Raw genomic sequence first — 57671 nt, forward strand, 5'->3', positions numbered from 1 at the left:
CACTCGTCACCCGAGAGCAAGCTCTCTGTGCTACCGTTCGACTTGCATGTGTTAGGCCTGCCGCCAGCGTTCAATCTGAGCCATGATCAAACTCTTCAATTTAAGTTTGATTTGCTGAAACCAGTTCAGCGGTGCTCATCTGTAAAACGTCATAATGAATTTCATTATGTGTTCACTCGTGAGGCTTTGATATTTTTTTGCGTCCGGAGACGCGGATATCAATCCTGCGAGTGCCCACACAGATTGTCTGATAAATTGTTAAAGAGCGTTGCGAACAGCGGCTGAACCGCCTGTCGCGAGGTGGCGTATACTACGCTACTCTCCTTCGGAGTCAAACACTTTTTTCAGCGTTTTCATCCGGCGGGATGAATTTCTTCACTCCCTGCTGAGCCGTCTGCGTTGCCGCTTTGCCGTCTCAGTGGTGGCGCATTATAGGGAGTTATTCGGAGCTGACAAGTGCAAATTTCAAGTTTTTTGCTGTTCGCTTGAAATTTGCGCAAAAGGCCCGTTTTCAGGCCTTTTTGATACGTGCTGGCAGCTCTGCCAGACTGTTAATCACCCAATCCGCCACTGCTTCCCCTTCTGCCGTTACCGGCTTGCCACTACGCACCAGTACTTTGGTACCCACACCCGCTGCTAGCGCCGCCTGCATATCTTCTATTTTGTCGCCTACCATATAAGAAGAAGCCATATCGATATCCAGATGCTGCTGCGCGGAGAGCAACATGCCCGGCTGCGGCTTACGGCAATCACACTGCTGGCGATACGCTTCTACCGGTGCATCTGGCAAATGCGGACAGAAATAGATGCCATCCAAATCAACATCACGATCGGCCAGCGACCAATCCATCCATTCTGTGAGTTGCATAAACTGGTCTTCGGTAAACATGCCACGCGCAATGCCCGACTGGTTAGTCACCAGTACCAGCGCATAGCCCATCTTCTTTAACGCCTGTAGCGCTTCGATGGTGCCATCAATGAATTCGAAATTATCGATTTCATGAACATAGCCGTGATCAACATTCAATGTGCCATCACGATCAAGAAAAATAGCCGGGACTTTGTTCGCCACGTAGAAACTCCTGCTGAAAATGTGTCGCTAAGTATCGCATGATTGCGTATAGCGAGAGAATGGCAGTTTGAATGACTTCCATTGATTTAGCCGTCTGGATGCCTTAACATCCATCCAAATTTCGCACAGCCCTGCTGAGTGAAGCCCGATACACCACGGATTATGCAACACGATAATAAATAAACTAATGATTAAACTCGAAAATATCACCAAAGTGTTCCAGCAAGGCTCACGCACCATTCAGGCGCTGTCCAACGTCAGCCTGCACGTGCCTGCTGGACAGATCTATGGCGTCATCGGTTCCTCTGGAGCCGGTAAAAGTACCCTGATTCGCTGCGTCAATCTGCTGGAGCGCCCAACCTCCGGACGCGTGTTGGTTGATGGCCAGGAATTAACCACCCTTTCTTCTGGCCAATTGACGCTGGCACGCCGCCAGATTGGCATGATTTTCCAGCACTTTAATCTGATGAACTCCCGCACCGTCTCCGGTAACGTGGCGCTGCCATTAGAGTTAGGCAATCTTTCGCGCGAACAGATAAAGAAGCGCGTTAGCGAATTGCTGGATCTGGTGGGATTATCAGACAAGCATGATAGCTGGCCAGCGAATCTCTCTGGCGGACAAAAGCAGCGTGTTGCGATTGCCCGCGCACTGGCGAGCAATCCTAAGGTGCTGCTGTGTGATGAAGCCACCAGCGCACTGGATCCTGCAACCACGCGTTCGATTCTGGAGCTGCTTAAGGACATTAACCGTCGTCTGGGCATTACCATTCTATTGATCACCCATGAAATGGATGTGGTGAAACGCATCTGCGATCAGGTTGCGGTGATCAGCAATGGTGAGTTAATTGAAAAAGACAGCGTGAGCGAAGTGTTTTCGCATCCGAAAACGCCGCTGGCGCAACAATTTATTCAATCGACGCTGCATCTGGATATCCCCGACGACTACCAGCAACGCATGGCGCCACAGCCAACAGCTGATAGCGTGCCGCTGCTGCGTCTGGAGTTCACCGGCAAATCGGTGGATGCTCCGCTACTGTCAGAATCGGCTCGACGCTTTAACGTTAATAACAACATCATCAGTGCGCAGATGGATTACGCCGGCGGCGTGAAGTTCGGCATCATGCTGGCTGAGATGGATGGCAGTGAAACAGATACACAAGCCGCGATTGCCTGGCTGAAAGAAAATCATGTGAAAGTAGAGGTGTTGGGTTATGTCTGAAGCGATGATGTGGTTACTGACGCGTGGCGTCTGGGAAACGCTGATGATGACCTTCGTCTCTGGTTTCTTTGGTTTTGTCCTCGGTCTTCCGATTGGCGTGCTGCTGTATGTGACGCGTCCCGGCCAGATTCTGGCCAACAACGCGCTTTATCGCGTGCTGTCCGCGCTGGTGAATATCTTCCGTTCGATTCCGTTCATTATCCTGCTGGTATGGATGATTCCGTTCACCCGCGCCATAGTCGGCACCTCGATTGGCCTGCAAGCCGCGATTGTGCCGCTAACCGTCGGCGCCGCGCCGTTTATTGCACGTATGGTGGAAAACGCCCTGCTGGAACTGCCAACCGGATTGATCGAAGCATCTCGCGCCATGGGCGCCACGCCGCTGCAGATCGTGCGTAAAGTCCTGCTGCCGGAAGCGCTGCCAGGTCTGGTGAATGCCGCTACAATTACCCTGATTACGCTGGTTGGCTACTCCGCAATGGGCGGAGCGGTTGGCGCAGGCGGTTTGGGCCAGATTGGCTATCAATACGGTTACATTGGCTATAACGCCACCGTAATGAACACCGTGCTGGTTTTGCTGGTTGTGCTGGTCTATTTAATCCAATTCTGTGGCGACCGCATTGTACGTGCTGTGTCCCATAAGTAAGCAAGCAACATCAATAGTCCTCTATTAAGGAAAGGATATGTCTTTTACATTTAAAAAGATTGCCGCTGTGGGTGCTCTGATTGGCGCAATTGCGCTGGCAGGATGCGATCAGAAAGCAAAAGATCCAAATCACATTAAAGTGGGTGTGATTGTCGGCGCTGAACAGCAGGTTGCTGAAACTGCAGTTAAAGTGGCGAAAGAGAAATATGGCCTCGATGTTGAGCTGGTGACCTTTAACGATTACGTGCTGCCAAACGAAGCGCTGAGCAAAGGTGATATTGACGTTAACGCCTTCCAGCATAAGCCGTATCTGGATCAGCAGATCAAAGATCGCGGTTACAAGCTGGCCATCGTAGCGAACACCTTCGTTTACCCAATCGCCGGCTACTCGAAGAAAATCAAATCACTGGATGAACTGCAGGACGGTTCACAGGTTGCTATCCCGAACGACCCAACCAACCTGGGACGTTCACTGTTGCTGCTGCAGAAGGTCGGCCTGATCAAACTGAAAGATGGCGTTGGCCTGCTGCCAACCTCACTGGATATCATTGAGAACCCGAAAAAGCTGAAGATTGTTGAGCTGGAAGCGCCGCAGCTGCCACGTTCACTTGACGACCAGCAGATCGCACTGGCGGTGATCAACACCACGTACGCCAGCCAGATTGGTCTGACGCCAGCGAAAGATGGCATCTTCGTGGAAGACAAAGATTCACCTTACGTGAACCTGATTGTTAGCCGTGAAGACAATAAAGACGCTGAGAACGTGAAGAAGTTTGTGCAGGCTTACCAATCAGACGAAGTGTCTGAAGCGGCCAACAAGATCTTCAACGGCGGCGCAGTGAAAGGCTGGTAATGTTCACCTTTCATGCCTTGCAGGGCGGCTTCGGCCGCCCTTTCTTTTGCCATAAATTGCACCTGACTTGTTATTTATTGTCGTCCTTGTTTCAATAACGCCACTTTTTTATTACTTGAGGATGTTGCCATGCGTTTTTTACCGCTCTGCTTGTTAGCATTGATGCTAACCGGGTGTGTGCGTGAATATCACCCGATAAGCAGTGCTCCTTCTCGTCCGCAACAGGCATCCAGCGAACCACAACGTAAACCGACTCCACGTCCCGCGCCGGTGAAGATCTACACCGATGCGACCGATCTGGTCAGCAACCCGTTCCGCGATTTGGGCGAAGTCTCTGCTGAAGATTGCCAGAGCAGCAGCCAGGATTCGCCTCCTAACATCAACACCGCGCGCAAGCGCCTGCAGATTCGCGCAGCCGGCATGAAAGCCAACGCCGTCCTGCTGCATAAGTGCGAAATTGTCACCAGCACGCCGGGATGCTATCGCCAGGCCATTTGCCAGGGCTCCGCACTGAAAGTATCAAATCAATGAGTGAGTTTGCCTTTGCGCAAATCGGCGTAATTCGTTCGCCGTGGAAAGAGAAGTTTGCCGTTCCGCGCCAGCCCGGTCTGGTGCAGGATGGCGGCGGCGAGCTGCATCTGCTACCACCTTACAATCAGCCGGAAGCGGTACGCGGGCTGGAAGCGTTTAGTCATTTGTGGGTGCTGTTTGTGTTCCACCAAACGATGGAAGGTGGCTGGCGTCCGACCGTGCGTCCACCGCGCCTCGGTGGCAATGCGCGTATGGGCGTGTTCGCCACCCGTTCAACCTTTCGCCCCAATCCTATCGGCATGTCGCTGGTTGAGTTAAAAGGCATTCGCTGCGAGAAGCAGCAGGTGATCTTGCAGCTCGGCAGCCTCGATTTAGTCGATGGCACGCCGGTGGTGGATATCAAACCTTATCTGCCGTTCGCCGAAGCGCTGCCTGATGCGCGCGCCGGGTTTGCGCAGGCGGCGCCTGATGCCACCATGCCGGTGCGCTTTTCGCCGCTGGCGCAGAGCCAGCTTCAGCTGCAGCAGAAAACCCATCCGCAGCTAGCGCGTTTCATTAGCGAAGTGCTGGCACAGGATCCGCGCCCGGCTTACCGTAAAGGTGTGACGGAAGATCGTGAATATGCCGCCTGGCTACTCGACTTTAACGTGCGCTGGCGCATTGATGAGGCAGGAACCGAGGTGATCGCCCTCGATCCCCGTTAAAACCCGCTTTTGAGTGATTGATCTCGCTGGTACACTAGCCGCCAGAAAAATTTTGTCAGTTTCCTTCCGTATAACTGGAATCGTAATCAATGCGTACTACTCAATATCTGCTCTCCACTCTGAAGGAGACACCTTCCGATGCAGAAGTGATCAGCCACCAGCTGATGCTGCGCGCCGGCATGATCCGCAAACTGGCTTCCGGTCTCTACACCTGGTTGCCGACCGGGATTCGCGTGCTGCGAAAAGTTGAAAACATCGTGCGTGAAGAGATGAACAACGCCGGTGCGATTGAGATCTCCATGCCGGTGGTTCAGCCTGCCGATCTGTGGGAAGAGAGCGGCCGTTGGGAGCAATACGGCCCGGAACTGCTGCGCATTAAAGATCGTCACGAACGTCCCTTCGTGCTGGGTCCAACCCACGAAGAAGTGGTTACCGATTTGATCCGCAACGAGCTGAGCTCTTATAAACAGCTGCCGCTCAATCTGTATCAGATCCAGACCAAATTCCGCGATGAAGTGCGCCCGCGTTTTGGTGTGATGCGTTCACGCGAGTTCATCATGAAAGATGCTTACTCGTTCCACACCACGCAGGAATCGCTGCAGGAAACCTACGACGCGATGTACCGCGCCTACAGCCAGAGCTTCAGCCGTATGGGCCTGGATTTCCGCGCCGTACAAGCTGACACCGGTTCTATCGGCGGCAGCGCATCACATGAATTCCAGGTGCTGGCGCTGAGCGGTGAAGATGACGTGATCTTCTCCAGCGAATCCGATTACGCGGCCAACATTGAGAAAGCCGAAGCCTTAGCGCCGGCTGGCGAGCGCCCGCAGGCCACAGAAGCCATGACGCAGTTCGATACGCCAAACGCCAAGACTATCGCCGAGCTGGTTGAGCAACATCAGTTGCCGATTGAGAAAACCGTTAAGACGCTGTTCGTCAAAGCCACCGAAGAGAGCGGCCACACGCTGGTTGCCCTGCTGCTGCGCGGCGATCATCAGCTGAACGAAATTAAAGCGGAGAAGCTGGATATCGTCGCTGAACCGCTGGAGATGGCGAGCGAAGAACAGATTCGCGCGCTGCTGGGTGCCGGTCCAGGCTCGCTCGGCCCGGTCGGTTTGACCATGCCAGTGATCGCCGATCGTACTGTGGCAAAAACAGCTGACTTCTGCGCGGGTGCCAACATTGATGGCAAACACCTGAGCGGCATCAACTGGGGCCGCGATCTGCCAGAACCGCGCGTGGAAGATATCCGTAACGTGGTGGAAGGCGATCCAAGCCCAGACGGCAAAGGTACGCTGCTGATTAAACGCGGTATCGAAGTGGGCCACATCTTCCAGCTGGGTACCAAGTACTCCGAAGCGATGAAAGCAGCGGTTCAGGGCGAAGATGGTCGTAACCAGGTGATGACCATGGGCTGTTACGGCATCGGTATTACGCGCGTTGTGGCGGCGGCAATTGAGCAGAACAACGACGAACGTGGCATCATCTGGCCTGCGGCATTGGCACCGTTTGAAGTGGCCATTCTGCCAATGAATATGCACAAATCTTTCCGTGTGCAGCAGTTGGCTGAAGCGCTGTACAACACGCTGCGTGCCAAAGGCATTGACGTGATTCTGGATGACCGCAAAGAGCGTCCAGGCGTGATGTTCGCGGATATGGAGCTGATTGGCGTGCCGCACACCATCGTAATTGGCGATCGTAATCTCGATAACGAAGAGATTGAGTACAAGGCGCGTACCGCCAGCGAGAAGCAGATGATTAAGCAACATGACATCGTCGACTTCCTGGTGAAAGCACTCAACAAGTAACGCTAAAACGCCTCCAGCCGGAGGCGTTTTTTATTGCACCTTTCCGCGCATCGCCTTCACGTTACTGCGCCGCGTTTTACCTTCCAGCCGCCTCACTTTAGAGCCGTGCGTCGGTTTGGTCGCACGCCGCACTTTTTCCACCGTGGTTAACTCCCGAATCAGATTTATCAGCCGCTGCACGGCCGCTTCCCGATTCATTTCCTGGCTGCGATGTTCCTGTGCTTTGATGATCACCACGCCTTCCGCGGTAATCAAATGATGGCTCGCCGCCAGCAGCCGCTCTTTATAAAACGGCGGCAGCGATGAAGCATGAATATCAAATCGCAGGTGAATCGCCGTCGACGTTTTATTCACATGCTGGCCACCGGCACCTTGCGCACGGATGGCACTGAGTTCCACTTCATTATCTGCAAGTGAAAGCGATCGAGACAGCACAATCATCTGTCACCTACCGTTTGGCTCGACGTTGCGTCGCGTAATAACCTGTTCATCAACTCAACCTTTTGTGCGCACGCTGAATGCATAAGACCAGCGCGAAATGTCACTTTTGCCCATTTGCTTGCATCATTCCCGTGACGACCGGGCTGATTTCGATGAAATTCCTGTGATATAGTCGCCTATCATCCAGAGTATCAACTCTGCTGAGGAGGTGTATGTGCAAAAGTATTGTGAGTTAGTTCGCCAGAAGTATGCCGAAATTGGTAGCGGCGACCTTGGGTATGTGCCAGACGCCATAGGTTGTGCGTTGAAGGCTCTCAACGATATTGCCGCTGATTCTGCGCTAAACTCTTCTCTCAGGGAACAAGCAGCGTATGCCGCTGCAAACTTATTGGTGAGCGACTATGTTGACGAATGAAGCCTACAAACCCATCAACTGCGATGATTACGACAACCTTGAACTCGCCTGCCAAAAACACTGGACGCTGTCGTTAGAGTTAAAAAACGGCGATCAGCTCAAGGCCAAAGCCGTGGACATGGTCTCACGTAAAAACGTCGAGTACCTTGCCGTCGATCTTTCAGGCGAGACCCGCGAAGTGCGGCTCGACCACATCGCCAGCTTCACACATCCGGAGCTGGGCACCGTCGTCGTCAGCGAAGACGAGTAAAACCTCTCTCGGGCGGGAATCACATCCCGCCCACCTCGCTTAAGGTTTTAACGAACTGTAATACGCCGATAAATCTGCCATATCCTGATCGCTCAATCCCGCTACAAACGCTTTCATCACTTCCGCCTGGCCGCCGCTCCGCTCGCCTTTTTTATAGGCTTGCAGTGAATGCAGCAGATAAGGCGCATGTTGCCCGGCCAGATTGGGATAGAGCGGCACCGCGCTTTTGCCCTCCGCACCGTGACACGCCATACAGCTTGCCGCTTTTTGCGCCCCCGCATTCACATCGCCGTCGGCCAACGCCGGCAGCGCCGCAGCGAATAACGCCGCGGCCATCCAAAGTTTCATCATTGCTCTCCATTTTATTGTTGTGGTGACCAGATCGCCTGCCAGCCTTGCTCGTTGCTGGCTGCGCCTTCGCGGGTAATAAACAGCCCCGGCGCGCTAATTAACGTCTGGTTAAAATAAATCAACGGAATACGTTCGCGCTGCCAGGGCGCAACGCCCAGCTCTTGCCACAGCTTCTTCATCTCGCGGCCACCTGCGCGCCCCTGTATATGATAATACCCCTGCGCCTGGAAGCGGATCGTGATCGCTTCATCCGCTGCAGGCTGGCGTAGCTCGGCAATCCACGCATTCGCGTGCAGCGAACCTAAACCAGCGGGTAAATTAAGCGGCTGCGTGCGGTCTTGCCAGGTTAGCAAGTGCTGACTAAGTGAAGGCTGCGGCGTTAGCCAATAGAGTTGCTGGCGATAGCGGCGCAGCTCAAAAGCGCCGAAACGCAAACAAGGTTTGGCATCTTCACGGCTGTTGATCACTTCATCGGTGATGCGTTTCAATGCCTCGCGCGAAGGCATCGCGCCGCCCTGTTGAGCAATCCAGCGGCGTAACAGCGCATGACGCCGCGCTTCGCTCATGTTCATTAACGGCGGGAAGTGCAGCGCGCCCTGCGCATCGCTAAGCTGCGCCAGCTGTTCCGCCAGCAACTCGTCGAGCAGTTGCTCCTGCTCGCCACAGAGCGCGGCGCTGCGTGCACTGGCGGCACTGAAGTGCGGCCAGCGCGCCTGCAGCTGCGGCAGAATCTGCTGACGCAGGAAGTTGCGGTCATAGCGGCTATCGGCGTTGCTTTCATCTTCAATCCAGTGCAACTGGTGCTCGGCAGCATAGTTTTCCAGCTGCTGACGGCTAACGTCGAGCAACGGACGCAGATGCCGATGTTCACCCACGCTGCGCTGCAGCGGCATCGCGGCCAAACCCGCCGGTCCGCTGCCGCGTTTTAACGCCAGCAGCAGCGTTTCCGCCTGATCGTCAAGGTGCTGAGCGGTAAGTAAGTGTTCACCGGGTTGCAGATGCTGAAACAGCGCCTGATAGCGTGCTTCGCGGGCAGCCGCTTCAATGCCGTTGGCGCGGCCATCAACCTGCACATGCAGCACTTCACAGGGAATCTGCCACTGCTGGCAAACTTGCTGGCAATGCAGCGCCCAGCTATCGGCATTCGGGCTAAGACCATGATGGACGTGTAACGCGCGCACGCGTAGCGCTGGCTGCTGACGTTGCCAGCAGACCAATTGATGCAGTAGCACGGTGGAATCAAGTCCGCCGCTGAACGCCAGCATATAGCCAGCGTCGGGTGTCAGCAGCGAAGCAAGATGAGATAAAGACATGAGCGCGTTCCGTCCGGGCGAGCCACCGAATTGCGGCTCGCGGCGGACGCTAGTTTACGCCTGATACAGCTCCAGCGGCAAACCATCCGGATCGGGAAAGAAGGTGCAGGCTTTACCGGTTAACGCATCAATACGAATCGGCTCGCACGTCACGCCCTTCTCCGCCAGCGCCGCTATGGACTGCTCAACATCCTCAACGCAAAACGCCAGATGACGCAGGCCGCAGGCTTCCGGTCCACTAACGCGTGGCGGCGGCGAGGGGAAAGAGAACAGTTCGATGGTATAAACCCCATTCAGGCCAAGATCGCCTTTCCACGAGTCACGCTCGGCGCGGTAATATTCACCCAACAATTCAAAGCCCAGCACATCACAATAAAACGCCTTACTGCGCTGATAATCGGTGGCAATAATGGCGATGTGATGGATCTGTTTAATCTGCAGCATAGCGACTCCGGTTTTCACATAAGCCGCTTACCCTACGTGGCAAATGCGGCGATGAAAAGAGGTGATTGTCCTAAGTTAGCCTTCGTCATCTTCACGCAATACGCGCACCAGATAACGCCCATCGTCCGTCAACGTCGCACCGTGAATGTCGGTCTCGAAGCCGGGATAGTGCCGGCCGATGGTGCAGAGCATCAGCAGAAAATCGAGCACTGAACGGCTCTCTTCGGTGATCATCTCGCCCGGCATCACCACCGGCACGCCAGGCGGATACGGCAGAATCATGTTGGCGGAAATGCGCCCCACCAGCTCGCGAATATCCACCGTTTCCACCTGACCTTTTACCTGGCGCTGAAATGCCTGATGCGGCGTCATCTTCATCTCCGGCAGTACGTCGAACGCTTTCAACATCAGGCGCGGCAGATCATGTTGCAGGATCAATTGATGAATGCCCTGCGCCAGCGTTTGAATGCGCATGTTGCGGTAGAAGTCGGGATCTTCAGCGTAGAGATCCGGCAGCATGTTTTTCACGCGCAGGTTGAGATCGTATGCACGCTTAAACTCCGTCAGCCCACGCAGCACGCTCATCGCTTTGGTTTTATCGATGCCGATGCTGAACAGGAACAGCAGATTGTATGGCCCGGTTTTCTCCACCACGATGCCGCGCTGATCGAGGAACTTCGCCACCAGCGCGGCTGGAATGCCCTCTTCCGCCATGTTACCGAGCTCGCTCATGCCCGGCGTCAGAATGGTGACTTTGATCGGATCGAGATACATATGATCGCGATCGGCATGGGTGAAACCGTGCCAATCCTCCTCGCCCGGCTGGATCGGCCAGCATTCGGCTTGATCGACCTGCTCCGGCTGCCAGATATCAAAGAACCAGCCGTCAGACTCTTCCCGCAAGCGTTGAATCTCACGACGGAAATGCAGCGCACGCTCAACCGAGCGGTTGATCAGTCGCTTACCCGGATTGCCGCGCAGCATCGCCGCCGCGGTTTCAATCGACGAGACAATCGCGTAGCTCGGCGAGGTGGTGGTGTGCATCATGTAGGCTTCGTTAAAGGTGTGCTCGTCGTAATCGCCTTTGATGTGAATCAGCGAAGCCTGCGAGAACGCCGCTAACAGTTTGTGCGTCGATTGCGTTTCATAAATCACTTTACCGGGAGTACGATCGCCGCTCATGCCGCTTTTACCGGCATAGATCGGATGGAAATTGGTGTACGGCACCCACGCAGAATCAAAGTGGATCGATGGCACATCCAGCGTCTGTTTGATGAACTGCGTGTTGTACAGCAGGCCATCGTAGGTTGAGTTGGTGATCACCGCATGCACTGGCCAGCTAGCGCGCGGCGTGGCGTTGACCTTTTGCTGGATGCTGTCACGCGTAAACTCGCGCTGCGGAATGCCGCCCAGAATGCCCAGCGCGTTGCGCGTCGGTTTGAGCCAGATTGGGATGATGTCGCTCATCATCAGCAAATGGGTCAGCGATTTATGGCAGTTGCGGTCAATCAGCACCGTGCTACCCACAGGCGCCGCATACATGCCGACGATTTTGTTCGAGGTCGAGGTGCCGTTGGTCACCATGTAGCTTTGCTCAGCGCCAAAGGTGCGCGCAACGTACTCCTCCGCTTCCAGATGCGGGCCGGTGTGATCGAGCAATGAACCCAATTCCGTGACCGAGATCGAGACATCCGCTTTTAAGGTGTTCGAGCCAAAGAAGTCATAAAACAGGCTGCCCACCGGGCTTTTCTGGAAGGCGCTGCCGCCCATGTGACCCGGCGTGCAGAAGGTGTATTTGCCCTCTTTGACGTAGGTGAACAACGCTTTAGTTAGCGGCGGCGTGATGTTATCGATGTACTCATCGGTGTACTGACGAATATGCAGCGCGATGTCATCGGCAGCGCTCAGGGCATACTCGAAGAAGTGCAGCGCCATGCGCATCTCGTTGATGCTGACATCCATCTGCGAATGGGTGTTGATGAAGGCATAGAGCGGCAGATATTCATTAAGCTGATTGATGTCGCTACACAGCGCCAGACTGTAATCGTCCCAGTCAAAAATCACACCGCAGATACGCGGATTGTGTTCAATCAACTTCAGCAGGTCGCTGGCATTATTGGGGTAAACGGTTTGGAAGCCTTGCAGCTTGAGGGCAGCATCCAGTTCGCGAATAGGCTCATCTTTGTAGAAAGCGCCGTGCGGTCCCATGATCGCAATAATATTCAATGCTCACCTCCTGTGGTGTTGTGGCACTGAATAAGGATAGCGAAAAGCGCGCGGGGATAAACCTGGAATGCTCTGCTGTTGAGTGATTGCAACCGAATGCTAATGCACCAGAAAAGCCACGATCAAGCCAAAGGGGACAGGAAAGAGCAGCCCGAAGAGCAAAGCGTCCGAGCCATGGATGGCGAGGCCGATCTGCATGGATGCAGTTATTCTTTGCGATCGGGCTGGTCTTTTCTGGACCTTGCACCGGAGTCACAGCGAAATCGTCGAACCAGGTAGCCATGGATGGTTACCCTACGGATGGCTGATCAGAATGGTGTTCGTTCGACATAAAAAAAGCGGACCGGGGTCCGCTTCTTGCTTAGCTCTGATGTATCAAGCGTAGCCGTAGTTCATCAGGCGCTGATAGCGACGGTTGAGCAACTCTTCGGTGCTCAGCACATCGAGATCGGCCAGATCGGCCAGCAGTTGCTGCTTAAGCGAAGCCGCCATATCTACCGGTTGACGATGCGCACCGCCCAGCGGCTCAGGAATGATGGAATCGATCAGCTTCAGCTCTTTCAGACGCTCAGCTGTGATACCCATCGCTTCCGCAGCCAGCGGAGCTTTATCGGCGCTTTTCCACAGGATCGACGCACAACCTTCCGGTGAAATCACCGAATAGGTGCTGTACTGCAGCATGTTGACTTTGTCGCCCACGCCGATTGCCAGCGCACCACCGGAACCGCCTTCGCCGATTACGGTACAAATTACCGGAATTTTCAGGCCAGACATTTCACGCAGGTTGCGTGCGATCGCTTCTGACTGACCGCGCTCTTCTGCACCCACGCCCGGATAAGCTCCCGGCGTATCGATGAAGGTGATCAGCGGCATCTTAAAGCGTTCAGCCATTTCCATCAGACGCAGCGCTTTGCGATAGCCTTCTGGTGCCGGCATACCGAAGTTACGACGAATTTTCTCTTTGGTTTCGCGACCTTTCTGATGACCAATGATCATCACTGGACGACCGTCAAGACGGGCAATACCGCCGACAATCGCTTTATCATCGGCATAAGCACGATCGCCAGCCAGTTCGTCGAAATCATCAAACGCGTTGCGGATATAGTCCAGTGTGTAAGGACGCAGCGGATGACGCGCGAGTTGCGCCACTTGCCATGCGCCTAAATCGGAGAAGATTTTACGGGTCAGCTCAACGCTTTTTTCGCGTAAACGCTGCACTTCCTCATCCAAATTAATATCGTGTTTCTCATCCGAACGGCCAATCGATTTTAACGAGTCGATTTTCGCTTCAAGCTCTGCGATTGGCTGTTCAAAATCCAGGTAATTAAGACTCATAATGTTCCTGTTTTAGTCAAACTCCAGTTCCACCTGCTCCGATCCTACTAACGACCGCAAATCGTTGAGTAAACGATCGCTGGGCGAAATACGCCACGCTGCACCAAAGCGTAGCTTCGCTCGCGCATCGGCTCTCTGATAGTAGAGATGCACCGGAATGGTCCCGGAACGATGAGGCTCCAGAGACTGGCGGAGACGGTTTAAAAGCTGGTCATCAATTTGCCTGTCCGTCAGCGAGATAGCAAGTCCGCGCGCGTATTTTTCCCGCGCTTCGTCGATGTCCATCACTTCTCGAGCGGTCATTTTAAGGCCACCGCTAAAGTCATCAAAGCTGACCTGTCCACTGACGATCAGGATACGGTCCTTCTCCAGCAACTGCTGGTATTTATCTAACGCATCGGTAAATAACATCACTTCAAGACGACCAGAACGATCGTCAATGGTACAAATACCAATTCGGTTACCGCGTTTAGTGACCATCACGCGGGCGGCAATCACCAGCCCCGCCGCGACGGTTACTTTACCACGATCTGTCGGATGCATGTCTTTCAGCCGCATGCCGCCGACGTAACGCTCAATTTCTTTCAAATACTGGTTAATCGGATGTCCGGTAAGATAGAGACCCAAAGTCTCTCGTTCGCCATCCAGTTGAATTTGTTCCGGCCACGGCGTGATGCTGGCGTAGGATTTCTCTACCTGCTCTGGCTCTTCGGCCAGCACGCCAAACATATCGGCCTGGCCGATGGCTTCGGCTTTAGCATGCTGATCGGCCGCTTTTAATGCATCGCCGAGTGCACTCATCAAAGCCGCGCGATGCGGGCCGAGACGATCGAATGCGCCCGACATGATCAGTTTTTCCATTACGCGACGGTTGATCTTTTTGGTGTCGGTGCGCGCACAGAGATCAAACAGCTCTTTGAAGTAGCCGCCTTCATTACGCGCATCAATGATCGCTTCGATCGGGCCCTCACCCACGCCTTTGATCGCGCCGATGCCGTAAACGATCTCGCCTTCGTCATTGACGTGGAACGGATACAAACCGGAGTTGATGTCTGGCGGCAGCACTTTAAGGCCCATGCGCCAGCATTCGTCGACCAGGCCAACCACTTTCTCGGTGTTATCCATATCAGCGGTCATTACGGCCGCCATGAACTCTGCCGGATAGTGCGCTTTCAGCCACAGGGTTTGATAGGAAACCAGCGCGTAAGCGGCGGAGTGCGACTTGTTAAAGCCATAACCGGCAAATTTTTCTACCAGATCGAAGATTTTCATCGACAGCTCACCGTCGACGCCCATCTTCTCCGCACCGTCCCGGAACACCGAACGCTGCTTCGCCATCTCTTCCGGTTTCTTTTTACCCATCGCACGACGCAGCATGTCCGCGCCGCCCAGCGTGTAGCCAGACAGCACCTGCGCAATCTGCATCACCTGTTCCTGATACAGAATGATGCCGTAGGTCGGCTCCAGCACCGGCTTCAGGGTTTCGTGCTGCCACTGAATATCCGGATAAGAGATCTCTTCGCGACCGTGCTTACGGTCAATGAAGTTATCTACCATGCCCGATTGCAGCGGTCCCGGACGGAATAGCGCAACCAGTGCGATCATATCTTCGAAGCAGTCAGGCTTCAGACGTTTGATCAGATCTTTCATGCCGCGCGATTCAAGCTGGAACACCGCCGTGGTTTCCGAGCGCTGCAGCATATCAAAGCTTTTCTTGTCATCCAGCGGAATGGCGGCGATATCAATCGGTGGCAAACCCTGCTTTTCACGGCGCGGGTTAATCATCTTCAGCGCCCAGTCGATGATGGTAAGCGTACGCAGGCCAAGGAAGTCAAACTTCACCAGCCCGGCATATTCCACGTCATTCTTATCAAACTGGGTAACCGGGAATTGCCCGTTTTCATCGCAGTACAGCGGCGCAAAATCGGTGATTTTGGTCGGCGAGATCACCACACCACCGGCATGTTTACCGGCGTTACGCGTGACACCTTCCAGTTTGCGCGCCATGTCGATCAGCGCTTTCACCTCTTCATCAGCCTCGTAGATCTCCGGCAGCTGCGGTTCAGCCAGGAAGGCTTTCTCCAGCGTCATGCCCGGATCCGGCGGGATCAGTTTCGAGATACGATCAACAAAACCGTACGGATGACCGAGTACGCGTCCCACATCGCGGATGACCGCTTTCGCCGCCATGGTACCGAAGGTGATGATCTGCGATACCGCATCGCGTCCATACATATCGGCCACGTGATCGATCACCTGATCGCGCTTCTCCATGCAGAAGTCAACGTCAAAGTCAGGCATCGACACACGTTCCGGGTTCAGGAAACGTTCGAACAGCAGGTCAAACTCCAGCGGATCGATATCGGTGATTTTCAGCGCATACGCCACCAATGAACCGGCACCCGAACCGCGGCCTGGGCCGACGGGAATGCCGTTGTCCTTCGACCACTGAATAAACTCCATCACGATCAGGAAGTAGCCCGGGAAGCCCATCTGGTTGATAACAGTGAGTTCAATCTCCAGACGTTCATCATATTCCACGCGTTTTTCTGCGCGCACCGCCGGATCCGGGAAGAGGAATTCCATACGCTCTTCCAGGCCTTCACGTGACTTCGCCACGAGGAAGTCTTCAGTGCTCATGTCACCGGTGGGGAACTGCGGCAGGAAATATTCGCCGAGGCGCACCGTCACGTTACAGCGCTTAGCAATCTCTACGCTATTTTCCAGCGCTTCCGGAATGTCCGAGAACAGCTCGCACATCTCCTCTTCACTGCGCATATATTGCTGAGGACTGTAGTTGCGTGGACGCTTGGGATCGTCCAGCGTATAGCCGTCATGAATTGCGACGCGGATTTCATGCGCATCAAAATCTTCTTCATTCAGGAAGCACACTTCGTTGGTGGCAACGACGGGAATGCCTTCGGCCACCGCCAGCTCGACGGCGGCATGCAGATACGCTTCTTCATCGGCGCGACCGGTGCGCATCAATTCCAGGTAATAACGATTCGGGAAGTGTTCCTGATAAAAGCTCAAACACTGCGCTACCATCGCGCTATTACCGCGCAGCAGACTGCGGCCCACGTCGCCGCGACGTCCGCCAGACAGCAGAATCAGGCCTTCGCCCAGCTCCAGCAGCCAGTCGCGATCAATGATTGGGCCCGCAATGCCGTAACCGCGCTGATATGCACGTGAAATCAGCAAGGTCAGGTTTTGATAACCGGTGTTATTGGCCGCCAGCAGCGTTAACTGTGTCAGCTCATCGCCCATCAATTCGCTGGCAACCTGGAAGTCAGCACCAATAATCGGCTTGATCCCCGCGCCGTGCGCGCTGCCGTAAAAACGCACCAGCCCGCACAGGTTGATGTAATCGGTAATAGCAATCGCCGGCATGCCCAGCGCAGCCGCCTTCTTGACTAAGGGTCCGGTTTTCGCCAGACCATCAACCATGGAGTAATCACTGTGGACGCGCAGATGTATAAAACGAGGTTCAGCCATATCAGTTTCCGGTTAAAACAGCGTCAGGCTATTAAAGCGTAGTTGGCTGGCGGGCTGCCAGCACATCGGCATCAATCAAGGCGTTACGCACCGGCGCAAAGCTGCGACGATGATGAGGTGTGGCGCCGTGCTGCGTCAGCTTTTCCATGTGCAGCGCGGTTGGGTAGCCTTTGTGTTGCGCAAAGCCATATTGCGGGAACAGCAGATCCAGTTCGGCCATTTCACGATCGCGCGTGACTTTGGCGATGATCGAGGCAGCACTGATCGCTTGCACCAGGCTATCACCCTTCACCACCGCCTGCGAGGGCATCGGCAGCGCCGGGCAACGGTTACCATCAATCAGTACGAAGTCCGGTACAATTTGCAAACCCGCGACCGCGCGCTGCATCGCCAGCATGGTAGCGTGCAGAATATTGAGCTGATCGATCTCCTCTGGCTCGGCACGACCAAGGCTCCAGGCCAGCGCCTTCTCTGTGATCTCGTCATACAGCGCCAGACGACGCTTCTCGGAGAGCTTTTTCGAGTCGGCCAGTCCTGCTATCGGGTTGGCGGGATCGAGGATCACCGCCGCCGTGACCACGGCGCCAACCAGCGGGCCGCGCCCTACTTCATCAACGCCAGCAATCCGCTGCGCGTTGGGATAGATAAATTCAGCCATTGATAATCTCCAGTACCGCATCCGCCGCCTGCTCATCGGCATTCCAGCGAATCTGTTGATGCAGTTCGGTGAAGGTTTTCAGTAGCGCTTCGCGCTCCGGGCCAGCGTGCAGTAACGGCTCCAGCGCCGCGGCGAGCGCGTCGGGCTGGCATTCGTCCTGCAGCAACTCTTTCACCAGCTCGCGACCGGCCAGCAGATTTGGCAGGGAAACGTACGGCGTTTTTACCAGACGTTTTGCCAGCCAGAAGGTCGACGGCTTCATGCGATAACCAACCACCATCGGGCATTTCGCCAGCATGCACTCCAGCGCAGCGGTGCCAGACGCAAGAATAGCGGCATCGCTGGCCAGCATCGCCTGGCGGCCTTTGCCATCCAGCAAATGCATCGGCAGTTCTGGCGCAACTTGCGCTTTGATCTGCTCAAACTGCGCGCGGCGTTTGGCGTTCACCAGCGGCACCACGATTTCCAGCGTGGGATAGCGCTGACGCAGCAGCTGCGCGGCGCGCAGGAAATCGGCGCTGAGCATTTCCACTTCGGCACCGCGACTGCCCGGCAACAAGCCAAGGCAAATCGCCTCGTCAGCAATGCCTAACTCGCGGCGCGCCGCCAGCTTATCGGGCTGCAGCGGCATCGCATCAGCCATGGTGTGGCCGATAAAGCGGCACGGCACGTTAAAGCGATCGTAAAACGCTTTTTCAAACGGCAGGAATGCCAGCACCAGATTGGTGTTGCGGCCGATTTTGAAAACGCGCTTTTGACGCCATGCCCAAACCGAAGGGCTGACGTAATGAATGGTGCGAATGCCCGCGCGCTTGAGGCGACCTTCCAGCGTGATGTTGAAATCCGGCGCATCAATGCCCACGAACACATCCGGCTTGAGTTCGGTGAAGCGCTGTGTCAGGTCACGACGAATTTTCAGCAGACGCCGCAGGCGTCCCAGCACTTCGACGATGCCCATCACCGCCAGCTCTTCCATCTCATACCAGGCTTCGCAGCCTTCGGCCTGCATCAGCGGACCGGCCACGCCAACAAAGCGCGCATCAGGATGGCGCGCTTTTAACGCACGGATGAGACCTGCACCAAGAATATCGCCGGAGGTTTCTCCGGCGACCAGGGCAATCGTGAGGGGACGCGCTGACATGGATTAACGAATCAATCCACGCGTTGAACGGGCAAAGAAGTCATAGAAAGGCTGTACTTCACTGTGTTGTTTCGCCAGCTCTTCAATCTCTGGTTTCACTTCATCCAGCGTTTTGCCGCTGCGGTATAGCAGTTTGTACGCATTGCGAATGGCATGCAGCGCTTCTTTGCTAAAGCCGCGACGCTTCAGACCTTCGATGTTGATACCGTATGGCGTTGCGTGGTTGCCCTGCGCAATGACATAAGGCGGCACATCCTGCGCGACGCCTGAACAACCGCCAACCATCACGTGAGCACCAATGGTGCACCACTGATGTACCGCCGTCATGCCGCCGATAATCGCAAAATCATCAACGGTGACGTGACCGCCCAGCGTGGCATTGTTAGCAAAGATGCAGCGATTACCGATCACGCAGTCATGCGCGATGTGAGCATTCACCATCAGCAGGTTATCGCTGCCGACCTTGGTCACATTGCCGCCCTGCGTAGTGCCACGATGAATGGTGACGCTCTCGCGGATGCGGTTGCGATCGCCAATTTCAACGCGCGTCGGTTCGCCCGCATATTTCAGGTCCTGATTCACTTCACCGATGGAAGCGAACTGGTAGATCTGATTGTCTTTGCCGATACGCGTGTGGCCGTTCACCACCACGTGCGATTTGAGTACGGTTCCTTCACCAATTTCCACATTAGCGCCGATAAAGCAAAACGGGCCGATGTGAACATTGGCGCCGATGACGGCACCCTCTTCAATGACAGAACTGGGATGGATATTGGCGGTTGAATCAATCACTTATTATGCCTCCCGGCTACGGGCACACATCATGGTCGCTTCACAGACAATTTTGCCGTCCACGGTCGCCACGCCTTTAAAGCGCGTCAGACCACGACGGGTTTTCTCGAAGGTCACTTCCATGATCATCTGATCGCCCGGCACAACCGGACGTTTGAAACGGGCTTCATCGATACCAGCGAAGTAATAGAGTTCGCCTGGTTCCAGTTTCCCAACGCTTTTGAACGCCAGAATACCGGTCGCTTGCGCCATCGCTTCCAGGATCAGAACGCCTGGGAAAATCGGCTTACCAGGGAAATGTCCCTGGAAAAACGGTTCGTTAACAGAAACGTTCTTCACCGCGCGCAGATATTTATGCTCTTCAAAATCCAGCACGCGATCAACCAGCAAGAAAGGATAGCGATGTGGCAGCAGTTCTAAAATCTCTTCAATTTTCAGAGTATGCGTTTCAGTAGTCAAAATACTCTTCCTGTCCTAAAAATCTGATGGCATCAATAACACGGCCTGCACCGATCAAAATGATCTTCCGCAGGCCGCAAATTAGTTCGGGGCGTTTCGCTTTCTTACGATACCTGCTGCCATTCTCGGGTTACCGAAGGTGGAAGAAAGTACACTTCTTGTTATGAAAGCAAGTAGCGTGGGATGCGTTTAGTCGTCTTTACCGACCTTACGTTCGATGGCTTTTAAGCGTTTGCTTATTTCATCGATGTTCATCACCAGCGCTGCTGTTTTACGCCAGGTTTTGTTGGGTTGCAGTGGAATACCCGACGAATATACGCCTGGCTCTGTGATCGGGCGCATTACCATGCCCATGCCCGTTACGGTCACTTTGTCACAGATTTCCATATGGCCGTTAATGACGCTGGCGCCGCCAATCATACAGTAACGTCCAATCTTCAGACTACCCGCCATGATCACACCACCCGCAACAGCGGTGTTATCACCAATCACGACGTTGTGCGCAATCTGACACTGGTTATCTATGATAACACCATTGCCGATCAGAGTGTTATCCAGCGCGCCGCGATCGATGGTAGTACAGGCACCAATTTCAACCCGATCACCAATCACGACGGTACCCAGCTGCGGGATTTTCACCCAATTGCCGCGATCGTTAGCATACCCGAAACCATCAGCACCAATGACGGTGCCGGACTGAATCAGACAATCCTGACCAATCTGGATTTCGTGATAAATCGTGACGTTAGCCCACAAACGTGAGCCGCGACCGATACGCGTCTGCTTACCAACAAAACATCCTGCACCAATAACGACGTCGTCACCCAGCTCTACGCCAGACTCGATTACCGCATTTGCGCCTACCGAAACGTTGTTACCCAGCTTAGCCGTTGCAGCGATCACCGCGCTGGGCGCGATATTCTGCGCGGGCTGCGGCGTTGTGTCCAGCAGTTGTGCCATGCGGGCATAAGTCAGGTAAGGATTTTTCACCACCAGGGCGGCCGTTTTACACCACTCCAGATCCGCTTCCGTCAGCACCACGGCTGAAGCCTGGATAGTAGCGAGCTGCTCGCGGTAGCGGCTGTTTGCAAGAAAAGTGATTTGGCCAGTTGTGGCGGATTGCATAGAAGCAATGCCGGAGATGACGATATCGCCATCTCCGTGCAATTCTGCATCCAACTGCTGGGCTAAATCAGCCAGTCGAATTGATGACATCAATTATTTAACCTGTTTTACAACGTCAGCAGTGATGTCTTTAGCATCAGAAGAAGAGTACAGCACGGCCTGAGAGTCCAGAACCAGATCGTAACCTTCGCTTTTCGCTACAGACTGAACAGCGGTCTGGATTTTAGCCAGCAGCTTGTTACGCTCCTGCATCTGACGAGTTTGGTTGTCTTTGTCAAAAGCCTGTGCTTTTTGTTCAAAGGCAGCACGCTCAGAAGAAATTTGCTTCTCTTTCTTGGTGCGGTCGCTCGCTTTCATGGTCGATGCATTACGCTGCAGATCCTGAATTTCTTGCTGGATCTTCTGCTGCTGAGACTGGAGGTCAGAGGCGCGGCTCTGGAATTCACCTTCAAGCTGTTTAGCAACAGCGGCACGCTGCGGAGACTGCTGGAAAACCTGGCTCAGGTTAACGACGGCAACTTTATCAGCCGCTTGGGCACCCGCAGAAGCAGCTAATGCAACACCCAGAGCAGCAGCACAGAACAACTTTTTCACTATAAACTCCTTACCTCAACGTGTGTGTTTGCAGCGTGCCGCATTATCAGGCAGCACGCGTGCAAGACGGTATTTTCACTTCCCTGCTCAGAGCCTTACCAGGTTTTACCAATGTTAAACTGGAATTGCTCTGACTTGTCTCCCTCGACTTTCTTCATCGGCTGGGCGTATGAGAAGACCAGCGGCCCTAACGGTGACATCCACTGCAGTGCCACACCGGCAGAGACGCGAATGTTATTAGGATCGCTGTAATCTGGCACACCCGCCGCGCGTGTTTCCGCAGTGTTCTGCCATTTGGTATCCCAAACGGTACCGGCATCCATAAACACCGAGGTACGCACGGAATTCGCATACTTCTCGCTCAGGAACGGCGTTGGCGTAATCAGCTCCAGGCTGGCAATCGCCATGGCGTTACCACCGACCGCATCGTCCGACTTACAGACGCCGTTTGGATCAGAGATATTACAGTTTGACGAGCCATCGTTCAGGTACGCAGCTTTAGGACCAATGGTGTTGGACTGGAAGCCACGAACCGTGCTCGAACCACCGCCGTAGAAGTTCTCATAGAACGGCATCTCTTTTCCATTAAGTCCGTCACCATATCCTACACGGCCACGGCCTAACACCACCCACGTACCATCGCGGTTCAGCGGTACATATTGCTGGCTATCCAATGTCGCTTTATAGAACGCATTATCAGAGCCTGGAATCGTCACTTTACCGTTCAGGTTGGTACGGTTACCGCGCGTAGGGAAGAAGCCGCGGTCTAAAGTGTTATAGGTCCAACCGTAGTTGAAGGTGAAATCATCTGCAGAGAAATCACCGTCATCGTTCAAGCCCTGATGGCGACCGACCGAATCCAGATAACGCCACATCGCAACCTGAGGACGCATGTTGGACAGGTCGTTATGCACATAACCTAAACCAACACGCAGCGTGTTATTTTCATTGACCGGGAAGCCTAGCGTACCGTCGAGACCATAACTTTTGTTGGTATAGTCAGACAGATCCGCATTATCGGCTTTAAAGTCGTTGTAGAACAAACGACCGCCAAGGCTCACGCCGTCGACCGTGAAGTACGGATCGGTCAGTGAGAACTCAGCATAGGTCTGGTAATCGTTTTTGGTACCGCTGATGCCTACAGTGTTACCGGTGCCGAGCCAGTTTTCCTGGGTCACGCCCACCTGGAAGCTGACGCCACTTTCAGTACCGTAACCGACACCAAAGTTGAAAGTACCGGTGTTACGCTCTTTCACCTTGTAGACGACATCAACCTGATCCGGCGCACCCGGAACACGTTGCGTATCCACATCCACGGTTTCGAAGTAACCGGTACGATTCAGACGCTCTTTACCCTGATCGACGAGATCGCTGCCCAACCAGGCACCTTCCATCTGACGCATTTCACGGCGCAGTACGGAATCTTTTGAGGTGTCGTTACCTTCAAAGCGCACTTTACGCACGTAGTAACGGTTGCCCGCATCCACGTTGATATGCAGCTTGACGGTTTTATCAGCATCGTTGATTTCTGGCTGCGTCATTACGCGCGGATAGGCGTAACCGTAGCGTCCCAGCAATTTCTTAATGTCATCTTCCATCTGGGTGACTTTGGTGCCGTTATACAGCTCACCCGATGGAATCCTGGTCATCTTTTCGATTTCAGCAGAATGGCCCGCCATGCTGCCGTTCACGATCACGCCAGCAATCTTGTACTGATCGCCTTCGTTAATGTTCACGGTGATGTAGATGCCTTTCTTATCTGGCGTCAGGCTCACCTGCGTGGAATCGATGTTGAAACGCGCATAACCGCGATCCAGATAGAAGCTGCGCAGGGTTTCGAGATCGCCCGCTAACTTCTGTTTCTGGTATTTACGATCGCCCACCACGTTCCACCATGGCACTTCGTCACGCAGTGAGAAGCGCGAGATCAGTTCGTCAGAGGTAAATGCTTTATTACCGACGATGTTGATCTGCTGGATCTGCGCTGAAACGCCTTCCTGGAAGACGAATTTCAGATCCACACGGTTGCGCGGCAGCGGCGTAGCAATCGCTTTGACGCTGGCGGTGTATTTACCGACGCTGTAGTAGAAGTCTTCCAGACCCTTCTCGATTGAAGAGAGCGTGGTGCGGTCCAGCGCTTCGCCAACGCGCACGCCAGAGGCTTCGAGGTTCTGTTTCAGCTGATCTTCTTTCACCGCTTTGTTGCCGGAGAAAGTGATGTTGGCAATGGTTGGACGCTCTTTCACCTGAACAATCAGGGTTGTACCGTCACGCAGAACCTGCACATCTTCAAAGTTACCGGTGGCGAACAGTGAGCGAATGGTGTTTCTGACATCATCGTCATTCACCGTATCACCGACACGTACCGGCATGCTGAGCAGAGCCGCGCCGACGGCGACTCGCTGGAGACCTTCGAAATGAATGTCCTTCACTACGAAATCGTCTGCACCGTAAACGGTGGCGCTGCTAAACAGCAGCGACGCTATGAGCAACTTTTTCATCGCCATCGTTGTTATGCGTTTTCCTAACACATCCCGCGCCTGTATGCGTTCCAGCTATTACAGACGTGAGAAATCATTGAAAAGTGCAAGCCCCATTAACAGCACTAGCAATATTGAGCCAATGCGATAACTAAAGTCCTGAACTCGCTCGGACACCGGTCCACCTTTGATCTTTTCGATCGCCAGAAAGAGCAGGTGACCACCATCTAAAACCGGCAGAGGGAACAGGTTAATGATGCCCAGGTTGACGCTGATCAGCGCCAGGAACATCAGGTAATAAATCACCCCGTACTCAGCTGATAACCCGGCACCCTGCGCGATCGAAATCGGCCCGCTCAGGTTATTCAGCTTCACATCCCCGATTATCAACTTGCCCAGCATGGAGACTGTTAGCTTCATCAACTGCCAGGTTTTTACACTGGCTTCGCCGATCGCCGCAAAAGGTCCATACTGCCTTACCGTTTTGTACTCATCAGGCAGCGGAATCACACGCGGGATGACACCCGCGAAGCCTTCCGCTTCATTGCCCGGTTTCGCTTCCGGCGTTAACGTCAACGCCACAGGTTCGCCGTTGCGCTCGATATCTAGCGCCATGTTTTTGCCCGGATTATCCCGCACCTGTGCCGCAAAAGCCTGCCACTGTGACAATGGCTGACCATCGACTTTAACGATCCTATCGCCCGCTTGCAAACCAGCATTGCTTGCCGGTGAGTTTGCCTGAACTTCGGCTAAGGTCGTTTCAATCTGCGGCCCACGTGGACGAATACCTAAAGCGACCACCGGATCCTGTTTATCAGGCTCAAATTGCCAATCGCGCAAATTTAATTGCTTTTGCTGCGTGGCTTCTTCGCCAAATTGCGAGACGGTAAGCGTGGCATCGCTGTCGCCGATTTTACCGATCAGCGCCATACGCACAGCATCCCAATCAGGCGTTTCGATACCATCTACCGCTTTAAGTTCCATGCCGGAGGTAATTTGCGCTTCGGCAGCGACGGAACCGTTCAGAATTTCACCAACCACAGGACGCACACCTGGCACGCCGTGAATAAACACGACCCAGTAAGCAAAGATGGCGAAGATGAAGTTGGCGATAGGACCGGCTGCGATAATCGAAGCACGCTGCAGCACGGTTTTGTTGTTGAAGGCTTGATGACGCAGCTCGGCGGGAACGCTTTCAACGCGTTCGTCGAGCATTTTGACGTAGCCGCCAAGAGGGATCAGCGCGATGACATATTCGGTGCCCTGACGATCGCTGCGACGCCACAGCGCTTTACCAAAGCCAATCGAGAAACGTTCAACTTTAACACCGCAGCGGCGCGCCACCCAGAAATGGCCAAACTCGTGCACGGTAATTAGCACGCCAAGCGCCACGATAAAGGCGGCAAAACTCCAGAGTATACTCAACATCGCCAGCTATCCTCAGAGGGTGCGAAACACCAACAGCAGCAGGCAGGCAAACACCGGCACCGCAGCAGTCAGGCTATCAATACGATCGAGAATACCACCGTGCCCCGGAATCAAGTTACCGCTGTCTTTAATGCCCGCTTCACGCTTGAACATACTTTCAGTCAGGTCGCCCAATACCGATGCCAGCGTCGCAATCACCGCACAGATAATTAGCGTGCCCGGCGCCACCGAAAGCGGTGCCAGCAGAGCAAACAGCCAGGCGATAATGGCAGATGACAATAGGCCGCCGAAGAAACCTTCCCAGGTTTTACCCGGAGAGACTTTCGGTGCCAGCTTGTGTTTGCCAAACAGGCGACCAAACATGTAAGCACCGGAATCTGCGCCCCAGACAAGGAACATCACGAACAGCAGCCACCATGCGCCGGCGAAATGGTCAGTATCGTAATGATACTGACGCAGCGCCATCATGCCCCAGAAGAACGGAATCAAGGTGAGCACGCCAAACAGCAGGCGCAGCGTACGTGAGTGACGCCACAACGCGGCAGAAGCGGGATAGAACAGTACTAAGATGAGCGCGACAATCCACCACAACAGCGATGCCCAGAGCGAGCCTTCCATCTGGAATTGGTGCAGATTGCGTTGATAGGGTTCAAGGGTAAAGAGCATCGCGGACAGCAACAGGCCGCAAAGCACGGCCAGCCAGATACGTTGCTGACGCGTTTTCATGCCGGCAAACTGCCCCCATTCCCAGGCGGCAAGCATGCAGATGATGATAGTGATAATCGCAAAACCGGACAGGGGTAACCAGAACAGTGCAGCGATCACCAGCGGAATCAAAATTAACGCGGTAATCAGACGAGACTTCAGCAAAGGTTACCCCCAAATTGCTTAGGCGCCGCCTGGTGCAGTACCGCCATAGCGTCGCTCCCGCGTAGAGAATGCATTCAGTGCACCTTCAAAAACGTTTTCATCAAAATCAGGCCAAAGAACATCGGTAAACCAAAACTCAGCATAGGCGATTTGCCACAGCAGGAAGTTGCTAATCCGATGCTCTCCCCCGGTCCTTATCACTAAATCCACTGGCGCCAGCTCCTGCATACACAGATACGGAGCCAGGCTTTCTTCGGTAATCTGGTCAGGACGCAGTAAACCTTCCTGAACCTGTTCGGCCAATTTTCTGGCACCCTGGATAATATCCCAACGGCCGCCATAGTTGGCAGCAATGTTTAGGGTCAGTCCATTATTTTGCTGAGTCAGTTCCTCGGCGCGGCGAATGCGTTCCTGAATTCGGTTATTGAAACGACTGATATCGCCAATAATGCGCAGACGCACATTGTGTTTGTGCAGGCTTTTGACTTCGCTGTCGAGCGCCCAGACAAACAACTCCATTAACGCTGTCACTTCCTGAATCGGACGGCTCCAGTTTTCACTGCTGAACGCATAAAGCGTGAGCGCTTCCAGTTTATGGCTAACCGCAAAGCTGACAGCCCGGCGTACTGATTTTACCCCGGCTTTGTGGCCTGAAATACGCAGTTTGCCCTGATTTTTTGCCCAGCGACCATTACCATCCATAATGATGGCCACGTGACGTGGCGTGCAGTACGACTCGTCATCGATTGTGTTGTGATTGTTGGACGACATAACGCGTAATAATTCCTTTCATCAGAAATGCTGTGGTTTCTGAATACATTGCGCCTGCAGCAAACTCCGGCAAACACGCCAGATGACATCGAAACAATGTCGGCTGTGAAACGCGAGCGAGCGACTATACCATTTTCACCCAGAGCGAACAAATAGCGGGAACTATCAACCTGCTAAACGAAAGCGCGGTAACAATTCATTGGCACGCACGCGCGCTAACCGATCGATCTCCATCACCTCGTCAATGCTGCCCGGCTCCTGACAACTCAGGGACGCCAGCACTTCGCTGTTGATGGCGGCGATATCGGTAAAGCGAATCTGGTGCTGCAGAAAAGCTGCCACCGCCACTTCATTCGCTGCATTCAGCGATGTCGTAGCGGCCTGACCTGTGGCACAGGCATCAATCGCAAGCTTCAGGCAGGGATAGCGCTCGTAGTCCGGCTCGGAAAACGTCAACGACTTCATGCGCGTGAAGTCGAGCGGCGTTACGCCCGCAGAAATACGTGCTGGCCATGCCATGCTGTGCGCAATAGGCGTCCGCATATCCGGAGAGCCCAGTTGCGCCAGCACGCTGCCGTCGCAATAACGCACCATCGAATGGATAACCGACTGCGGATGCAGGATCACCTCCATCTGCGCGTCAGTCGCATTAAACAGCCAGCGGGCTTCAATGTATTCAAGACCTTTATTCATCATGGTGGCCGAATCAACGGAAATTTTACGCCCCATTGACCAGTTCGGATGCGCACAAGCCTGATCCGGCGACATACCGGCTAAATCCGCTAATGGCGTGTCACGAAAAGGACCACCCGATCCCGTAAGGAGAATCGACTCGATGCCGTTTCCCCGCAGATCAGCGTACCCCAACTGATGCTGTATGGAAGCGGGTAAACTCTGAAAAATGGCGTTGTGCTCGCTATCGACCGGCAGCAATTGCACCTGATGTTGGCGTACCGCCTCCATAAACAGACGGCCGCATGTGACAAGCGACTCTTTGTTGGCCAGCAGCACGGTTTTACCGGCGCGAATCGCCGCCATGGTGGGCTGTAAACCTGAGGCGCCAACAATCGCCGCCATCACCTGATCCACGTCATCCAGCGCGGCCAATTCGCAGGCTGCCTGAACGCCGGAGAGCACTTCGGTATTAACGTTGAGTGCTTTCAGTCGCTCACGCAGCGCTTGTGCGGAAATCTCGTCGGACATCGCGGCATAGCGCGGTTGGAATTGCAGGCATTGTTCAGCCATCAACGCCACATTCTGGCCAGCCACCAGCGCGGTCACCTGATAAAGTTCAGGATTGGCGGCAATCACCGCCAGCGTGCTGGTACCAATGGAGCCGGTCGATCCCAGCAGAGTTAATCGCTTCATCATGCTATCCCTGTGAAGTCGTGGAGAGTGTCCGCAACAGCGCCGGACACAATGTAAAACGCCGCCAGAGTCGAACACGTCTCGTCTCTGAACGGCGTTTTGAAAAGCAGTTGATGGAATTAGAAGTCCATCAGTTCCTTTTCTTTATCGGCCAATGCGGCATCAACACTCTTGATGTGCGCATCGGTCATTTTCTGGATCTCGTCCTGCGTACGACGTTCGTCGTCTTCGCTGATCTCTTTGTCTTTCAGCAGCGCTTTGATCTTATCGTTGGCGTCACGGCGGACGTTACGCACGGAAACACGGCCCTGCTCTGCTTCGCCACGTACGATCTTGATCAGGTCTTTACGACGCTCTTCGGTCAGCGCTGGCAGCGGCACACGAATATCGCTACCGGCTGAGCTTGGGTTCAGACCCAAATCAGACGTCATAATCGCTTTCTCAACCGCAGCGCTCAGCGAGCGATCAAATACGTTGATTTTCAACGTACGTGAATCCTCAACCGTCACGCTAGCCAGCTGGCGCAGCGGCGTTGGCGTACCGTAATAAGGAACCACAATGCCGTCGAGCAGTGAAGGCGAAGCACGGCCGGTGCGGATTTTGCTGATGTTGTTTTTAAATGCATCCACACATTTTTCCATGCGCGTGTCTGCATCTTTTTTAATGTCGTTAATCACGTTGAAACCCTTGAATTCGGTTGACCTGGCCATTTCCGGGCTAACCGGAAGCGGTATCGATAAACATCGATCATCCTAATTGCTGCGCGATGTCAGAGCATCGCGGCAAAAGAATATACCTTATTTTAACGCGCGTCGGGTATTAATGCGTAATCAGGGTGCCTTCTTTTTCACCCATCACGACGCGACGCAATGCGCCAGGCTTGTTCATGTTGAAGACGCGGATAGGCAGCTTGTGGTCACGCGCCAGCGTAAAGGCGGCGAGATCCATCACTTTAAGCTCTTTATCCAACACTTCTGCATAGCTCAGTTGGTCATACAGCGTGGCATCCGGGTTTTTCACCGGATCTTCAGAGTAGACGCCGTCTACTTTGGTGGCTTTCAGTACCACGTCGGCTTCGATTTCGATGCCGCGCAGGCAGGCTGCAGAGTCAGTGGTAAAGAACGGGTTGCCGGTACCGGCCGCGAAGATCACGACGCGGTTATTACGCAGCAGGCTGATCGCTTCTGCCCAGCTGTAGTTATCACACACGCCGTTCAGCGGAATCGCTGACATCAAGCGCGCATTGACATACGCACGGTGCAGCGCGTCACGCATTGCCAGGCCATTCATCACTGTTGCCAGCATGCCCATATGGTCGCCGACCACACGGTTCATGCCCGCCTGGGCCAGACCTGCGCCGCGGAACAGGTTACCGCCACCAATAACCACACCCACCTGAATGCCCAGCTCAACCAGCTCTTTCACCTCTTGCGCCATGCGGTCAAGCACGCTCGCGTCGATGCCAAAACCTTCGGCACCTTGCAGTGCTTCGCCACTCAGTTTTAGCAGGATACGTTGATATACAGGTTTTGCGTTGGTCGCCATGGTCAGTTCTTCCTGGAAGATATGATGAAAAGGAGAAGTAAAATCTGGTCGATCATCCGCAAAGCCCGCGAGAAAAGCTATTGGGATGAGACTGAAAGTGCTGCACTAAATCGCAGACAAAAAAGAACCGCCTTGTGGCGGTTCTTTCGGACCATTAAGACTGTTTGGACATTGCAGCAACTTCTGCTGCGAAGTCAGCTTCAACTTTCTCAATGCCTTCGCCCACTTCGAAGCGGATGAAGTTGATGACGTCAGCGTTTTTCTCTTTCAACGCCTGGCCAACGGTTTTGCTTGGGTCGATAACGAAAGCCTGACCGGTCAGAGAAACTTCGCCGGTGAATTTCTTCATGCGGCCTTCAACCATTTTCTCTGCGATTTCTTTTGGCTTGCCAGACTGCATGGCGATATCCAGCTGGACCTGGTACTCTTTCTCAACCACGTCTGCAGACACGTCTTCTGGCTTAACGAATTCTGGCTTGCTCGCAGCGATGTGCATAGCAACTTGCTTGCTCAGTTCTTCGTCAGCACCGGTGGTAGAAACAACCACACCGATACGTGCGCCATGCTGATAGCTGTTCAGCTCAGCGCCTTCCAGGATAGCAATACGACGGATGTTGATGTTCTCACCGATTTTCGTAACCAGCGCTACGCGTTCTTCTTCGAACTGCGCTTTCAGAACTTCCACATCGGTAACTTTGCCAGCGACAGCTGCATCCAGAACCTTGTCAGCGAACGCCTGGAAACCGCCATCTTTTGCAACGAAGTCGGTCTGGCAGTTTACTTCCAGGATCGCCGCGAAGCCGTCAGCGATTTTGGTTTTGATCACGCCATCAGCAGCAACGTTGCCTGCTTTCTTAGCAGCTTTGATTGCGCCAGATTTGCGCATGTTCTCAATCGCCAGCTCGATGTCGCCGTTCGCTTCGGTCAGCGCTTTTTTGCAGTCCATCATGCCTGCGCCAGTACGCTCACGCAGTTCTTTTACCAATGCAGCGGTAATATCAGCCATTCCAGAATCCTCGATTCGTCTCTGTGTGCTCACACACTGTCAGAAACTTGTTGCGGAAAATTTACTCTGCCCCGCTCGCTCTGTAGTGAGCGTGACAGACTTAGATAAAATAAAGGGGCCTGAACGGCCCCCTTAACAGATAACATCTGATGTCTAAGGGCTCTTAGAAAGAGCGAACCTTATTAAGCTTCAGCAGCTTCTTCAGCCTGCTCAGCCAGATCCTGTGAACGGCCTTCGCGCACGGTAGTGGCAACGGCAGTCAGGTACAGGCTTACAGCACGGATCGCATCGTCGTTACCTGGGATAACGAAGTCAACGCCGTCTGGATCAGAGTTGGTATCAACGATAGCAAATACTGGGATACCCAGGTTGTTTGCTTCTTTGATAGCGATGTGCTCGTGATCAGCGTCAACAACGAACAGTGCATCCGGCAGACCGCCCATATCTTTGATACCGCCCAGGCTGTTTTCCAGCTTGGCCAGTTCGCGAGTGCGCATCAGCGCTTCTTTCTTGGTCAGTTTGTCGAAAGTACCGTCCTGAGACTGAGACTCAAGATCTTTCAGGCGTTTGATTGACTGACGAACGGTTTTCCAGTTAGTCAGCATGCCACCCAACCAGCGGTGGTTTACGAAGAACTGGTCGCAGCTCAGAGCTGACTCTTTTACCGCTTCGGCAGCAGCGCGCTTAGTACCAACGATCAGGATCTTACCTTTACGGGAAGAGATCTTTTTCAACTCAGCCAGAGCGTCGTTGAACATTGGCACAGTCTGCTCGAGGTTGATGATGTGAACCTTGTTACGTGCGCCGAAGATGAATGGCTTCATTTTCGGGTTCCAGTAACGGGTCTGGTGACCAAAGTGAACACCAGCCTTGAGCATGTCGCGCATTGAAACAGTTGCCATGATTACCTCTAAAGTTTGATTTGGGGTTGGGCCTCCATGTATCCCATACGACCGACCTCTTTCAAGGCACCCCGGCGTATGTGTCGATACATGTGTGTTTTAGTACACATAATGAGTTTTATGCGTTTCCTGCCAGCCAAACGTCGGTGACAGAGAATCGTCGGCGCGCTTTATACCACAATGCGCAGGAATACGCCAATAGTAGTTGAGCGCCGCAGGCGCAGACAATCGCCATTTGGCAGCCCTTTTGCTGGCTGCTAACATGACTGCCACAGAACTCATTATTGTCGAAAAATTCGACGATTGCGGATTAATTTAATGGCTATTTCAATTAAAACCCCTGAAGAAATCGAAAAAATGCGCGTGGCGGGCCGCCTTGCCGCTGAAGTGCTGGAGATGATTGCCCCGCACGTGGTGCCTGGCGTCACCACCGGTGAACTGGATCGTCTCTGCCACGAACACATCACGCAGAAGCAGCAGGCGATTTCCGCCTGCCTCGGCTATCACGGCTTCCCGAAATCGGTGTGTATTTCGGTGAATGAAGTGGTATGTCACGGTATTCCGAGCGACGATCGCGTGCTGAAGGATGGCGACGTGGTTAACGTCGATGTCACGGTGATCAAAGATGAGTATCACGGCGATACCTCAAAAATGTTCATCGTCGGTAAAGCCACCATTCAGGGCGAGCGCCTGTGTCGCGTTACTCAGGAAAGTCTCTATATCGCGCTGCGTCTGGTGAAACCGGGTATTCGTCTGCGTGAACTGGGCCGCGCGATTCAGCAGTATGTCGAAGCACAGGATTTTTCGGTGGTGCGCGAGTATTGCGGTCACGGCATCGGCAAAGGCTTCCACGAAGAGCCGCAGGTACTGCATTACGACGCGGATGATAGCGGCGTGGTGTTGCAAGCAGGCATGACCTTCACCATCGAACCGATGGTCAATGCCGGTGATTACCGCATCCGCACCATGAAGGATGGCTGGACCGTGAAAACCAAAGATCGCAGCTTGTCCGCGCAGTATGAGCATACTATTGTGGTGACAGAAAACGGCTGTGAGATTCTGACGCTGCGTGAAGACGACACCCTTCCAGCGGTGCTTGAAAACGTCGCGTAATCATCTCGCTAACAGTACCAGGCCGGCTTATCGCTGGCCTTTTTTATGTGCGTAATGAAGAGGCATGTTGATGAGTGGTAGCGTGACCGAAGCAGTACACAAAGGCCTGACCGATTCCCCCGCCAGCTGGCCCGATGACGCCCTGACGCGCGACAAGCTCAAACACTATCTTGAGCAATTCCAGCAGCACCTGGGCATTGCATTTGATGCGGGCACCGATATTGAATCTCTGATTGATGCCCGCACGCTGTTTATCGACCGCTTATTGCGTCGTCTGTGGCGCTTCTTTGGTTTCGACCAGATGAAGGAGATCGCACTGGTTGCCGTTGGCGGTTATGGTCGCGGCGAACTGCATCCGCTCTCCGATATTGATGTGCTGATCCTCAGCCGCCAGCCGCTGGACGACACAGCCGCGCAGCGCACCAGCGAGCTGCTAACGCTGATGTGGGATTTGAAGCTGGAAGTCGGGCACAGCGTACGTACGCTGGAAGAGTGCCTGCTGGAAGGCTTATCCGATCTTACGGTCGCCACCAACCTGATCGAATCGCGCATGCTCACTGGCGATGTGGCGCTGTTTCTCGAACTGCAAAAGAACATCTTCAGCGATGGTTTCTGGCCGTCGTCGCGCTTCTTCGCCGCCAAAATTGAAGAGCAACAGGAGCGCCACCAGCGCTATCACGGCACCAGCTACAACCTTGAACCGGATATCAAAAGCAGCCCCGGCGGCCTGCGCGACATACACACGCTGCAATGGGTGGCGCGTCGTCACTTTGGCGCCACCACCATGGATGAGATGGTTGGTTTCGGCTTTATCACCGAAGCGGAACGCAATGAAATCAACGAGTGTCAGGAATTTTTGTGGCGCATTCGCTTTGCGCTGCACTTAACGCTGCCACGCTATGACAATCGTCTGCTGTTTGATCGACAACTCACCGTCGCTCAACGCCTCAACTATCTAGGCGAAGTCAATGAGCCGGTTGAGCGCATGATGAAGGACTTCTACCGCGTCACGCGCCGTATCGGCGAACTCAATCAGATGCTGCTGCAGCTGTTCGATGAAGCGATTCTGGCGCTGTCGACCACTGAAAAACCGCGCAACATTGATGACGATTTCCAGATTCGCGGTGACCTCATCGACCTGCGCGATCTCACGCTGTTTGAGCGGGAGCCGCAAGCCATCCTGCGTATGTTCTACGTGATGGTGCGTAACGAAAACATCAAAGGTATTTACTCCACCACGCTACGGCAGCTGCGCTATGCGCGTCGCCATTTGAAGCAGCCGCTGTGTCAGATTCCTGAAGCGCGTGAAACCTTTATGGCGATTCTGCGTCATCCTGGCGCGGTTAAGCGTGCGCTGGTGCCGATGCATCGTCACAGCGTGTTATGGGCCTATACGCCGCTGTGGGGCAACATCGTCGGTCAGATGCAGTTCGATCTGTTCCACGCTTACACGGTGGATGAGCACACCATCCGCGTGCTGCAGAAGCTGGAGAGTTTTGCCGACGAAGCCACGCGCCCGATGCATCCGCTGTGCGTTGAACTCTGGCCGCGCCTGCCACAGCCGGAACTGTTGCTGATGGCTGCGCTGCTGCACGATATCGCCAAAGGCCGCAACGGCGATCACTCCATTCTCGGCGCGCAGGATGCGCTCGACTTTGCCGAACTACACGGACTGAACTCCCGCGAAACGCAGCTGGTTGCCTGGCTGGTACGCCATCATTTATTGATGTCAGTCACCGCGCAGCGCCGCGATATTCAGGATCCCACCGTGATTCAGCAATTCGCCGAAGTGATGCAGAACGAAAATCGCTTACGCTATCTGGCGTGCCTGACGGTTTCCGATATCTGCGCCACCAATGAAAGCTTGTGGAACAGTTGGAAGCAGAGCCTGTTGCGCGAGCTGTTCTTCGCGACCGAAAAACAGCTGCGCCGCGGCATGGAAAACAGCCCGGATCTGCGCGAGCGCGTGCGCCATCATCGTCTGCAAGCGCTGGCGCTGCTGCGGATGGAAAACCTCGACGAAGAGCGTTTGCACCATATCTGGAGCCGCTGCCGCGCCGACTATTTCCTGCGTCACACACCGAATCAGCTCGCCTGGCATGCGCGTCATTTAATTCATCACGATCTCAACAAACCGCTGGTGCTGGTCAGCCCGCAGGCCACGCGCGGCGGTACCGAGATCTTTATCTGGAGCCCGGATCGTCCGCACCTGTTTGCTGCGGTGGCCGGCGAGTTGGATCGCCGCAATCTCAGCGTGCATGATGCGCAGATCTTTACCAGTCGCGATGGCATGGCAATGGACACCTTTATTGTGCTGGAGCCGGATGGCAGCCCGCTGGCCGCCGATCGCCATCCGCTGATCATTCAGGCGCTGGAACAAGCCATCACGCAAAACGAATGGGTTCCGCCGCGTACGCGTCGCCAGTCTGCGCGCCTCAAGCATTTCAGTGTCGATACCGAAGTCAATTTCCTGCCAACGCACACCGACCGCCGCAGTTATCTGGAATTGGTCGCGCTCGATCAGCCCGGCTTGCTGGCGCGCGTGGGTGAAGTGTTCGCCGATTTGGGCGTGTCGCTGCACGGCGCACGCATCAGTACGATTGGTGAACGGGTTGAGGATCTTTTCATCCTCGCCGATAGCGAGCGGCGTGCGCTTGGGGTGGAAATGCGCAATGTGTTGCAACAGAGGTTGACAGAGGCCCTTAATCCAAACGATAAAGTGTGACCGCAATCGATTAATCAAATTTATTTACCGTGCCAGTGCGATGCTGGCACCCGTATTACAGACTTAGGAAATCATTATGCAACAGTTACAGAGCGTTATCGAATCTGCCTTTGAGCGCCGCGCCGACATCACGCCATCTAGCGTAGACAGCGCGACCCGCGATGCTATCACCCAGGTTATTGGCCTGCTGGATAGCGGTGAACTGCGCGTGTCTGAAAAGATCAACGGTGAGTGGGTAACGCATCAGTGGCTGAAGAAAGCAGTGCTGTTGTCGTTCCGCATCAACGACAATCAGGTCATGGAAGGTTCTGAAACCCGCTTCTACGACAAAGTGCCAATGAAGTTTGCTGGCTGGGATGAAGCGCGTTTTAAAAACGCCGGTTTCCGCGTTGTGCCACCTGCTGCCGTGCGTCAGGGCGCATTCATCGCACGTAATACCGTGCTGATGCCTTCCTACGTCAACATCGGCGCTTACGTTGATGAAGGCACCATGGTTGATACCTGGGCGACTGTGGGTTCTTGCGCGCAGATCGGTAAAAACGTCCACCTGTCAGGCGGCGTGGGCATCGGTGGCGTGCTGGAGCCGCTGCAGGCTAACCCAACCATCATCGAAGATAACTGCTTCATTGGCGCACGTTCAGAAATCGTTGAAGGCGTGATCGTCGAAGAAGGTTCCGTGATCTCCATGGGCGTTTACATCGGCCAGAGCACCAAAATCTTTGACCGCGAAACCGGCGAAGTGCATTACGGCCGCGTACCTGCGGGTTCCGTGGTGGTTTCCGGTAATCTGCCGTCTAAAGATGGTAGCTACAGCCTGTACTGCGCGGTAATCGTGAAGAAAGTTGACGCTAAAACGCTCAGCAAAACAGGCATTAACGAACTGCTGCGCAGCATCGACTGAGCTTCTCCTGCCTGAAGATCTTCCCGACGGGCCTGCGTACAGGCCCGTAATTATTTGTTTACACTCCCGCCAGAATTACCTGTTTCGCGCCGCGAATTAACACGTGCGTTTATTTTTCAAACAGTTCATAATCCGCGCCAAGTTAACTCCGGTCGCGCACTGTTCATCCCGGTTTTTGTGTCTACAGTTGATTAAGTATGCCGTAAGCGTTCCGGTTGCCGCGTTTCTGCTGCATCCCGAATGATGATGATAGTCCTGCGCGCTCACCCACTCTTAGATGGAATATAAACGCTATGTACGACAACCTGAAAAGCTTAGGTATCAGCAACCCTGACGACATCGACCGTTACAGCCTGCGTCAGGAAGCTAACAACGACATTCTTAAAATCTACTTCCGCAAAGACAAAGGTGAATTCTTTGCTAAAAGCGTGAAATTCAAATATCCACGTCAGCGCAAAACCGTTGTCGCCGATCACACCAGCCAGGGTTACAAAGAAGTGCAGGAAATCAGCCCGAACCTGCGTTATGTGATCGATGAACTGGACCAGATTTGCCAGCGCGACCAGGTTGAAGTGGATCTGAAGCGCAAAATTCTGGCGGATCTGCGCCATCTGGAAAGCGTGGTTTCGAACAAGATCGCTGAAATCGAATCAGACCTTGATCAGCTGACCCGCAACAACCGTTAATTTCGCGCTTTAAATAACAGGCCAGCCGATGCTGGCCTTTTTTTATGGCTGCTGATAAGGCAGCGAAAGCAGCCAGGTATCACGCTGTGCCTGCCTCACCGCCCCACTCTTTTGATCTTTCCATTGCGTCTGCATGATCCACTGTTGATAACGCGGCTGCTGCAGGCTGTTATCGGCCATTGAAAGCAGCGGAATGATGCGCTGGCTCACGCGATCACGATTTTTCCACGGCCAGAGTTTAGTGGCATCGCTGTACGGCGCCATCATGTCGAGCGCTGCCAGTAACGATCCGCCTGGCTGCTGGCTATGCCATAAATCGCCTAACCCTGCTTTACCGGCTAGCTGCGCCAATGCGCTAAGCGCCTGCAGATTGAAGTAGCTGTAATGGAAGGATCGCGTGCGCGCTAACTCTGCGGGCTGGCTGCCATCGGCACGAATTTGCAGCGCAATTTTATTGCGCGCCAACTCTACCATCGCTGTGACTGTCTCACGATCGCCCAGATACCACGCGATTCCCGCCACCTGCGTGCAATACCAACTGCCATGATTATTCACCGCCGCCGCTTCTTGCAGTGCTAGCGGATTGTGCCGCAGCCAGTGCAGATACTCGCTAAACCACTGCTGCATCGCTTGCTGATCGGCAGGCTGCCAACCGGGCGCATTGCGTAGCAAAGTCAGCGCATCCACCACGCGCGTGGCAAAGTAGCGCCCATCGAGCACGCCATCATGGCGGCCCGCGGATCGGCCCGGAATGCCTTGAGCAAAGTTAAGATTAGGGTGCATACGGCTGGTGGAATTGATAAACCAGTGACGCATCATCGCCAGCGCTTTGTCGGCATAACGTTGATTGCCAGATAAATACCAGGCCAGCGTCAGTGCCTGAAAATCGGCGGTAAAGCGCGCCAGCCGCACGCCATCACTTTGATCATTCTTACTGGCAGGATTCACTTCGCCATCACGACGCTGCCACGGCAGGCCGTCGGCGCTGCTGGCGTCCGGCCACCAATAGGCGCTCAGGCTTAAATAATCCTGCTTCGAGCCGCTCGGCGGCATCATACCTTTATCGGTGACGCTGGGATTGGGGTGTTGCAGCGCGTTATCCGCTTGCTGTTTGAGCTGATGCCAGGCGTCGAGCGTTGGCGGCGCGGCCTGATGATGTGCCAGCTGCTGCTTAACTTTCTGCAGATCGTTTAACGAGAGAAAGGCCGGATCGTTAGCCACACTTAGCGCGCTATACAACCACAGCAGCGCAATCCACAGGTTTCTCATTAACTTTGCTCATCCAGTTGAAGCGCCACGTACAGCAGCAAGCGATCGTCAAAATTGCCCAGATCGAGCCCGGTAAGCTCGGAAATACGGTTGAGGCGATACTCCAGCGTGTTGCGATGAATGAATAGCGCGCGTGCCGTGGCGCTGGGTTGCACGTTGTGGCTGAACCACGCCACCAGCGTGCGTCGCAGCAAGCCATTGTTGTCCATGCTTTTCAGCTTTGCCAGCGGGCGTGCCAGTTCGTTGGCCTGCCAGCCGCCGCGTAAACTGTCGAGCAGCACCGGCAGCACCAGATCCTGATAAAAATAGCTGCGCTGTTCCGGCATGCGCTGTTTGCCCACCATCATGGTGGTACGCGCGGTGCGGTACGAACGTGCGATGCTGCCGGGACCGGTAAAGTAGTTGCCGAGCGCGATGCGCATTCGCACCTGGCCGGTCTCCTTCATGCGTTGCAGCAGTTGATCCACGCGACGACGATGATCGTCCTGATCGTAGCGGCCATGTACATTCAGTGCCGGTTTCAGCACCACCATTTCGGTGAGTGAAACAATCGCAATCAGGTTGTCGCGCTCTGGCGTGGTCAGCAGCGTTTGCAGCTGTTGCAGCTCGGACATGGCGCTATCAACGCCGAGCTGGCCGCTGTCCACTTCCACCACCGCCACCACGCGCGGTTGATTGAGATCGATGCCGAGCCGCTGCGCCCATTCGCTGAGCGCTGGCGATAAGGTTTCGCTGCGCACCAGATTCAGCACCAGCTCTTCTCGCAAGCGGCTATCTTGCGCCAGCATGTGTAGCAAACGCGCCTGTTCCAGCATCATTTCGGCGGTCATACACACCAATTCGCCGTAGTGACGCAGCGTTGCCGGTTGGCCGGTCAAACCGATCACGCCGACGATATCGCCATCAATACGCAGCGGCAAATTGATGCCAGGACGCACGCCGTGCAGATGTTTTGCCACCGCTTCGTCGATGTCTACCACGCGCCCTTGTGACAGCACCAAAAGCGCGCCTTCGTGCAATTCGCCAATGCGTTCACGATCGCCACTGCCGATGATGCGACCACGCGCATCCATCACGTTGACATTGCTGTCAATAATTTGCATGGTGCGGGCAACAATATCCTGAGCCAGTCGCGCATCGAGATGATAGGTGGCCATCAAACACTCCGGAGATAAGGACGAACAGACAGAATACGCATCCGTTACGGCGCTGACATTGTGCAACTGCACATAGCCAGCGGGATTATGCGGGATTTGCGGTAAGCGTCACATTCAGTACCGGACATTTGCACAGACACAAAAAAGGCGAGCCAAAGCTCGCCTGTTATCAACAACCTGAAACTTACTGCATCAGCAGATACAGGCTGCTGTCACCGCGCTGTACGTTCAGTGCCAGCACCGAAGGTTTGGTGTCGAGCACTTTACGCAACTCGCCAAGATTAGCCACGGCTTGCTGGTTGACACCCAGAATCACGTCACCTTTCTTCAAGCCAATACGCGCCGCTGCGCTGCCAGGCTTGACGCTATCGACGCGCACGCCTTTCTGGCCGTTGGTATCAATATTGCTGAGATCGGCACCTTCAATACCGGTATAAATGGTGGCGGACTGCACTTTATCCTGCGAGCTCTGCTGCAGTTCAACGGTGACGTTCACCGGTTTGCCTTCGCGCAGCAGACCCAGCTGCAGCTTGGTACCGACCGGCAGCGAGCCGACTTCGGCACGCAGCGCTGCAAAGCTGGTCAGCGCTTTACCGTTCATCGACACCACCACGTCACCCGCTTTCACGCCAGCTTTCGCCGCAGCAGAGTTCGGCAATACCTGGCTAACAAAGGCACCGCGCTGCGCATCAACTTTCATCGCTTTCGCCAGTTCTGAGTTCAGCTCGGTGCCCATAATGCCCAGCTCGCCGCGTTTCACCTGACCGTACTCCACCATCTGCGCGGTAAGGTTTTTCACCATTGAACTTGGAATGGCAAAGCCGATACCGATGTTGCCGCCGTCCGGCGCCAGAATCGCGGTGTTAATCCCGATCAGCTCGCCGTTAAGGTTTACCAATGCGCCACCGGAGTTACCACGGTTAATCGCCGCATCGGTCTGGATGAAGTTTTCGTAATTTTCAACGTTCAGGCCGCTGCGGCCCAGCGCCGAAACAATCCCCGAAGTCACCGTTTCGCCAAGGCCGTACGGGTTACCAATCGCCACGGTGTAATCACCGACGCGCAGGTTGTCGGAGTCGGCAATCTTAATTGCGGTGAGGTTTTTCGCATCCTGCAGCTGAATCAGCGCGATATCTGATTGTGGATCTTTACCGATCACTTTGGCGTCGTAACGACGTCCATCGCTGAGCTGCACCTGGATTTTGGTCGCGTTATCCACCACGTGGTTGTTGGTCACCACATAGCCTTTATCCGCGTTAATTACCACGCCGGAACCCAGCGCACGGAACTGCTGTTTCTGCGCGTTAGCACCGCCATCCGCGCCGCCGTCACCACCGCCGTTTTGACACATGGGTGAGCTTTGGAACGGTGAACCGTCCTGGCAGAACGGAGAATTATCACCAAAGAATTGCTGGAACTGCTGCGGCATACGCGGCGTTTTAACCGTCGTCGAGCCTTCCACACTGATACTCACCACGGAAGGCATAACTTTTTCCAGCATGGGTGCCAGGCTTGGCAACTGCTGGCTGGAAGAAGAAGCGGTCTCTGCGGCAAATACACTCACAGGGCTCAACGTCGCCGCGCCGAAACTCAGCGCCAACGCCAGCATAATTGTGTTTTTTTTCATTTATCTGTGTCTCTCTAAGAATTACGGCCAGACCATTGCTGTGGTCGTGATGGTGAGATTAAGTTTTTAGCGCGAAGTTCCTAATAAAGTTTTAGGTAAAGGTAAAAAATTGTTCTTCATCTTTACAATTGTGCGCTTATTCAACCGCCATTAAACGACGATATTCATCCCAGGCATAATTGTCCGTCATCCCACTAATGTAGTCCTGAATCAGGCGCGCACGATAATAACGTTCCCACAACAAGCGCTGATATTTATGCTCAACAATTAATGAGCGCATGTGTTGTTGATAGGCCTTTCGATGTTTGCCGGAAAGCTTGTGAAACAAGCGGGTTTCAATCGGATGCTTTGCCAGAAAGTCTTCGTTCATCAAGGTGGTAAATTGCTCGTAATCCAGCAACAGCAGTGACTGATATATTTCGAGCAAACCTTTAATTACCCGATAACCCTGCAATTCCAGTTGTTCAACTTCCGGATGATTAAACACCTGCTGACGCGCGACCGTTTTAAATAGTTTCAGCAAACGCCCTTCTTCACCATCATCTTCCAGTAAAGCGTGATTAAAATCGCCTTCGAAAATAGCCGGTAAGTTGTCGATGAAACGCTTAACCGCATGGCTAACCAGCACGTTTTGCACGTTAACCCGCAATGACATAAAGAATTGATCGCTGATACTGCGGCGTTTTTTCTGATTAGCCTCTTTCCAGGCATCACCGATAGTGCGGCTGAAAACATCGCCGTTTTTTACCGCGCCCCAGGCATCCAATAAATGCTTATACAACGTTTCAACGTGGAAGATGTCTTTTTCTACGGCGTCATCCAAATCGGCAATGCAATAAGAGATATCGTCGGCGGCTTCCATTATCCAGGTAAGCGGGAAACGATGGTGCTGTTTAATATTGGTCGCTTCACGCAACTCAGCCACATATTCTCGCTCAGATAAATAGAAGCCCGGCTTTTTCATTAATACGCTAAATTCGGCCGGTTTATCGCCTTGCCACCATGCGGGCGCGGTATATTTCAATATACAGGCGACCTGCGCATAGCTGAGATTGAGTTGCAGCAGCGTATGCACCAGGCGAATCGCCTGCGCGTTACCCTCGAAATGGCATAAATCTTGACGAATCATTGCATTCAACTGGTCAAAAGCGGCGCGCTCAGCCTCATCGGCAACGCCCGCCACCAGCGGATCGACCAGCTCGGCAGGCAGATTTTCGTCGAACCAGTCATTGATCGCCGCCTCGCCAAAATGACCAAACGGCGGATTGCCGACATCGTGCAGTAAACAGGCCATCTCAATCAGGCTTTCGAAGGCACCTTCAAACTCATCCAGCCCATAATTCGCCAGCCCGCCGCCCTGGGTTTTCAGCGCTTGCAGAATCTCTTTGGTGATATATCGCCCGGTTTGCTGCACTTCCAGCGAGTGCGTTAGACGCGAACGCACCGCCGCATTGCGCTCGAGCGGGAATACCTGGGTTTTCTGTTGCAGGCGACGAATGGCGGCGGAGTTAATAATACGTCCGCGATCGCTTTCAAAGTGGCGGGTAATAAAGTATTCCCCTTCGGGATCTTTGCGGCTGGTATAAGGGCGGGTGAAACTGATCTTCTTCCTGAAATTGATCGTCGCCATAATTACCCCTTATTTTTTCGTGAATTCTTCCTCAATCAGCCATGTTAGACTATGCCTCACTTTTGCGGGTTACATCCATTAAATTAGCGAGATTCTTATGAAAGTAGGCATTATTGGCGCGATGGAGCAGGAAGTTACACTGCTGCGTGACAAAATCGAAAACCGCCAGACACTGACGCTGGCCGGCTGCGAAATTTACACCGGTACGCTGAATGGTGTTGAGGTGGCGCTGCTGAAATCAGGCATCGGCAAAGTGGCTGCCGCGCTCGGCACCACCTTGCTGCTTCAGCTGTGCAAGCCGGATGTGGTAATCAACACCGGTTCTGCCGGCGGATTGGCGCCAACGCTGAAAGTGGGCGATATCGTGGTGTCGGATGAAGTGCGCTATCACGATGCCGACGTCACCGCCTTCGGTTACGAGCCAGGCCAGATGGCCAGCTGCCCCGCCGCTTTCGTGGCGGATGACAAACTGATTGCCGCCGCTGAAATGGTTATCAAGCAGCTCGACCTCAACGCGGTACGTGGTTTGGTAGTGAGCGGCGATGCGTTTATCAACGGCGCTGCACCACTGGAACGCATCCGCACCACCTTCCCGCAGGCGATTGCGGTGGAGATGGAAGCGACCGCAATTGGTCACGTTTGCCATCAGTTCAAGGTGCCATTTGTGGTGGTGCGCGCCATTTCTGACGTTGCCGATCAGGAATCACACCTCAGCTTCGATGAGTTCCTCAGTGTTGCGGCAAAACAATCTTCACTGATGGTTGAAAACCTGCTGGTTCAGCTGGCGCGTGGCTAAAATCCTGCTGCTTGGGCTGTTGCTGCTGTGCAACAGCCTGTTCGCTGCCGCGCCGCGCGTCATCACTCTTTCGCCCCATCTGACGGAACTGGCCTTCGCCGCAGGCATTACGCCGCTCGCCGTCAGCGCCTTCTCCGATTATCCCGCGCAGGCCAACGCGCTGGAACAGGTGGCGAACTGGCAAGGCATTAAAGTGGAACGCATTCTGCAACTGAAGCCGGATGTGGTGCTGGCGTGGCGCGGCGGTAATCCACAGCGGCAAATTGAACAGCTGCAGCGTTTCGGGGTCAAGGTTGAGTGGATCGATCCGCAAACCATTGACCAAATGATCGATGCGCTGGCGGCGTTACAGCGCTGGAGTCCGCAGCCGCAGCAAGCCATCGATGCGGCGCAGGCATTACGCGCGCAGGAAGCGGCGCTGCGCAAGCAGTATCAGCAAAGTACGCCGCTGCCGCTGTTTTTGCAGTTTGGTCAGCAGCCGCTGTTTACGGCTTCGCGTAACACCATGCAAAACCAGGTCATTGAGCTGTGCGGCGGCAGGAATATTTTTGCCGATAGCAGCGTTAGCTGGCCGCAGGTGAGCCGCGAACAGGTGCTGATGCGCCATCCGCAGGCGATTGTCATCGGGGGTGATGCCGCTCGGGCCGCCAGCATCGCGCAATATTGGCAGCCGCAATTGGATGTGCCGGTGATCGCCATCAATGACGACTGGCTGAGCCGTCCGGGGCCTCGCATGCTGCTGGCAGCGAAACAGCTGTGTGCAGATTTACATCCGACGAAAAAAAGCACTAATTAAGATTAAAGATTCGGCATAAGTTGTCGTAAATCATAATACAAGGCACAGCGGCCACGTATGCTCTGTGCCCTTTTTTAGCGCTTAGCGCAATTTTGTCTTCACCAGGAACTATTCATGACCAGAGCACTGCTGCTGGCCATAGGGCTCGTGATCGCTGCACCTCTGAGTGCGGCCACGTCGACCGGCTCTATTGCCGCTACCTTAACATTATTCTCGCGTTGCGATATCTCACGCCAGAGTGAACACTCTCTGCCCAAAGTGGATTGTGGACGTCACTTCAGCGCGCAGCCGCGCATTACCGAACGAGTATTAAAACGCGATGCTAAACGCCGCGAATCTGCGCGTTTAGTGACTATTGAGTGGTAGGAATCTGGCTACCAGAACGGCAGCCAGAAGCAGCATTAGATGCTGAAGGAAGAACCACAACCGCAGGTGGTTTTGGCATTCGGGTTGGTCACGATAAAACGTGAACCTTCCAGGCCTTCGGTGTAATCCACGGAACCGCCCACCAGATATTGCAGGCTCATCGGATCCACCACCAGCGCCACGCCTTGTTTCTCGATGGTCATGTCACCGTCATTCATTTGATCGTCAAACGTGAAGCCGTACTGGAAACCGCTGCAACCGCCGCCGGTAATGTAAACGCGCAATTTCAGCTCGGGATTTTCTTCATCAGAAATCAGGTTTTTCACTTTTTTTGCTGCTGCATCAGTAAATTGCAAAGGCAGCGCTGCTAAGTCGTCACTCATCTTTTACTCCGGGTAAACGTCGAGGTCAGAAAACGACCTTAATCTCGCTATTATCTGCCAGCCGTCCAGTGCAATCAAGTGTCACGCTTGACACTGTGTGCCGCCGCATGCGCAGGAAAGTATATACCCTAAACTTTAGCGCAAGCCGTTATTCCCGTAGAATGGCGCCAGATTTTTTCCCGAACAGCAGGAGCAGAACAATGAGTAAGTCAGAAAACCTGTATGCCGCAGCGCAACGCCTGATCCCCGGCGGTGTGAACTCCCCGGTACGTGCATTTACCGGTGTGGGCGGTGTGCCGCTGTTCATCGAACGCGCTGACGGTGCGTATCTGTATGACGCCGACGGCAAAGGCTATATCGATTATGTCGGTTCGTGGGGCCCGATGGTGCTGGGTCATAACAACGCCAACATCCGTAACGCAGTGATTGAAGCGGCTGCGCGCGGTCTGAGCTTCGGCGCGCCAACCGAGATGGAAGTGAAAATGGCCGAGCTGGTGTGCGAGCTGGTGCCAAGCATGGACATGGTGCGCATGGTTAACTCCGGCACCGAAGCCACCATGAGCGCCATTCGCCTGGCGCGCGGCTTCACCCATCGCGACAAAATCATTAAGTTCGAAGGCTGCTATCACGGCCACGCCGACTGCCTGCTGGTGAAAGCCGGCTCCGGCGCGCTGACGCTCGGCCAGCCAAACTCGCCGGGCGTACCGGCCGATTTCGCTAAGCACACGCTGACCTGCACCTATAACGATCTCAGCACCGTGCGTGCGGCTTTCGAGCAGTATCCTGAGGATATTGCCTGCATCATCGTTGAGCCGGTAGCGGGCAACATGAACTGCATTCCACCGCAGCCAGACTTCCTGCCAGGCCTGCGTACGCTGTGTGACGAATTCGGTGCGCTGCTGATTATCGACGAAGTGATGACCGGCTTCCGTGTTGCATTAGGCGGTGCTCAGGCCTATTACGACGTGACGCCAGACCTGACCTGTCTCGGTAAAATCATCGGCGGCGGCATGCCGGTCGGTGCCTTTGGTGGTCGTCGTGATGTGATGGATGCGCTGGCACCAACCGGTCCGGTTTATCAGGCCGGTACCTTGTCCGGTAACCCGATTGCCATGGCGGCGGGCTTCGCGTGTCTGTCGCAAATTGCGCAGCCTGGCACCCACAGCACGCTGACCGATCTGACCACGCAGTTAGCACAAGGCCTGCTGGCCGCAGCGAAAGCCGAAAATATTCCGCTGGTGATCAACCACGTGGGCGGTATGTTCGGGATTTTCTTCACTGATGCCGATGAAGTGACCTGCTATCAGGACGTCACTCAGTGTGACGTTGAGCGCTTTAAGCGTTTCTTCCACCTGATGCTGGAAGAAGGCGTTTACCTTGCGCCATCTGCTTTTGAAGCGGGCTTTATGTCGCTGGCGCACAGTAAAGAAGATATTCAACGCACCATCGATGCGGCACGCCGCAGCTTCGCGAAACTTTAAAACCGTCTGAATGGCGCACTCTACCGTCGTTGTGGAGTCGCCATTCAGGGTTACCCTGATTACGCCCGCCGCAACAGCCAGATAAAATACGGCGCACCAAAGAAGGTCGCCATCAACCCGGCTGGAATTTGATCCGGAAACGCCAGCATCCTGCCGCACCAGTCGGCGAAAATCATCAAGCCGCCGCCCAACAAACCGGCCATCAACACCTGTGGTAACGCACGGCGGAACCCGAGCATGCGCACAATATGCGGCGCCATCAGCCCGATAAAGCTCAGCGGCCCGATAGTTAACGTGGCCGTGGCAGTTAATGCCGCCGCCAGCAGCAGCAGGCTGAGGCGCGAGGTAGTGAGCGCCATGCCCGCTGAACGCGCGGTAGCGCTGCCGAGTGGTAACAACGTTAACCAGCGACTTGCCAGCGGCGCCAGCGAAATCAGCACCACACCCACCACCGCGCTTTGCACGGCCTGCTGCATATTGATGTTGTAGGTTGAACCGGAGATCCAGCTCAGCAAGCCCGCCATGCGCGGATCGCCGCTGGCCAGCAGCACCATCAAAAGCGTGACAAACGCGCTGTTGAGCGCCATGCCCGCCAGCAACATGCGTTCTGGCGAAAAGCCGCCGCGACTCGCCACCAGCATAATAATAATCAGCGTCAACGCCGCACCCAGCGCACCGGCAGGCAACAGCCACGCCACCGCATCGCCCGGCACGAAGAACATCATCACCACCACGCCGCACGCCGCACCCGAGCTAATGCCCAACACTTCCGGGCTCGCCATCGGATTACCGGTAAGCCGCTGGATCAGCGCACCCGCCACGCCGAGCATCATGCCCACCATCAGCGCGGCCAATACGCGCGGCGCGCGCCACGGCAGCAGCTGCTGCAGCATATCGCCGCCCACCCACGCAAAGCCGTGCGCATCGCGGCCAAAGGTGATGCCAACCCAGCTAAACGCGGCCAGAATCAGCAAACCGACCAGACACCAGCGCAAGACGTTTTGCCGCTCAGCCGGCACGCTATCGCCCTGATTAAGCGCTGGCGGTACCGATCCAGTACGCAGGCGCGGCAGCAACCAAAGCAGAATCGGCACGCCGATCAGCGCGGTCGCCGTGCCGGTAGACACTTCACGCCAGTGGTTGGTCAGCCATAGCACGCACTGATCGGCCAGCCACAGCAGCAGCGCACCGATCAGCGGCGCCAACAACATGCGGCTGATCAGGCGACGCCCGCCGAGCATCTTCGCCAGCAGCGGCGCGAAAAGGCCGATAAAGCCGATGATACCTGCAACATTGACCAGTTGCGCGCTAAGTAAAATTGCCAGCGCCAGCGCAGCAATACGTGCCGCCGACAGCGCCAGACCGAGGTTTTTCGCTACGCCATCGTCGAGCCCCATCAGCGTCAGTGGACGCAGCAGCGCCAGCGCCACCACAAACGCCAGCAGCAGACGCGGCCACAGCTGCGCCACATTGTGTCCATCCAGCTGGTTGAGCGCGCCGGTGCTCCACAGGAACATGTTCTGCAACTGATCGTGATTGAAGATCGCGAAGATTTGATTCACCGAACCGGCGTACAAACTCAGCACCAGCCCAGCCAGAATCAGTGTCACCGGCGACAGACGTTTGCCCCAGGCCACGCCGAATACCAAAATACCGATAATTACCGCGCCGCCCATCGCCGCAAACTGCTGCGTGAACTCGCCGCCCGGCAAATGCCATAACGTCGCGACGGTAATCCCCAGTTGAGCGCCCGACGACACGCCAAGCGTGGTGGGTTCCGCCAGCGGATTGCGCAGCACCTGCTGAAACAGCAAACCGGCGAGGCCAAGGCCCGCGCCAACCAGCAGCGACAGCGCCAGTCGCGACAGCAAACTGTGATGAAACACCACTTGCTGGATGTTGTTGACGTCAGGCGCAAAAAACGCCTGCGACCATTGATCGATAGGCAGCGCCTGGCGCAGATTGATCACGGTTAAGGCCAGCGCCAGCAGAAACACCGTACTCAATAGCGCGACGGGAAAAAGACGATTGCGCATCAGTGCGACTCCAGCGCGTGTTCCAGCACGCGGACAAATTTCAGCGCCGAAGAGGTCGCGCCGTAATACCATACCGCCGGCACGCGCTGGAAACGCTGCGCGCGCACAAACGGCAGCGCCTGCCACAGCGCGGTGGCCATCACCTGCTGCATATCGCGATCGTTATCGTGATCGAAGCAGATCACCTGCACATCACCCACTTCCGCCAGCCGCTCCAGCCCAACGACTGCACTGCCCCAGAAGTTGGTTTCGCCCTGCCAGGCATTGCTCAAGCCAAGGATCTCCATCACCTCAAGGAACAAACTGTTTTTACCGAAGGTAATCGCGTGGCGGCTGTCCATCAGCGACATCAGCAGCACCGGACGATCGGCCCACGGCCTGAGGCGTTCACGCGCCGCCGCCAGCTGTTCATCCACATACTGCAGATGCTGCACGGCCTGCGCTTCACGGCCAAGACGTGCGCCGAGCGCCTGCAATGAGTGACGCGCGGTGCTGAGCGGTTTGCCGTCGCCGCTGTTGAGGTCAAAACCCATGGTTGGCGCGATGCGCCGCAGCTTATCCAGCGCCGGACCATAACCATTGGAGTGCAGGATGAGTGAAGGTTCGAGCTGCGTCATCAGCTCCAGATTGGGCTCGGTGCGTAAGCCAAGATCGATAACGCTGGACGGCAGCTGCGGATCGCCGACCCAAATGTTGTAGTTGTGCATGTCGGCCACCCCGAGTGGCGTCACGCCGAGCGCCATCAGCAGCTCCACCGGCAGCCACTCCAGCGCCAGAATGCGCTGCGCATCCGGTATGGCGGCACGCAGCGGCAACGCGGACATCAACGGGGAAAGTGCCAGCGCCATCAGCAGGCGGCGGCGAGAAATGTCGAACATGGCGAGGCCTTAATAAACGAAACTGACGGGCGCGCCGCCCAGCGGATGCGGCAAAATGCCCATCGGAATACCGTAAATGTTGCCCAGCACATCGGCCTGCATGATCACCTCGGGGCCTCCTTCGGCAATCACTTCGCCACCGCGCAATGCCACCAGACGATCGCAATAGCGCGCCGCCATGTTGAGATCGTGCAGCACCGCAATCACCGTTAGCCCACGTTCGCGGCTGAGACGCTGAATCAGCGCCAGCACATCAACCTGATGGGCGATATCCAGCGCCGAGGTCGGTTCATCCAGCAACAGGCAGCGACTGTTCTGCGCCACCAGCATCGCCAGCCAGGCACGCTGGCGCTCGCCGCCAGAAAGGCTATCCACCAGACGCCCGGCAAAAGGCTTTAATCCCACCAGCGTAATCGCCTCTTCCACCCGATCGCGATCTTCCTGACCATAGCGGCCCAGCGCGCCGTGCCACGGATAGCGGCCAATCGCCACCAGCTCGCGCACCGTCATGCCTTCCGCCGCGGGCAGTTGCTGCGGCAGATACGCCACCTGACGCGCAAAATCTTTGCTGCCCCAGTTATCCACCGCGTCCTCATTCAGCAACACGCGCCCTTCACTCGCCGCATGGTGACGACCGAGCATTTTCAGCAGCGTGGATTTGCCAGAACCATTGTGACCAATCAGCGCGGTGACTTTGCCCGGTGCAAAGGTAAGAGACAGCGGATGCAGCAGCGTGCGGCCTGGCACACGAAAACTGACGTTATCCAGCCTGAAGGTGGTTTCTGCGTGGTGCGGATGCTGCATGATAATCCCTGGTTAATCTGTAGGTCGCCATTGATGGCGACCTACGTAACACGATTAGAAACGGAAAGTCGCAGTACCGACAATCTGACGCTCAGCGCCCCAGTAGCAGGCGTAGTCGCGGTAGCAGCTGGCGACGTATTCACGATCGAACAGATTATTGACGTTAACGCCGATGGTGGAGCCCGGCATGCCAAAGCGTGCGAGGTCGTATTTCAGCGCGGCATCAACGGTGGTGTAACCGGCTACGTCGAAGTTTTGGTTCACATCGTCGCCGCTGGCGTACAACCCTTTGCTCTCGCCGACATAACGTACACCTGCACCCACGGTCACGCCCGACAGCGCCGTTTCATGGAAGGTGTGATCACTCCACAGCGATGCCATATGCTTCGGCACCTGCACCGGCGTTTTGCCTTTCAGGTTAGTGTCTTCGGTGTATTCCGCATCAGTGTAGGTATAAGACGCGGTCATATTGATGTTGGCATTCAGCGCGGCTTTAGCTTCCAGCTCCACGCCACGCGAGCGGATTTCACCACTCTGAATGCTGGCATTTGGGTGGTTAAGGGTATCCGGATCGGCCGTCAGGTTTTTGGTTTTGGTCAGCTGATACACCGCCGCCGTCAACACCACCGGACGATCTTTAGGAACGTATTTCACACCGGCTTCATACTGCTTCGCGCGGGAAGGATCAAAGGCTTGACCATCATAAGTTGAACCTGAGTTCGGAATGAAGGCTTCGCTGTAGCTGAAGTAAGGTGCGATACCGTTATCAAACACATAGTTCAGCCCGCCACGCCAGGTGAAAGCCTGATCGTTCTGGTGATCAACGCTATTGGCTACGCGATCATAGACCGAGTTCATCGCGTAATCATAACGACCGCCGAGGGTTAACACCCAGCGGTTCCACTCCATCTGATCCTGCGCGTATAAACCGGTTTGGCGCTGCTTATTGAGGTGCTGATAAGGATTAGGGAACGGCGTCACGCTGTCGTCGCCATATTGTGGATTAACGGCATTCAGCGGTGATGCGGTACCAAATTGCGCATCAATATCGTTACGCGTGCGCTGGAAATCGACACCCAGCAACAGTGTGTGATCAATTTGACTGGTGGTGAATTTGGCCTGCGCCTGGTTATCGACTGCAAACTGGTTGAGCTTTTCATCAGAAACCGCTGAACCGCGGGTGATTTGCTGTGTTGCGGCATTAAAACCATTGCCATAAATGCTGCGATAATCCGTTCTCAGATCCGCATAGCGCAAATTCTGCCGCACCGTCCAGGTGTCGTTGAAACTGTGCTCGAAGTTGTAGCCCACCATCCTGGTGTTGCGCGAAATCTTGTTGCTGTCTTCGCCTTCATCAAAGTTAGTTGGCAGCTTGTAACTGCTGCCGTCAGGACGCGTGATGCCCACCACGGTGCCCTGACGCGGCAACCAGCCGTAATAGCCGGTTTCCGGTTCGTTCTGGAAGTAGGTCAGCAAATCGAAACGCGTATTCTCATCCGGACGCCAGCTGAATGATGGCGCAATGGTGTAGCGCTTCTCTTTGTTCATATCCTGCTGCGCATCGGCGCTACGCGCGAGACCGGTCAGGCGATAACTGTAAACGCCGTCATCATCCAGCGAGCCGCCGAAATCGAAACCCGTGGAGAACTGATTGTTTGTGCCCATCTGGAACTGCACTTCACGCAGCGTCTCCTGCGTCGGACGCTTACTCACCAGCGACACCACGCCGCCCGGATTGCTCTTGCCGTACAGCACCGAAACCGGACCGCGCAACAGTTCGGCGCGTTCAAGGAAATAGGGATCGATAGCAAACTCAGAGTAGTTATCACCCTGCAGTTTCAGGCCATCAAGATATTGGTTGGTGTTGGTTTCGCTGAAGCCGCGAATAGAGAGCGCATCGATAACATTGGAGCTACCGCGGTTACCGGTCAACACGCCTGGCGTGTAGTTGAAAGCCCCTTTCACGCTGGTGACGTTTTTCATCGCCATCTCTTCCTGCGTGACTACCGAGATTGACTGCGGGTTCTTCTCAATCGGCGTATCGGTTTTGGTGCCGGTGGCGCTGCGTTTGGCCGCAATGGTTGGCGACGGGCCCCACGCTTTCTCTTGCTCGACTCCGCTGCCGCCATCAGCGCTAACCACCACGGTATCTTCTGCCAACGCCTGCACGCTGAACGTACCCATAGTCAGTGAAATAAACCAAGCCAGCGAACGCGGGCGTAAGAAACAAGGATTAGTGTTTCGCGTATTCATAAGTGAGGTCTCTCGAAAAAAGTCGATGCAGGCGAATACAAACGAGAATGATTATTATGACGCACGGATTTTAGGCGAAATAGCGTCATATTCGCAACGATTAATGCCTGTAAGCGCGGCGTTTACAGCCAGATCGCGCATATTCATGATCGCAAATAATAAATCAGCAATAAAAGGAGCGGAGGCCGGCAATCGGGAAATTGCATTGCCGCACAGAGGAAGTTTATTACATCCCGACAGAGCAACAAACCAACGATAACGAGTAAAATCATAAACTTAAAAAAATGGCCCGCTAATTGCTTATCTCCTGCATTCTCCTTCCTGCAGACACACTTATGACCGCTATAAACTGGAACATTGTTGATCGCGTTATCTTCATCAATTTGAAGAAACGCAAAGACCGATTAACCCGCATCACTAAACAACTTAAAAAGCTGGGTTTAACCGCTGAAAAAATCGTTCGCCTGGACGCGATCAAGCATGAAAAGGGCTACATCGGCTGCACGCGATCGCATATCGCCGCGTTGGAGATGGCACGCGATAACGGCTGGGAGCGCGTGCTGATTCTGGAGGATGACTTTAGCTTCAATGAAAGCCAGAAGAACTACGACAATCTCAACCGCTACTTTGCCGCCCTGCCGCAAATCAACTGGCAAGTGGCTTTTCTGGCGGCCAATTATCGCCGCGTCACGCCGTTAAAAAGTGTGGACTATATCGTGCGCGCTAACTTCGCGTGGTGCGCATGCGCCTATATCGTGAATCACCGCTATTACACCACGCTGATTGAAAACTATCGCGAGGCGCTGCAGGCGCAATTGCAAGGTGGTGCGCAGGCACAATATGCCCTTGATGTGCACTGGAATAGCCTGATGCAGCAGGATCTTTGGCTGGGCGTATTCCCCAACGCCGGTGCACAACGGCTCGATAAAAGCGATATCGAAAATCGAACGGTAGATTACCGCGCACTCTTCAGAAAACCGTTGAGTCAAATCGTTGCGCCCGCCAAATTCACACCCTCCACTTCAGGCCCAATTAAAGTCGACTTTTACTTCCAGTGGCCACCGGGTTGGACGAACTTTGAATCGGTGATTGAGGCGATGCAGGCCAATCCCGCGTTCGATTGCCGCATCGTGGTGGTGCCTTACCTGAACTGGAAGGCGAGCGATGTTAATGGCGATATTCAGCGTGAGATTCTGGGTGAAAGAGGGCTGGATTACACAGGATTTGAAGACTATCAGTTGGAGGAGCGTCAGCCCGATGTGGTGTTCTTGCAAAACCCTTACGACGAAGCTCGCCCCGAATGCTTTCGCAGCGACTACCTGCATGAGCGCGGCGTGAAAATCGCTTACATCCCTTATGCGCTCGATACCGGAATTGGCGCAGAGAGCATGGTGTATCAATATAATTTGCTTTGTCAAAATCTGGCGACGTGGATATTTGCCCGCTCGGAAAAACATAAAACTGAGTTTGCGCTGCAGTGTCAGGCAGGAAATCGCCATGTGCACGTTACCGGCCATCCTAAATTTGACCACTATCAGCGTCGTTTCCATCTCACGGATAACCTGCCGGCTCAAACGGTAACCACCTTCCTGTGGACGCCGCATTTCGTACTGCCTGGCGACCAGAAGATGTACACCACGTTCAGCCTTTACTGCTCGGCGTTCTTAAAACTGATTGAGCGTCAGGACATTCATCTGATCATTCGCCCCCATCCGCTGCTGAGCCAATGGATAGGTGAAGCCAACCCAACGGCACAAAGTCTTTATCAGCAGTTACAGCGCGCGTCGCAGCAACACACCAATCTGGAGTGGGATCTCGGGCATGATTACACGCTGACTTTTGCGCGTTCCGATGCACTCATTGCGGACGCCGGTTCCTTCCTGCTGGAATATCTGCCGTCGAAAAAACCCATCCTCTACCTCACTCACGAAACCTGTCACGGTTTGAACCGCACTGCAGAATTCATTTATGACGCCTACGACGTTGCCTGGTGTGAAAAGGATATTTTCACCTTTGTAGACAACATTGTCGCGGGTCACGATGCAATGAAAGTGCGCCGGGAACAAGTCCTGCGTGAGGAACTGCAGATAGAAGAGAAAACAGCGGGCGAGAAAATCGCTGAAATTATTTGTTCATCACTCAGACCGCAAGCGGCGGAATAAAAAATGAAAAATGTAGCCATAATACTTTCTGGCGGTACAGGCACCCGCTTTGGCAGCGACAAGCCAAAACAATTCGCCAAGTTAGCGGGACGTGCCGTGATTGAATACACCATCGAACGTTTTGAAAAATCGGCCGACATTGATGAAATTATTATCGTCTCACAAAATGAGTACATCGATTACATGTGGGAGTTGGTGGCAAAAAATCAGTGGCACAAAGTGAGTAAAGTGGTGAACGGCGGTAAGGAACGTTTTGACTCAACGTATTCCGCGCTGAAAACCCTTATCAACTATGACGGTCATTGTAAAATCTTACTGCATGATGCCGTGCGTCCATTAATTAGCGACACTATTATTCGCAAATGCGTAGATGCACTTGAATCCTTTGACGCCGTAGATGTGGTGATCCCCTCAGCAGATACTTTAGTAGAAGTTCACGATGATGGCTGCATTGCCAATATTCCTCATCGTGCCAGCATGCGCCGAGGCCAGACCCCTCAGGCATTTCGTCTGGAAAAAATTCGCCAGGCTTATGAGAAAGCAGCGGCCATGGGTAAGTTTACGTTTACCTGCGACTGCGGAGTATTGCGTAATATGCTGCCTGAAACGCGTGTTATTACCGTAGAGGGCGATGAGAACAATATTAAAATCACCCATCCACTTGATCTCTTTATCGCAGAAAAATTGCTGCAGGAGAAAAGCTCACACGCATTGAATTCTGCAAATCTCGATTTCCTGCGCGATAAGCATATGGTTATTTTTGGTGGAGGTAGCGGAATTGGTCTGGAGATGATGAAAGTTGCCACGCTGTGCGGGGCCAAAGTACATATTGCCAGTCGTTCACATAATGATATCGACATTACTCATCTCGACAGCGTAAAAAACTATTTAACTGACATTGTTGCCGAGCATGGCAATATTGATTTTATCGTCAACACTGCGGGTGTCTTGATTAAGAAACCGCTCGCCACGCTTACTCAGCAGGAAGTGATGGCGCTGATTAACATTAATTATCTGGGAGCCGTAAACGTGGCAATTGCGGCAAAAGAGCGGTTAACCTGCAACTCCGGCATGTTATTGAATTTCACATCCAGTTCTTACACTCGTGGACGGGCTTTTTACGCCCTTTACTCATCGGCAAAAGCTGCGGTAGTCAATCTGACTCAGGCGCTGGCGGAAGAGTGGATTGAGGATAAAGTCAAAGTGAACTGCATTAATCCTGAGCGTACCGCCACACCGATGAGAACCGTTAATTTTGGCGAGGAACCTGCAGATTCACTGCTACATGCACGAGACGTTGCAGTAAAAAGCCTGGAAGTTCTCGTGACGCAAAGTACTGGTATGGTTATTGATATTCGCAAAAGTAACTGTAAGAATCAGCCCAGCTAACCACCTATCCCAATAAAAAAGGGCGCCGCAGCGCCCTGTGTTTTCTCAGCAACTTATTTGCTGCCGAACATATCTTTAATCCAACCCGCCACGCCGTCAGAATCTTTCTGCTCATTCTGTGGCTGCTGCTGTTGTTGCTGCTGTTGCTGTTGCTGCTCTTGTTGCTGCTGCAACTGCTGCTGTTGTTGCTGAACCTGCTCTTGCTGCTGCTGACACAGCGCGTTCGGATCCAGCGACCACACCGGCAGCGAACGCCATGTGCTGCTGCCCGTACCGCAGATAAAGTTACCGGCAGAATCGATATTCATCTGCGTGATATCTTCCGGCGGCGTCAGCACCAGCGGCATTGGCGCCTGGTTGTCGAGATAGCGACGATAAAGCTGCATTGCACCGCTGGCACCGTACAGCTTCGAGGTTTGGTTGTTATCGCGGCCAACCCAGGTAATCGCCACTTCTTTGCCATCAATACCGGCGAACCAGCTATCGATCAGGTCATTGGTGGTACCGGTTTTGCCAGCCAGATGCGCTTTAGGATAACGCGCACCCAGCGCACGCGCAGTACCGTGATCGGCGACCTGCTGCATGGTGTAGAGCGTCAGATACGCCGCCTGCGCCGGTTCAACACGCTGCGCCTGCGGATAGCTCTGATACAGCACCGTGCCATCTTCCGCAATCACCGAACGCACCGCTGACAGCTCAGCGCGGTTACCGCCGCTGGCAATCGACTGGAACGCCTGCGCCACTTCAATCGGCGTCAGGTTCAGCGCACCGAGCAGCATTGACGGCACCGGATGCAGCTGATCTTTCGGCACGCCGAGCTTGTTCCAGGTATCGACCACCGCATCCAGTCCCAGCGTCATACCGAGGTTGACGGTTGGCACGTTCATCGAGTTGGTCAGCGCATCCACCAGCATCACTTTGCCGCTGAAACGACGATCGTCATTCATCGGTTTCCAGATGGTGCCATTCGGCTGTTT

At 54.4% G+C, this 57671-nt stretch carries 51 protein-coding genes and 1 rRNA gene (1 of these 52 running past the window's edge); 18 read left to right on the forward strand and 34 right to left on the reverse strand.

Annotated elements, in window-relative coordinates:
* Together PZBJ_RS07960 and gmhB are read right to left on the reverse strand one after the other, a co-directional pair.
* Positions 1 to 102, reverse strand: a 16S ribosomal RNA gene (locus tag PZBJ_RS07960); the annotation flags it as partial.
* Between the two features lie 409 nt (positions 103 to 511).
* Positions 512 to 1072: a D-glycero-beta-D-manno-heptose 1,7-bisphosphate 7-phosphatase gene (gene gmhB / locus PZBJ_RS07965; protein WP_101762026.1), complete on the reverse strand. Its 561-nt coding sequence runs from the start codon at positions 1070 to 1072 to the stop codon at positions 512 to 514.
* Positions 1073 to 1259: 187 nt separating this feature from the next.
* On the opposite strand from gmhB, the gene metN reads away from it, so the two are divergent.
* The 6 genes from metN to proS all read left to right on the forward strand — a co-directional run bounded on the left by metN (position 1260) and on the right by proS (position 6833).
* Positions 1260 to 2291 (forward strand): methionine ABC transporter ATP-binding protein MetN, encoded by a 1032-nt coding sequence (metN, locus tag PZBJ_RS07970; protein ID WP_101762027.1) that lies wholly within the window; start codon positions 1260 to 1262, stop codon positions 2289 to 2291.
* Positions 2284 to 2937 (forward strand): methionine ABC transporter permease MetI, encoded by a 654-nt coding sequence (locus PZBJ_RS07975; protein WP_101762028.1) that lies wholly within the window; start codon positions 2284 to 2286, stop codon positions 2935 to 2937. Before metN ends, PZBJ_RS07975 begins: the two co-directional genes overlap by 8 nt.
* 37 nt (positions 2938 to 2974) lie before the next feature.
* On the forward strand, positions 2975 to 3790 hold the full coding sequence (locus PZBJ_RS07980) for a MetQ/NlpA family lipoprotein (RefSeq protein ID WP_101762029.1): 816 nt from the start codon (positions 2975 to 2977) through the stop codon (positions 3788 to 3790).
* Between the two features lie 129 nt (positions 3791 to 3919).
* A complete protein-coding gene (rcsF, locus tag PZBJ_RS07985; protein ID WP_101762030.1) occupies positions 3920 to 4321 on the forward strand; it encodes an envelope stress sensor lipoprotein RcsF in 402 nt (133 codons plus the stop codon).
* On the forward strand, positions 4318 to 5025 hold the full coding sequence (gene tsaA, locus PZBJ_RS07990; RefSeq protein ID WP_101762031.1) for a tRNA (N6-threonylcarbamoyladenosine(37)-N6)-methyltransferase TrmO: 708 nt from the start codon (positions 4318 to 4320) through the stop codon (positions 5023 to 5025). Before rcsF ends, tsaA begins: the two co-directional genes overlap by 4 nt.
* Positions 5026 to 5114: 89 nt before the next feature.
* Positions 5115 to 6833: a proline--tRNA ligase gene (proS, locus tag PZBJ_RS07995; RefSeq protein ID WP_101762032.1), complete on the forward strand. Its 1719-nt coding sequence runs from the start codon at positions 5115 to 5117 to the stop codon at positions 6831 to 6833.
* A gap of 30 nt (positions 6834 to 6863) precedes the next feature.
* On the opposite strand, the gene arfB is transcribed toward proS, so the two are convergent.
* Complete coding sequence (arfB, locus tag PZBJ_RS08000; protein WP_101762033.1) at positions 6864 to 7274, reverse strand: alternative ribosome rescue aminoacyl-tRNA hydrolase ArfB; 411 nt, start codon at positions 7272 to 7274, stop codon at positions 6864 to 6866.
* Positions 7275 to 7488: 214 nt separating this feature from the next.
* Here arfB and PZBJ_RS08005 point away from each other — a divergent pair, with 214 nt between their 5' ends.
* Together PZBJ_RS08005 and rof are read left to right on the forward strand one after the other, a co-directional pair.
* Complete coding sequence (locus tag PZBJ_RS08005; protein ID WP_036622231.1) at positions 7489 to 7689, forward strand: YaeP family protein; 201 nt, start codon at positions 7489 to 7491, stop codon at positions 7687 to 7689.
* On the forward strand, positions 7676 to 7939 hold the full coding sequence (gene rof, locus PZBJ_RS08010; RefSeq protein ID WP_101762034.1) for a Rho-binding antiterminator: 264 nt from the start codon (positions 7676 to 7678) through the stop codon (positions 7937 to 7939). Before PZBJ_RS08005 ends, rof begins: the two co-directional genes overlap by 14 nt.
* A gap of 39 nt (positions 7940 to 7978) precedes the next feature.
* Here the strand turns inward: rof and PZBJ_RS08015 are convergent, their stop codons facing one another.
* From PZBJ_RS08015 to rpsB, 21 genes are all read right to left on the reverse strand, one after another.
* Positions 7979 to 8287: a c-type cytochrome gene (locus PZBJ_RS08015; RefSeq protein ID WP_101762035.1), complete on the reverse strand. Its 309-nt coding sequence runs from the start codon at positions 8285 to 8287 to the stop codon at positions 7979 to 7981.
* Between the two features lie 14 nt (positions 8288 to 8301).
* Complete coding sequence (gene tilS / locus PZBJ_RS08020) at positions 8302 to 9603, reverse strand: tRNA lysidine(34) synthetase TilS (protein ID WP_101762036.1); 1302 nt, start codon at positions 9601 to 9603, stop codon at positions 8302 to 8304.
* 54 nt (positions 9604 to 9657) lie between these two features.
* Complete coding sequence (locus PZBJ_RS08025; protein ID WP_008108470.1) at positions 9658 to 10047, reverse strand: VOC family protein; 390 nt, start codon at positions 10045 to 10047, stop codon at positions 9658 to 9660.
* A 75-nt stretch (positions 10048 to 10122) separates the two neighbouring features.
* Positions 10123 to 12273, reverse strand: a complete 2151-nt coding sequence (locus PZBJ_RS08030; protein WP_101762037.1) for a lysine decarboxylase LdcC — start codon at positions 12271 to 12273, stop codon at positions 10123 to 10125.
* Positions 12274 to 12648: 375 nt separating this feature from the next.
* Positions 12649 to 13608, reverse strand: coding sequence for an acetyl-CoA carboxylase carboxyl transferase subunit alpha (gene accA / locus PZBJ_RS08035; protein ID WP_101762038.1), 960 nt, complete (start codon positions 13606 to 13608; stop codon positions 12649 to 12651).
* Positions 13609 to 13620: 12 nt separating this feature from the next.
* Complete coding sequence (dnaE, locus tag PZBJ_RS08040) at positions 13621 to 17103, reverse strand: DNA polymerase III subunit alpha (protein WP_101762039.1); 3483 nt, start codon at positions 17101 to 17103, stop codon at positions 13621 to 13623.
* Positions 17104 to 17134: 31 nt separating this feature from the next.
* A complete protein-coding gene (rnhB, locus tag PZBJ_RS08045) occupies positions 17135 to 17761 on the reverse strand; it encodes a ribonuclease HII (RefSeq protein ID WP_101762040.1) in 627 nt (208 codons plus the stop codon).
* Complete coding sequence (lpxB, locus tag PZBJ_RS08050; protein WP_101762041.1) at positions 17754 to 18902, reverse strand: lipid-A-disaccharide synthase; 1149 nt, start codon at positions 18900 to 18902, stop codon at positions 17754 to 17756. The genes rnhB and lpxB overlap by 8 nt, the downstream gene beginning before the upstream one ends.
* 3 nt (positions 18903 to 18905) lie before the next feature.
* On the reverse strand, positions 18906 to 19694 hold the full coding sequence (gene lpxA, locus PZBJ_RS08055; protein ID WP_101762042.1) for an acyl-ACP--UDP-N-acetylglucosamine O-acyltransferase: 789 nt from the start codon (positions 19692 to 19694) through the stop codon (positions 18906 to 18908).
* A 3-nt stretch (positions 19695 to 19697) separates the two neighbouring features.
* On the reverse strand, positions 19698 to 20153 hold the full coding sequence (gene fabZ / locus PZBJ_RS08060) for a 3-hydroxyacyl-ACP dehydratase FabZ (protein WP_007893924.1): 456 nt from the start codon (positions 20151 to 20153) through the stop codon (positions 19698 to 19700).
* 189 nt (positions 20154 to 20342) lie between these two features.
* The gene (gene lpxD, locus PZBJ_RS08065) at positions 20343 to 21368 is read right to left on the reverse strand and encodes a UDP-3-O-(3-hydroxymyristoyl)glucosamine N-acyltransferase (protein ID WP_101762043.1); all 1026 of its coding nucleotides are present in this window, start codon (positions 21366 to 21368) and stop codon (positions 20343 to 20345) included.
* Between the two features lie 3 nt (positions 21369 to 21371).
* Positions 21372 to 21872, reverse strand: a complete 501-nt coding sequence (locus PZBJ_RS08070) for an OmpH family outer membrane protein (RefSeq protein WP_007893920.1) — start codon at positions 21870 to 21872, stop codon at positions 21372 to 21374.
* 95 nt (positions 21873 to 21967) lie between these two features.
* Positions 21968 to 24379, reverse strand: a complete 2412-nt coding sequence (gene bamA, locus PZBJ_RS08075; RefSeq protein WP_101762044.1) for an outer membrane protein assembly factor BamA — start codon at positions 24377 to 24379, stop codon at positions 21968 to 21970.
* Positions 24380 to 24430: 51 nt separating this feature from the next.
* Complete coding sequence (gene rseP / locus PZBJ_RS08080; RefSeq protein ID WP_101762045.1) at positions 24431 to 25780, reverse strand: sigma E protease regulator RseP; 1350 nt, start codon at positions 25778 to 25780, stop codon at positions 24431 to 24433.
* Between the two features lie 12 nt (positions 25781 to 25792).
* Complete coding sequence (gene cdsA, locus PZBJ_RS08085) at positions 25793 to 26650, reverse strand: phosphatidate cytidylyltransferase (protein WP_101762046.1); 858 nt, start codon at positions 26648 to 26650, stop codon at positions 25793 to 25795.
* Positions 26651 to 26668: 18 nt separating this feature from the next.
* Positions 26669 to 27421, reverse strand: a complete 753-nt coding sequence (gene ispU, locus PZBJ_RS08090) for a (2E,6E)-farnesyl-diphosphate-specific ditrans,polycis-undecaprenyl-diphosphate synthase (protein ID WP_007893909.1) — start codon at positions 27419 to 27421, stop codon at positions 26669 to 26671.
* A gap of 165 nt (positions 27422 to 27586) precedes the next feature.
* Complete coding sequence (ispC, locus tag PZBJ_RS08095; protein ID WP_206098209.1) at positions 27587 to 28789, reverse strand: 1-deoxy-D-xylulose-5-phosphate reductoisomerase; 1203 nt, start codon at positions 28787 to 28789, stop codon at positions 27587 to 27589.
* Between the two features lie 119 nt (positions 28790 to 28908).
* Positions 28909 to 29466 (reverse strand): ribosome recycling factor, encoded by a 558-nt coding sequence (gene frr, locus PZBJ_RS08100; protein WP_036649587.1) that lies wholly within the window; start codon positions 29464 to 29466, stop codon positions 28909 to 28911.
* 142 nt (positions 29467 to 29608) lie between these two features.
* Positions 29609 to 30334, reverse strand: coding sequence for a UMP kinase (gene pyrH / locus PZBJ_RS08105; RefSeq protein WP_007893903.1), 726 nt, complete (start codon positions 30332 to 30334; stop codon positions 29609 to 29611).
* A gap of 154 nt (positions 30335 to 30488) precedes the next feature.
* On the reverse strand, positions 30489 to 31340 hold the full coding sequence (gene tsf, locus PZBJ_RS08110; RefSeq protein WP_101762048.1) for a translation elongation factor Ts: 852 nt from the start codon (positions 31338 to 31340) through the stop codon (positions 30489 to 30491).
* Positions 31341 to 31522: 182 nt separating this feature from the next.
* The gene (rpsB, locus tag PZBJ_RS08115) at positions 31523 to 32242 is read right to left on the reverse strand and encodes a 30S ribosomal protein S2 (RefSeq protein WP_007893898.1); all 720 of its coding nucleotides are present in this window, start codon (positions 32240 to 32242) and stop codon (positions 31523 to 31525) included.
* A 318-nt stretch (positions 32243 to 32560) separates the two neighbouring features.
* On the opposite strand from rpsB, the gene map reads away from it, so the two are divergent.
* From map to PZBJ_RS08135, 4 genes are all read left to right on the forward strand, one after another.
* On the forward strand, positions 32561 to 33355 hold the full coding sequence (gene map / locus PZBJ_RS08120) for a type I methionyl aminopeptidase (protein ID WP_101762049.1): 795 nt from the start codon (positions 32561 to 32563) through the stop codon (positions 33353 to 33355).
* A gap of 70 nt (positions 33356 to 33425) precedes the next feature.
* On the forward strand, positions 33426 to 36080 hold the full coding sequence (gene glnD / locus PZBJ_RS08125; RefSeq protein ID WP_101762367.1) for a bifunctional uridylyltransferase/uridylyl-removing protein GlnD: 2655 nt from the start codon (positions 33426 to 33428) through the stop codon (positions 36078 to 36080).
* 76 nt (positions 36081 to 36156) lie between these two features.
* The gene (gene dapD / locus PZBJ_RS08130; RefSeq protein ID WP_008108489.1) at positions 36157 to 36981 is read left to right on the forward strand and encodes a 2,3,4,5-tetrahydropyridine-2,6-dicarboxylate N-succinyltransferase; all 825 of its coding nucleotides are present in this window, start codon (positions 36157 to 36159) and stop codon (positions 36979 to 36981) included.
* Between the two features lie 293 nt (positions 36982 to 37274).
* Positions 37275 to 37667, forward strand: a complete 393-nt coding sequence (locus tag PZBJ_RS08135; RefSeq protein WP_007893894.1) for a DUF3461 family protein — start codon at positions 37275 to 37277, stop codon at positions 37665 to 37667.
* A gap of 42 nt (positions 37668 to 37709) precedes the next feature.
* On the opposite strand, the gene PZBJ_RS08140 is transcribed toward PZBJ_RS08135, so the two are convergent.
* The 4 genes from PZBJ_RS08140 to dgt form a co-directional block, all read right to left on the reverse strand.
* Positions 37710 to 38936 carry an alginate lyase family protein gene (locus PZBJ_RS08140; RefSeq protein WP_101762050.1) on the reverse strand — a complete coding sequence of 409 codons (1227 nt, stop codon included), beginning with the start codon at positions 38934 to 38936 and terminating at the stop codon, positions 37710 to 37712.
* Entirely contained in the window at positions 38936 to 40093 is a 1158-nt protein-coding gene (locus PZBJ_RS08145; protein WP_101762051.1) for a CdaR family transcriptional regulator, read from the reverse strand. The genes PZBJ_RS08140 and PZBJ_RS08145 overlap by 1 nt, the downstream gene beginning before the upstream one ends.
* A gap of 184 nt (positions 40094 to 40277) precedes the next feature.
* On the reverse strand, positions 40278 to 41720 hold the full coding sequence (degP, locus tag PZBJ_RS08150; protein ID WP_101762052.1) for a serine endoprotease DegP: 1443 nt from the start codon (positions 41718 to 41720) through the stop codon (positions 40278 to 40280).
* A 136-nt stretch (positions 41721 to 41856) separates the two neighbouring features.
* Positions 41857 to 43350 (reverse strand): dGTPase, encoded by a 1494-nt coding sequence (gene dgt, locus PZBJ_RS08155; RefSeq protein ID WP_101762053.1) that lies wholly within the window; start codon positions 43348 to 43350, stop codon positions 41857 to 41859.
* A gap of 97 nt (positions 43351 to 43447) precedes the next feature.
* Here dgt and mtnN point away from each other — a divergent pair, with 97 nt between their 5' ends.
* The 3 genes from mtnN (at position 43448) to PZBJ_RS08170 (ending at position 45308) form a co-directional block, all read left to right on the forward strand.
* Positions 43448 to 44146 (forward strand): 5'-methylthioadenosine/S-adenosylhomocysteine nucleosidase, encoded by a 699-nt coding sequence (gene mtnN / locus PZBJ_RS08160; protein ID WP_101762054.1) that lies wholly within the window; start codon positions 43448 to 43450, stop codon positions 44144 to 44146.
* Positions 44139 to 44942 carry a vitamin B12 ABC transporter substrate-binding protein BtuF gene (gene btuF / locus PZBJ_RS08165; protein WP_101762368.1) on the forward strand — a complete coding sequence of 268 codons (804 nt, stop codon included), beginning with the start codon at positions 44139 to 44141 and terminating at the stop codon, positions 44940 to 44942. The genes mtnN and btuF overlap by 8 nt, the downstream gene beginning before the upstream one ends.
* Before the next feature lie 114 nt (positions 44943 to 45056).
* Positions 45057 to 45308, forward strand: coding sequence for a hypothetical protein (locus PZBJ_RS08170; protein WP_101762055.1), 252 nt, complete (start codon positions 45057 to 45059; stop codon positions 45306 to 45308).
* Between the two features lie 35 nt (positions 45309 to 45343).
* Here PZBJ_RS08170 and erpA read toward each other — a convergent pair whose 3' ends face one another.
* The gene (erpA, locus tag PZBJ_RS08175) at positions 45344 to 45691 is read right to left on the reverse strand and encodes an iron-sulfur cluster insertion protein ErpA (protein ID WP_007893884.1); all 348 of its coding nucleotides are present in this window, start codon (positions 45689 to 45691) and stop codon (positions 45344 to 45346) included.
* A gap of 200 nt (positions 45692 to 45891) precedes the next feature.
* Between erpA and hemL the strand changes: the two genes are divergently transcribed.
* Positions 45892 to 47172 (forward strand): glutamate-1-semialdehyde 2,1-aminomutase, encoded by a 1281-nt coding sequence (gene hemL / locus PZBJ_RS08180; RefSeq protein ID WP_101762056.1) that lies wholly within the window; start codon positions 45892 to 45894, stop codon positions 47170 to 47172.
* Positions 47173 to 47231: 59 nt separating this feature from the next.
* Here the strand turns inward: hemL and fhuB are convergent, their stop codons facing one another.
* From fhuB to fhuA, 4 genes are read right to left on the reverse strand one after another with little or no spacing between them, the layout of a single operon-like run.
* Complete coding sequence (gene fhuB, locus PZBJ_RS08185) at positions 47232 to 49208, reverse strand: Fe(3+)-hydroxamate ABC transporter permease FhuB (protein WP_101762057.1); 1977 nt, start codon at positions 49206 to 49208, stop codon at positions 47232 to 47234.
* Complete coding sequence (gene fhuD / locus PZBJ_RS08190; RefSeq protein ID WP_101762058.1) at positions 49208 to 50086, reverse strand: Fe(3+)-hydroxamate ABC transporter substrate-binding protein FhuD; 879 nt, start codon at positions 50084 to 50086, stop codon at positions 49208 to 49210. Before fhuD ends, fhuB begins: the two co-directional genes overlap by 1 nt.
* A 9-nt stretch (positions 50087 to 50095) precedes the next feature.
* Positions 50096 to 50890, reverse strand: coding sequence for a Fe3+-hydroxamate ABC transporter ATP-binding protein FhuC (fhuC, locus tag PZBJ_RS08195; RefSeq protein ID WP_007888799.1), 795 nt, complete (start codon positions 50888 to 50890; stop codon positions 50096 to 50098).
* Between the two features lie 54 nt (positions 50891 to 50944).
* Positions 50945 to 53143, reverse strand: coding sequence for a ferrichrome porin FhuA (gene fhuA / locus PZBJ_RS08200; RefSeq protein WP_101762059.1), 2199 nt, complete (start codon positions 53141 to 53143; stop codon positions 50945 to 50947).
* 335 nt (positions 53144 to 53478) lie between these two features.
* On the opposite strand from fhuA, the gene PZBJ_RS08205 reads away from it, so the two are divergent.
* Both PZBJ_RS08205 and PZBJ_RS08210 read left to right on the forward strand, forming a co-directional pair.
* Positions 53479 to 55305 carry a glycosyltransferase family 25 protein gene (locus tag PZBJ_RS08205; protein ID WP_101762060.1) on the forward strand — a complete coding sequence of 609 codons (1827 nt, stop codon included), beginning with the start codon at positions 53479 to 53481 and terminating at the stop codon, positions 55303 to 55305.
* A gap of 3 nt (positions 55306 to 55308) precedes the next feature.
* Positions 55309 to 56694, forward strand: coding sequence for a bifunctional cytidylyltransferase/SDR family oxidoreductase (locus tag PZBJ_RS08210; protein WP_101762061.1), 1386 nt, complete (start codon positions 55309 to 55311; stop codon positions 56692 to 56694).
* 53 nt (positions 56695 to 56747) lie between these two features.
* Here the strand turns inward: PZBJ_RS08210 and mrcB are convergent, their stop codons facing one another.
* Positions 56748 to 57671, reverse strand: partial view of a bifunctional glycosyl transferase/transpeptidase gene (gene mrcB / locus PZBJ_RS08215; protein ID WP_101762062.1) — the 3' portion only. The gene runs 1620 nt beyond the window's last position; the window shows 924 of its 2544 coding nt (coding positions 1621–2544); its start codon lies beyond the right edge, outside the window; it ends in the stop codon at positions 56748 to 56750.

It is taken from the genome of Pantoea endophytica (assembly GCF_002858935.1).
In the GTDB taxonomy this organism is placed as follows: domain Bacteria; phylum Pseudomonadota; class Gammaproteobacteria; order Enterobacterales; family Enterobacteriaceae; genus Pantoea; species Pantoea leporis.

Excerpts from the sequence above, each read along its gene's own strand:
- glnD (WP_101762367.1), top strand. The coding sequence starts at position 33,426 with ATGAGTGGTAGCGTGACCGAAGCAGTACACAAAGGCCTGACCGATTCC.
- PZBJ_RS08135 (WP_007893894.1), top strand. The coding sequence starts at position 37,275 with ATGTACGACAACCTGAAAAGCTTAGGTATCAGCAACCCTGACGACATC.
- bamA (WP_101762044.1), bottom strand. The coding sequence starts at position 24,379 with ATGGCGATGAAAAAGTTGCTCATAGCGTCGCTGCTGTTTAGCAGCGCC.
- PZBJ_RS08205 (WP_101762060.1), top strand. The coding sequence starts at position 53,479 with ATGACCGCTATAAACTGGAACATTGTTGATCGCGTTATCTTCATCAAT.
- fhuC (WP_007888799.1), bottom strand. The coding sequence starts at position 50,890 with ATGCAGCATCCGCACCACGCAGAAACCACCTTCAGGCTGGATAACGTC.
- PZBJ_RS08170 (WP_101762055.1), top strand. The coding sequence starts at position 45,057 with ATGACCAGAGCACTGCTGCTGGCCATAGGGCTCGTGATCGCTGCACCT.
- PZBJ_RS08025 (WP_008108470.1), bottom strand. The coding sequence starts at position 10,047 with ATGCTGCAGATTAAACAGATCCATCACATCGCCATTATTGCCACCGAT.
- tsaA (WP_101762031.1), top strand. The coding sequence starts at position 4,318 with ATGAGTGAGTTTGCCTTTGCGCAAATCGGCGTAATTCGTTCGCCGTGG.
- mtnN (WP_101762054.1), top strand. The coding sequence starts at position 43,448 with ATGAAAGTAGGCATTATTGGCGCGATGGAGCAGGAAGTTACACTGCTG.
- PZBJ_RS08140 (WP_101762050.1), bottom strand. The coding sequence starts at position 38,936 with ATGAGAAACCTGTGGATTGCGCTGCTGTGGTTGTATAGCGCGCTAAGT.
- fhuB (WP_101762057.1), bottom strand. The coding sequence starts at position 49,208 with ATGCGCAATCGTCTTTTTCCCGTCGCGCTATTGAGTACGGTGTTTCTG.
- lpxD (WP_101762043.1), bottom strand. The coding sequence starts at position 21,368 with ATGTCATCAATTCGACTGGCTGATTTAGCCCAGCAGTTGGATGCAGAA.
- rnhB (WP_101762040.1), bottom strand. The coding sequence starts at position 17,761 with ATGGCTGAATTTATCTATCCCAACGCGCAGCGGATTGCTGGCGTTGAT.
- rcsF (WP_101762030.1), top strand. The coding sequence starts at position 3,920 with ATGCGTTTTTTACCGCTCTGCTTGTTAGCATTGATGCTAACCGGGTGT.
- metN (WP_101762027.1), top strand. The coding sequence starts at position 1,260 with ATGATTAAACTCGAAAATATCACCAAAGTGTTCCAGCAAGGCTCACGC.
- erpA (WP_007893884.1), bottom strand. The coding sequence starts at position 45,691 with ATGAGTGACGACTTAGCAGCGCTGCCTTTGCAATTTACTGATGCAGCA.
- rof (WP_101762034.1), top strand. The coding sequence starts at position 7,676 with ATGTTGACGAATGAAGCCTACAAACCCATCAACTGCGATGATTACGAC.
- rpsB (WP_007893898.1), bottom strand. The coding sequence starts at position 32,242 with ATGGCAACTGTTTCAATGCGCGACATGCTCAAGGCTGGTGTTCACTTT.
- accA (WP_101762038.1), bottom strand. The coding sequence starts at position 13,608 with ATGAGTCTTAATTACCTGGATTTTGAACAGCCAATCGCAGAGCTTGAA.
- hemL (WP_101762056.1), top strand. The coding sequence starts at position 45,892 with ATGAGTAAGTCAGAAAACCTGTATGCCGCAGCGCAACGCCTGATCCCC.
- proS (WP_101762032.1), top strand. The coding sequence starts at position 5,115 with ATGCGTACTACTCAATATCTGCTCTCCACTCTGAAGGAGACACCTTCC.
- dgt (WP_101762053.1), bottom strand. The coding sequence starts at position 43,350 with ATGGCGACGATCAATTTCAGGAAGAAGATCAGTTTCACCCGCCCTTAT.
- tilS (WP_101762036.1), bottom strand. The coding sequence starts at position 9,603 with ATGTCTTTATCTCATCTTGCTTCGCTGCTGACACCCGACGCTGGCTAT.
- map (WP_101762049.1), top strand. The coding sequence starts at position 32,561 with ATGGCTATTTCAATTAAAACCCCTGAAGAAATCGAAAAAATGCGCGTG.
- ispU (WP_007893909.1), bottom strand. The coding sequence starts at position 27,421 with ATGTCGTCCAACAATCACAACACAATCGATGACGAGTCGTACTGCACG.
- PZBJ_RS08015 (WP_101762035.1), bottom strand. The coding sequence starts at position 8,287 with ATGAAACTTTGGATGGCCGCGGCGTTATTCGCTGCGGCGCTGCCGGCG.
- PZBJ_RS07975 (WP_101762028.1), top strand. The coding sequence starts at position 2,284 with ATGTCTGAAGCGATGATGTGGTTACTGACGCGTGGCGTCTGGGAAACG.
- tsf (WP_101762048.1), bottom strand. The coding sequence starts at position 31,340 with ATGGCTGATATTACCGCTGCATTGGTAAAAGAACTGCGTGAGCGTACT.
- lpxB (WP_101762041.1), bottom strand. The coding sequence starts at position 18,902 with ATGTCAGCGCGTCCCCTCACGATTGCCCTGGTCGCCGGAGAAACCTCC.
- ispC (WP_206098209.1), bottom strand. The coding sequence starts at position 28,789 with ATGAAGCGATTAACTCTGCTGGGATCGACCGGCTCCATTGGTACCAGC.
- pyrH (WP_007893903.1), bottom strand. The coding sequence starts at position 30,334 with ATGGCGACCAACGCAAAACCTGTATATCAACGTATCCTGCTAAAACTG.
- fhuD (WP_101762058.1), bottom strand. The coding sequence starts at position 50,086 with ATGTTCGACATTTCTCGCCGCCGCCTGCTGATGGCGCTGGCACTTTCC.
- rseP (WP_101762045.1), bottom strand. The coding sequence starts at position 25,780 with ATGTTGAGTATACTCTGGAGTTTTGCCGCCTTTATCGTGGCGCTTGGC.
- PZBJ_RS08145 (WP_101762051.1), bottom strand. The coding sequence starts at position 40,093 with ATGGCCACCTATCATCTCGATGCGCGACTGGCTCAGGATATTGTTGCC.
- dapD (WP_008108489.1), top strand. The coding sequence starts at position 36,157 with ATGCAACAGTTACAGAGCGTTATCGAATCTGCCTTTGAGCGCCGCGCC.
- PZBJ_RS07980 (WP_101762029.1), top strand. The coding sequence starts at position 2,975 with ATGTCTTTTACATTTAAAAAGATTGCCGCTGTGGGTGCTCTGATTGGC.
- fhuA (WP_101762059.1), bottom strand. The coding sequence starts at position 53,143 with ATGAATACGCGAAACACTAATCCTTGTTTCTTACGCCCGCGTTCGCTG.
- dnaE (WP_101762039.1), bottom strand. The coding sequence starts at position 17,103 with ATGGCTGAACCTCGTTTTATACATCTGCGCGTCCACAGTGATTACTCC.
- degP (WP_101762052.1), bottom strand. The coding sequence starts at position 41,720 with ATGAAAAAAAACACAATTATGCTGGCGTTGGCGCTGAGTTTCGGCGCG.
- PZBJ_RS08210 (WP_101762061.1), top strand. The coding sequence starts at position 55,309 with ATGAAAAATGTAGCCATAATACTTTCTGGCGGTACAGGCACCCGCTTT.
- arfB (WP_101762033.1), bottom strand. The coding sequence starts at position 7,274 with ATGATTGTGCTGTCTCGATCGCTTTCACTTGCAGATAATGAAGTGGAA.